The sequence below is a fragment of the Citrobacter sp. ANG330 genome, assembly GCF_047467925.1.
Lineage (GTDB): Bacteria > Pseudomonadota > Gammaproteobacteria > Enterobacterales > Enterobacteriaceae > Citrobacter_A > Citrobacter_A amalonaticus_G.
The window spans coordinates 1-57,671 of the sequence record NZ_JASJUI010000011.1 but is presented as its reverse complement, the minus strand read 5'-3'; the positions used below and the strand labels follow the sequence as shown (position 1 = coordinate 57,671).

Sequence of the window (57,671 nt, the reverse complement as noted above, 5' to 3'; positions counted from 1 at the left end):
AAAATGAAATAATGTTTTTATTTTCTAGATAAATTGTTTCTGTTGTTGATGTGTGTCTCTCGTTTCTTTATTTTATTGCCATGAGTTTTCGATGTTGGCAAAATTAAAAAGGTTTTGGTCCTCTCGCTTAAATAAACTCCGGATTGTGATTTAACATTATTCCTAGACTTTGTTGTCATCACGTAAATTTCTTTTTGGTGATGCGAATAAAATCACACTTATTGATCTTTTATTTAAGAGGGATTGCTATGAAGCGTGGATACGCATTATTACTTGTTTCATTATTCTCCTGGTCCGCTCATGCGGGCTATGTAGATTATCGTCATGAATATTATGACGACGGACGTAACTATGATCGTGTTTATATGTCTCACCGTTTTGCTACGGGTTTTGGTGTGGCCGTAGAAGCCATTTCACGTTCCGATGATTCGCAATCTAACGATGCGTGGAACAATATGGAAAGTAATGGTAATGAGTACACCGCAAGCTACCAGTTCAACTGGCAGGGTTTCATCTGGCAGCCCGGTATCGCAGTTGAAACCGGCGATAACATCACGATTTATAAGCCTTATCTTCGAGTGCAGTATAATATCAATGACAATTGGTGGACGGCGTTCCGCTACCGTCAGGAGTACATGCGCAGAAACAGCGAGGGTAAAGATGACCGTATGGTTTATCGCCCAGAAGCATGGCTCGGTTATAACATCAATAACTGGATGTTTGAACTAAACGGCATTTATAAAATCGCCGATAGTGAAGATTTGTATAATAACAAAAAAGAAGATTATGAATATAACTTCCGCATCGCTTATAAAATAGGTTCCTGGGTTCCTTTTGTTGAGGCGGGTAATGTCTCCTCAGGCTATAACACGACAACCACGGACGATCGCCAGACGCGTTACCGTGTTGGTATTGGTTATAACTTCTGATCGTTAATGCTTTTTGTATCGGTTTATTATGCGGATCATGAAAATGTAGGCATAATTTTCGTGAATAATATGTCTTAGGAGTTGACATCATGTTCAATGATGGAACTATGACCGGTAGCAATAAAAATATTGCCGTCAGGCCTTTCGGATTCAGAGATAAAATTGGTTATTTGTGTGGTGACCTGGGGACCTGTTTTATTCTTGGTTTGGTAAATAGTTTTTTAATGATTTACTACACTAACGTACTCGGTGTTTCCGGCGTGATTGTCGGCTCACTCTATTTTGTGACCAAACTCTTTGATGCGTTTGTTGATGTTGGCGTAGGTCGCTTGTGTGATACCTCTAAGCTGACGGTACATGGGCGGTTTAACCCCTGGGTACGCCGTATGAAGTATCCATTCTGTATCATTACGGTTGTCCTGTTTCTTCCGTTTGTGCATGATTTTTCTTATACAGCGAAAATTATCTACATCTGCGGCTCCTATTTTATTTACGGTTCACTGTTATCTACCGTGAGTATTCCTTATGGCGCTATGTCCGCGGCGATTAGCTCGAATCCAGAAGATCGTGTGTCGCTCTCGACCTGGCGCAGCGTTGGATCAGCCATCGGTGGCGGAACAACCGGCTTTTTTATTCCAGTCCTGATGTACACCACTCTGGTGGATGGAAGCCAGGTGATTTCCGGGCAGCACTTCTTCTGGATCGCTATAGGTTGTGCTGTGTTGGGCTTTGTTTTTTTAACATTGACCTGCCAGTTAACGACGGAACGTGTACGGGTGGAGAGAAAAGAGCGCATGCCTGTTTCGGAATTGCTGAAAGGGCTGTTACGCAATAAAGCGTTGATTGTTTTAGTGGTTGTGGATCTGCTAATTGTGATTAACCAGGGGCTTTCCGGTACCAATATGACTTACCTGTTTAATGACTATTTCCATAACAAAGAGGCCATGTCCGTTGCATTGCTCTTCACCTTTGGCTCTCTGGTTTTGCTGGCGCCATCGGCATCCTGGCTCACGAAGCGGTTTGGTAAGAAAGAGGCCAGCGTAGGCGCGCTACTCTTTGCGGTCGCGATGTATCTGATTATGTACTTCGTTCACATTACTGATGCGAAAATCTATTTGGTATTCCTGTTCCTGGCGACGCTGGGGGCAGGGTTATTCAATCTCATGATTTGGGCATTTATGACGGATGTTTGTGATTATCACCAGTATGTCACTGGCGATCGTGAGGATGGGACTGTTTATGGTGTGAACTTCTTTGCCCGCAAGATTGGTCAGGCGTGCGCAGGGGCGATTGGCGGTTTTATGTTGGCCATCATTGGCTATCAATCCTCATCAACGGGCGGCGCTATGCAAACCCGCATCGTGCAGGAAAATATCTATACGATGGCGAATCTCTTACCGGCTACATGCCTGTTTTTGGCCGCGGTTATTCTGATTTATTTCTATCCTTTGAATCGTAAAGAAACGCTCAAAATGGAAGAAACACTGAATAAATTCAATGGTATTAGTAAGTAACGTTGTGAGTCCATGAAGGGGTCAAAAAGAGGCGGGATGATTCCCGCCTCTTAAACATCAGCGATTGATTTAACAATCAATATTCCCACGTCTCCGGGTCGATCCCCAATTCACGCATAATTTCTTTTGCCGCTTCCGGGCCGTAAGTAACGAAGTCTGATGCAAATGTCAGATTGTATGCGCCTGTTAGGGCGCGGCTGGTAACAGAGCCTTATAGGCGCATCCGAAAAACCTCCGGCTATGTCGGAGGATATTTATTGTATCCCCCTGATCTTTATATATTCTCAAAATTCCCCCCAGCGCCTTTTTTGCACTTTTCTCACGAACTGTTCCCGGTAGGCTCCTTGCTCAATACCTGATTAAAAGGATTTGAGCATGAGCGGAAAACCAGCGGCGCGTCTGGGCGACATGACGCAGACGGGCGGTAGCATTGTCCAGGGCTCGGCGGGCGTGATGATTGGCGCGCCCACCGGTGTGGCCTGCTCGGTCTGCCCCGGTGGTGTCACCTATGGCCCGCCGGTCAATCCTCTTCTCGGTGCCAAAGTTCTCCCCGGTGAAACCGATGTCGCCCTGCCCGGTCCGTTACCGTTTGCACTCTCCAGAACCTACAGCAGCTACCGGACAAAAACGCCTGCCCCGGTGAGCATCTTCGGCCCCGGCTGGAAAGCTCCTTTCGATATCCGCTTACAACTTCGCGATGAGGAACTTATCCTCAACGACAACGGCGGACGCAGCATTCACTTTGAACACCTGCTGCCGGGTGAAACCGCCTTCAGCCGCAGCGAACGCTTCTGGCTCGCTCGTGGTGGCGTGCTGAAACTGCATGAAAGCAATGCACTGCATGTCTTGTGGCAGGCCCTGCCGGAAGACCTGCGCTTAAGCCCGCATCTTTATCTGGCGACCAGCAGCGCACAGGGGCCGTGGTGGATACTCGGCTGGTCTGCGCACGTTCCCGCGCCGGATGAAATCTTACCCGCCCCGCTGCCACCGTACCTGACGCTGACGGCACTGGTGGACAATTTCGGACGCACGCAAACCTTTCACCGGGACGCTGACGGGGAATTTGCCGGGAATATCACCGCCGTGACCGACGGCGCAGGCCGCCGCTTCCGGCTGGTGCTGACCACACAGGCGCAGCGGGCAGAGGCGGCGCGTAAACAGACGGTCTCTTCCGGCGTCAGGGCGCCGGAATACCCGCAGACGATGCCGGTCTCCGGCTATGGCGCAGACCGCGGCATTCGCCTTGAGGCCGTATGGCTGACCCACGACCCGGAATACCCGGAAAATCTTCCCACTGCACCGCTGGTGCGCTATGCGTACACCCCGCGCGGCGAGCTGGCGGCGGTGTATGACCGCAGCGATACGCCGGTGCGGGGTTTCATTTATGACGATAAACACCCGGGGCGCATGACGGCGCACCAGTACACCGGACGGCCGCAGACCACCTACCGCTATGATGCGGCTGGCCGTGTGGTGGAGCAGCACAATCCGGCCGGGCTGAGTTACTCGTATGAGTATGAGAAAAATGCCGTCGCCATCACCGACAGCCTGAACCGCCGGGAGGTGTTGCACACCGAAGGTGAAGGCGGACTGAAACGGGTGGTGAAAAAGTGTCACGCCGACGGAAGTGAAACCCTCAGCGGGTACAACATCCTGGGCTGGCTCACCGCGCAGACCGATGCGGCAGGCCGGAAAACCGAATACCGGTACAGTATCGCTTCCGGTAACGTCACAGAAATTGTCACGCCTGATGGCAGGTCAGTCCGCTTCAGTTACAACGACCAGCGCCAGCTGACCACCGTCATCCACCCGGATGGCTTACGGGATAAGCACGAATATGATGAGCATGGCCGGCGGACAGCGCAGACTTCCCGCCAGGGGAACACCACCCGCTATATGTATGCCGGTCCGCACAGCGATTACCCCTCCGCCAGCGAAGACGCCACCGGCAGCCGCAAACAGATGACGTGGAGCCGCTACGGGCAGTTGCTGGCCTTCACCGACTGCTCGGGCTACCAGACCCGCTATGAATACGACATCTTCGGGCAGGTCACTGCCCTCCATCAGGAAGAAGGCCTCAGCCAGTACCGCGCTTACGATGACCGGGGCAGACTTGTCTGCCAGCAAAATGCAACGGGCCATGAGACCCGATATGTGTACAGCATCGCAGGTGACCTGACGGCGGTCATTCATCCGGACGGCAGCAGGCAGACCACAGAATACGACGACGCAGGACACCCGGTGAGCACCACCGAAGGCGGCCTGATGCGGCAGATGGCATACGACGCTGCAGGTCGCCTTACCCAACTGACCAACGAGAACGGCAGCCACACCATCTTCGCTTATGACCTGCTGGACAGGCTGCTACAGGAAACGGGCTTTGACGGCAGGACGCAGCGTTATCAGTACGGTATTACCGGACAGCTTATCCGCAGCGAGGATGAAAGCCTCGTCACCCTCTGGCATTACAATGCATCCGACCGCCTGACGCACCGCACCGTCAATGATGAGCCGGCGGAACAGTGGACCTACAACGAGCGCGGCTGGCTGACGGAAATCAGCCATCTCAGCGACGGTCACAGCGTCGCCGTACAGTATGAGTACGATAAACAGGGCCGCCTTATCAGCGAACGCCAGACGGTGCACCATCCTGAAACGAATGAACTGCTCTGGCAACACGAAACCCGGCACGATTACAGTGACAAGGGACTGCCGGACCGCGTGACGCCGGACGCCCTTCCCCCGGTGGCGTGGCTGACGTACGGCAGCGGTTATCTGGCCGGGATGAAACTCGGCGACACACCGCTGGTTGAGTTCACCCGCGACCGCCTGCACCGCGAAACGCAGCGCCGCTTCGGCGAGTACGAACTGACCACGGCATACACGCCGGGCGGTCAGCTACAGCACCATCACCTCAGCATTCTCCAGCTTAACCGCGACTACACCTGGAACAGCGGCGGACAGCTGGTCCGTATCAGCGGGCAGCATGAGCAGCGGGATTATCAGTACGGCGACGCCGGGCGGTTGCTCGGCACACACATTCAGTCGCTCCACCACGACCTGGCGCAGTGGACGTTCACCGACCCGGCGGGCAACCGGACAGCGGAACAGGATAAATACCCGATGCTGCCGGAACGCTTCCCGGATAACCGCATCAGCCAGGATGTGGAGAACTTTTACCATTATGACGAACACGGCAGGCTGACGGAGAAAGACGAGCGCCGGATACACCCGCACGGCAGCCTGTCGCATCATTATGAGTATGATAACCAGCACCGGCTGGCGCACTACCGCCAGATGCAGAACGGCAACGTGCTGACGGAAAGCCGTTATCTTTACGACCCGCTGGGCCGCCGCGTCAGCAAACGGGTGTGGAAAAGCCAGCGGACATACGGAGAAATCACCGGTCACGAATATATTCAGCTGTCCCCCATACCGGAGGTGACATGGTACGGACAGGACGGCGACAGGCTGACCACCACGCAGACGGACAAAACACGTATTCAGACGGTGTACCTGCCGGGGAGCTTCACCCCGCTCATCCGTATTGAAACGGCTACCGCAGAGCTGGCAAAAGCAGTACGTCGCACGCTGGCGGAGAAATTTCAGCAGGAAGCAAACGTGACCTTCCCGCCGGAACTGGTGGCGATGGTGGATAATCTGGAAGCAGAACTACAGCGCGGGGAACTCAGCGAAGCCACCCGGGCGTGGCTGGCACAGTGCGGCCTGACGCCGGCGCAGATACAAAACCAGACAGAGCCGGAATATACGCCGGAACGTAAAATCCACCTGTACCACTGCGACCACCGGGGACTGCCGCTGGCGCTGATTGATGTAAAGGGAGGGATTACATGGCGCGCTGAGTTTGATGAATGGGGGAATATGCTGCGGGAAGATAACCCGCATAACCTGGAACAGCTTATTCGTCTGCCGGGGCAGCAGTATGATAAAGAGACAGGACTGTACTATAACCGGCACCGGTACTACGACCCGTTACAGGGAAGGTATGTCACGCAGGATCCTATTGGGCTGATGGGGGGATGGAATCTTTATCAGTATCCGTTGGATCCAATGTTAAACACAGACCCACTTGGATTAATAAATATAGGTCAGGGTATAGACGGAGCTAGCGGAGACACATCTGTACATGCGAACCCAGGCCCCGGTGCCACCGATTTTCGTCCAGATCACGCGCCTGATCATGTTCACTTAGGTAAAAATGATGGGCCACGCGTAAGTACTGATAATTGGAAGCCCTTGTCACAAAGTGATGCAGCAAAAATGTCTAAGGAGCAAAATTCATTTTGTAAAAAATTAACAGATGAATCTAAAAAAATCTTATCAAAACGACAAAGTCAGGTATTCAAATTTGGTAAATTTTTTGGAGTGTTGGGTGACTATTTTTCTGTTCGAGATGTAGCCGGTGAAATGTGTCAGGGCGGTGATTTAGTTTCATGCCATATTTATAAAAATATGGGAGGGGATACTTCCCCTCCTGCGATATAAGGATAAAAATGAATAAACATGAATTCCTTAGGAAAATGAATTTTCCTGTCGAGTGGGAAATATACGGAATGTATCCAGATGAATTATATTCCTTGCAACTTAAAAATTATCATGAAGGAGATGAAGATGGTTCTGAACACGATCGCAATGGTGCCTTTCACTGGTGGTTAAAACGTGAACCAAATAAAAATGAATTAGCTTTGTTGTTTAAATTAACTTATTTGGATTCCGATCAGATTATGGCCAATGATGTCCGAAGTTATATTCGTAAAGCAAAGAATTATGAATGTAATCTGGAGTGATTTTTGAACATCTACGCAGGAATAGCAGTGGATAAACAAGCATTGACAAATGTTATTTCAACAATTTTGACCAAGTGTGAAGAAAAAACTTGCATCAGCTGGAGCCAGATTACACGCCGGAACGTAAAATCCACCTGTACCACTGCGACCACCGGGGCCTGCCGCTGGCGCTGATTGACATTAAAGGACAGATTGCCTGGCGCGCAGAGTTTGATGAATGGGGGAATATGCTGCGGGAAGATAACCCGCATAACCTGGAACAGCTTATCCGTCTGCCGGGGCAGCAGTGGGATAAAGAGACAGGACTGTACTATAACCGCCACCGGTACTACGACCCTGCACAGGGAAGGTATATCACACAGGATCCGATAGGGTTGATGGGGGGATGGAATCTATATAGCTATGTATTTAATAATCCAATAAAGCTTATTGACCCCATGGGACTGGATATTTGGTTAGAGGGCGCGGCATCAGGTGAACCAGATCTCCATCAAAGTATAAATGTTGGTGATCCAAATGGTGTTTATGATTCATATAGTTATGGGATGAGTGACTTCCCGCACGGTGAGGTTTATAAAGATATATCACATGGAGGGGTAATAGTTGATTATAAAAAAGCAAATACTACGCAAGATAAAATATTTAAAGAGATGATGGATAAGAAAATTGGTGAGCGAAGCTACTATGGTTATGATGATATTTGTCGTAGCTGGAGCCAACGTCAGTTCAAATCTGCTCCTGGTACATCTGCTACTCCACCAGAAAGAAAAGGGGCTGTTACTACAATGGGTGTAGGGGCATCCTCATCAAGGGGAAGCAGTACGACAACAAACAGTGGAACATCACAGTGAAAATTTTATTTTTTTGTATAGGATTGATTTTGTCCATAATTGCTTTAATAGTGATTAACGTAACTGCTATTAATAATAGTATTTATCATAAATTATTCGTTACCGCAATAATATGTGTTGCAATATCAATTGTTATATTTCTGTTGTTATATCCAGACGGAGGATGGGAGCGTTATTGCTCATTTGCATTGTTAATTAGTGACGCATATGTCATCTATAACATAATTGGGCGTTGTTTTTATAGTAATTAGAATAATGAATATAACCTGTCCGGTTTACGAGGGCTTATCATGCTATCACACTGCACTGGCTGCATGAAGCAAAATAAGAATAAAGCGGACCGCGTGACGCTGGCGCTGACTGACATTAACGGACGGGTTTAGTAGCGCGCAGAATTTGATGATTGAGGGAATGATACAAATGAAGCAATGGCAGAATATAATGTGTCGTATTAGGCAGGTGAAGGTCAGTAGATGAAAAAATATGGCGTGAGTATTGTTGTTTTTGGAGTACTGGTATGTGTTGTTATTATGTTACTAACGTTAGTATCTAAACAATTTAACGAGAATAAGAAAAATTGGAGGATTAATAATTTAATAGCAATGGCAGAAAAAGGTAACAAAGAAGCTCAAGATGACCTTGGATTTTCTTACGGCCAAGGTTTAGGCGTCGATAAAAACTATGAGCAAGCTATTTATTGGTATGAAAAGGCAGCGGCACAAGGTTCTATACCAGCTTTGTATAATATAGGTCTTTTTTATGAAAAAGGTTTCGGTGTAACCAAAGATTTACTTCAGGCCAGGCGTTTTTATACTAAAGCTGCTATGCAGGGTAGTGCCGATGCACAGGTAAATCTGGGTTTCCTGTATATGAGTGGGCAGGGTGGAGGGGTAGATTATGTAAAGGCAAGAAGATTTTTTCTTATGGCAGCGGATAAAAAAAACACGGTTGCTTTATATAATTTAGGACATCTTTATCATTATGGCTTAGGTGTTGAACAGGATGATGTAAAAGCAGCAGAGTGGTACCGTAAAGCGGTGGATTTAGGCTCGATGAGTGCGAAAAATTCACTCGCATTATTTTATTCCCAAGGGCTGGGGAATCTTCCTGTCGATAAATTTAAGGCATTGGAATTGTTAAAAAGTTCTGCGTGTCAGGGGTATGCAGTTGCTCAAAATAATTTAGGACTGCTATATGAAAATGGAGCTGATGAGGTTGAAATGAATACTCAACAATCTTATGCATGGTTCTCAGTATCATATTATAATGGCATTAAAAAAGCTAATGACTCTCGAAGATTGATAGCAAGTAGAATGAAAAAAGATGAAATTGAACAAGCGGAAATTCTGGCGATTGAGTATATAAGAAAATACCCTTCCCCAGTCAACGGATTGGATACAAATAAATCTGAAACTCAATGCCCATTGTCAATGAAAATGGGTAACGACTGACCAGTTCAACACACTGGCATGCAACGGATAATAGGATACTGGAGTGAGTTGTTACTCTGATAATATCCTTTTACCAGGAAAAAAGAGACCACTCTCTGGCAACGGTTTCCAATTGTGGAGCATCAAAAACCGCCTGTGGGGAGATGACCGTCTCATTCAGTGGAATATTTTTCCCGTAGCGCTCTTTGAGTTTAATTTGCACTGCAGGTTGATAGAGATCGAACTCTTTTAGCTTTTGCAGTTTGCCGATGCGCATGCCTAACGCTTTTTGATAGACCTTCCACACCACTTCCGAGCAGTACTGGCGCTCATCACTCCATGAAAAAGCCAGATCGTAAGGTTTGCCGAGATAACGTTTTGCTATCTGCGCCAGCTTTTGCTGCTGCTGTGATGAAAGCCCCCCGTTGACTCGCCTGACGATATACTTGCCGTCCTCGCCGTGCGAAATCCAGTTCTGTAACGGGGTATAGACCACTGGGCCAACTGCTTCAAAGACATATGGTTTGCTGTTACGTATGACTACCATGCCGGTATGGCTGTAGTTCGAGTGAGTTGCCAGTTGGATAGCTTTACTTTGGGATGAGCGAGAAACCTGAAAGATAATGTCGCCAGTTTGCGGTTCCCAGGCAAAAACGGGAGTCGCAACCAGAAGACTGAAAATAAGTAAACCGCGATTCATGGCATAACATCCTTGTTACACAATTAAGAAGAGCAGCACTCGTGCCGCTCTTCTCTGCATCAATATTCCCACGTCTCCGGGTCGATCCCCAATTCACGCATAATTTCTTTCGCCGCTTCCGGGATTTCGTCGCTGCGCTCTTTACGCAGATCGGCATCGTTTGGCAGAGGTTGCCCGGTAAAGGCATGCAGAAACGCTTCACACAGCAGCTCGCTGTTGGTGGCGTGACGCAGGTTGTTCACCTGACGACGTGTGCGTTCATCGGTGAGGATTTTTAACACCTTCAGAGGAATGGAAACCGTAATTTTCTTTACTTGCTCACTCTTCTTACCGTGCTCAGCGTATGGGCTGATATATTCGCCGCTCCATTCAGCCATGAGATACCTTAATCCTCTTCGTCATTAATATGGGGCAAGGCCATACTATTAGTGTGGCTACTCGCCGTAATCCGCATAGTTTACCGTACAGGCGATACCGTGACACGGATTAAGCACCTGTAGTTGTGCGCTAATGCAGATAATTTTAACGGCTATTTCCGGTTTGCTCAATCTATACGCAAAGAAGTTTAGATGTCCAGATGTATTGACGTCTATTGTGAACCTGTTTACTCTGAAGCCTGACTTTTCATCGACTCAGCTCAGGAACACCCTAACATGACGCGTAAACAGGCCACCATCGCAGTGCGTAGCGGGTTAAATGACGACGAGCAGTACGGTTGCGTCGTTCCGCCGATCCACCTTTCCAGCACCTATAATTTTACCGGTTTTAATGAGCCTCGCGCTCATGACTACTCCCGTCGCGGCAACCCCACGCGCGATGTGGTCCAGCGTGCGCTGGCCGAACTGGAAGGCGGTGCGGGTGCGGTGCTGACCAATACCGGCATGTCGGCGATCCATCTGGTGACAACCGTGTTCCTGAAGCCTGGCGATCTGTTGGTTGCGCCACATGACTGCTACGGCGGCAGCTACCGCCTGTTTGACAGTCTGGCTAAACGCGGGTGCTATCGCGTGCGCTTTGTCGATCAGGGTGATGAGCAGGCATTGCAGGCTGCGCTGGCCGAAAAACCTAAACTGGTGCTGGTGGAAAGCCCGAGTAATCCGCTGTTACGCGTGGTGGATATTGCGAAAATCTGTCAACTGGCGCGTGAAGCCGGAGCCGTCAGCGTTGTCGATAACACTTTTTTAAGCCCGGCGCTGCAAAATCCGCTGGCATTGGGCGCCGATCTGGTGTTGCATTCATGCACGAAATATCTGAATGGTCACTCTGACGTCGTGGCGGGCGTGGTGATAGCCAAAGATCCGGAAATCGTCACCGAACTGGCATGGTGGGCGAATAATATCGGTGTGACCGGCAGCGCGTTTGACAGCTACCTGCTGCTGCGCGGGCTGCGTACGCTGTCGCCGCGCATGGAAGTGGCGCAGCGTAATGCACAGGCAATCGTCGATTACCTGCAAACCCAGCCGCTGGTGAAAAAGCTGTATCACCCGTCGCTGCCGGAAAATCAGGGGCATGACATTGCCGCGCGTCAGCAGAAAGGCTTTGGCGCAATGTTGAGTTTTGAACTGGATGGCGATGAGCAGACGCTGCGTCGTTTCCTGAGTGGGCTGTCGTTGTTTACGCTGGCGGAATCTTTAGGGGGAGTGGAAAGCTTAATCTCTCACGCCGCAACGATGACGCATGCCGGCATGGCGCCAGAAGCGCGTGCCGCCGCCGGGATCTCCGAGACGCTGCTGCGTATCTCCACGGGTATTGAAGATGGCGAAGATTTAATTGCCGACCTGGAAAATGGCTTCCGGGCTGCAAACAAGGGGTAAACATGAGTGTGATTGCGCAGGCAGGGGCGAAGGGTCGTCAACTGCACAAATTTGGTGGTAGTAGTCTGGCTGACGTGAAGTGTTATCTGCGCGTCGCGGGCATCATGGCGGAATATTCACAGCCTGACGACATGATGGTGGTTTCCGCCGCGGGTAGTACGACCAACCAACTGATCAGTTGGCTGAAATTAAGTCAGACCGATCGCCTCTCTGCGCATCAGGTGCAACAGACCCTGCGTCGTTATCAGTGTGAACTGATTAGTGGCCTGCTTCCCGCCGACGTGGCGGAGGCATTAATCAGCCTGTTTATCAGCGATCTGGAGCGTCTGGCCAATCTGCTGGACAGCGGGGTGAATGACGCCGTTTATGCGGAAGTCGTGGGCCACGGTGAAGTGTGGTCAGCGCGTCTGATGTCGGCTGTGCTCAACCAGCAGGGCATGGAGTCGGCCTGGCTGGATGCGCGTGAATTTTTACGTGCCGAGCGTGCCGCGCAGCCGCAGGTGGATGAAGGGCTTTCCTACCCGTTATTGCAGCAACTGCTGATCCAGCATCCCCAAAAACGTCTGGTCGTAACCGGTTTTATCAGCCGTAGTAATGCGGGTGAAACGGTACTGCTGGGCCGTAATGGTTCTGACTACTCCGCCACGCAGATTGGCGCGCTGGCGGGCGTTTCCCGTGTCACCATCTGGAGCGATGTGGCCGGGGTGTACAGCGCTGACCCGCGTAAAGTCAAAGATGCCTGTCTGCTGCCGCTGCTGCGCCTGGATGAAGCCAGCGAGCTGGCGCGTCTGGCGGCACCGGTTCTGCACGCCCGTACGCTGCAGCCGGTTTCCGGCAGCGATATCGATCTCCAGTTGCGCTGTAGTTATACGCCGGATCAAGGCTCCACGCGCATTGAGCGTGTATTGGCTTCCGGAACCGGCGCGCGTATCGTGACCAGCCATGACGACGTTTGCCTGATTGAGTTTCAGGTTCCTGCCAGCCAGGACTTTAAACAGGCGCATAAAGATATCGACCAGGTCCTCAAGCGTGCGCAGGTGCGTCCGTTGGCGGTTGGCGTCCATACCGATCGTCACCTGCTGCAGTTCTGCTACACCTCGGAAGTGGCCGACAGCGCCCTGCGAATCCTCGATGAAGCGGGTCTGCCGGGTGAACTGCGATTGCGTCAGGGGCTGGCGCTGGTGGCGATGGTAGGAGCGGGTGTCACGCGTAACCCACTGCACTGCCACCGTTTCTGGCAGCAGTTGAAAGGACAGCCGGTGGAATTTACCTGGCAGTCGGAAGAGGGGATTAGCCTGGTCGCCGTTCTGCGTACCGGCCCGACGGAGAGTCTGATTCAGGGCCTGCACCAGTCTATTTTCCGGGCAGAGAAACGCATCGGCCTCGTACTCTTCGGCAAAGGCAATATTGGTTCCCGCTGGCTTGAACTGTTTGCCCGCGAACAGAGCACGCTCTCAGCGCGTACCGGATTTGAATTTGTGCTGGCCGGGGTCGTGGATAGCCGCCGCAGCCTGCTGAACTACGAAGGGCTGGATGCCAGCCGGGCGCTGGCGTTCTTCAATGATGAAGCCATTGAACAAGATGAAGAGTCGCTGTTTCTGTGGATGCGCGCGCATCCGTATGACGATCTGGTGGTTCTGGATGTGACGGCAAGCGAACAGCTCGCCGATCAATATCTCGACTTCGCCAGCCACGGTTTCCACGTGATAAGTGCGAACAAACTGGCCGGCGCGAGCACCAGCAATAAGTATCGTCAGATCCATGACGCGTTTGATAAGACCGGGCGTCACTGGCTGTATAACGCGACCGTCGGCGCAGGGTTGCCGATCAACCATACCGTGCGCGATCTGATCGACAGCGGCGACACCATTTTGTCGATCAGCGGGATCTTCTCCGGCACGCTGTCCTGGCTGTTCCTGCAGTTTGATGGTTCCGTGCCGTTCACCGATCTGGTGGATCAGGCCTGGCAACAAGGGCTGACCGAGCCGGATCCGCGCGTTGACCTGTCGGGTAAAGATGTGATGCGCAAGCTGGTGATTCTGGCGCGTGAAGCAGGCTACGACATCGAGCCGGATCAGGTTCGCGTTGAGTCTCTGGTTCCCGCGCACTGTGAAGAAGGCTCAATCGACCACTTCTTTGAGAATGGCGATGAGCTGAACGATCAGATGGTGCAGCGTCTGGAAGCGGCCCGCGAAATGGGGCTGGTGCTGCGCTATGTGGCGCGTTTCGACGCCAACGGCAAAGCGCGTGTCGGCGTGGAAGCGGTTCGCCCGGAGCATCCGCTGGCAGCGCTGCTGCCGTGCGATAACGTCTTCGCCATCGAAAGCCGCTGGTATCGCGATAACCCGTTAGTGATCCGCGGGCCCGGTGCCGGGCGTGACGTCACCGCCGGCGCGATCCAGTCGGATATCAACCGTCTGGCGCAACTGCTGTAGTTTTTTGCCGGATGGCGCTGCGCTTATCCGGCCTACGGTTCGGGCGTAATCAAGGCCGGATAAGATGCCTCAGCATCCTGTCCGGTACGTTACCGACCGGCAAAGACCTCTTTTGCGGCGAATAGCCCGTTCAGCGCCGCCGGGAAACCGGCATACACCGCCATCTGCATCATGACCTCGATAATCTCCTCCTGCGATAACCCGACGTGCAGCGCGGCGGCAATGTGTACCTTCAGTTGCGGCGTGGCGTTACCCAGCGCGGTCAGGGCGGCGACGGTGGCGATTTCCCGGCTGCGTAAATCCAGCCCGGGCCGGGAATAAATGTCGCCAAAAGGGAACTCAATCAGATAGCGGGCAAAGTCCGGAGCAATGTCCTTCAGGCTTTCGACGACGGCGTCGCCGCCTTTGCCATCAACCTGCTGTAGCATGTCCTGTCCGGTAATAAAGCGTTCTGAATGCATGAAATCTTCCTCGTCTGTGCAATGTATGACGTGAGGATAGGGTGGGCGGAATGATTTGGATAATACCGTTTCCGTGATACCTTTTCGGTATGACAACACCGCCTCTGCACTCTCTGGATATTCGGCTGCTGCGCTACTTTGCCGTGGTGGCCGAAGAGAACAACATGAGCCGGGCGGCCCTGCGACTGTTTATGTCGCAACCGCCGCTCAGCCGTCATATACGCCAGCTTGAAGAACGTCTGGGGGTGACGCTGTTTGTCCGTCATACCAAAGGTCTGACGCTGACGAATGAAGGGCTGCGCGTGCTGGAAATCGTGCGTCCGCTGCTGGAACAGCAGGATAAAACTTATGCAGCCCTGAGTCAGCTTGCGCTAAACGGTGCGCAGTCGCTGCGCCTGGGGCTGACGACGGCGTTTGAGCAGGGCGTTTTTGCCGCGCTGGAGACGCAACTGAATACCCGTATTGAAACTCTGCGTCTTGTACGCCAAAGCTCGCCCGACCTGGTTCGCCTGGTGCGTCGCGGAAAACTGGATGCGGCTGTGGTGGCATTGCCGCTGGAGACCGCCGGACTTGCCGTCACGCCGCTCGACTGGCACGAGCCGCTCATTGCCGCGTTACCCGCTATCTGGCCAGAGGCGGGTGGAGCCTCCCTCTCCCTGGGAGAGCTTAACCACCGGCCGCTGTTCTGGTTCAGCCGGGAACGAAATCCGGCCTTCTTTGACGCTACGCGGGCGCGCTTTCAGCGCGTGGGTTACGCCCCCACCTGTCTTGAAGAACCACTCGAGCATGACGTTCTGCTGGCGCGAATTGCGCATGGCGATGGCCTGAGCTTGCTTCCGGCTTCCTTTGCCGTCATTCTGCGTGAGGGTGTGTTTTTTTGCCCCTTGAGCGACGGTGAACTCAGCGTCCAGGCAGGGCTGGTGATGCTGCCGGAGAACGCGTTGCGCTTAGAATGGCTGAAAAGCGTCATGCCCTCTGCAGGGCTAACGTGAATTTTTTTCATCTTCACTGACATTTCCTCACCATTAACGCTGATTTTTCAGTTGACGCCATCACGCTTTTCCGTCATTTTTACATCTGGACGTCTAAACGGATAGATGTTCACAACACAACATATAATGACAAGCGATTGATGAGGTAAGGTATGAGCTTTTTTCACGCCAACCAGCGGGAAGCCCTGAATCAGAGTCTGGCGGAAGTCCAGGGTCAGATTAACGTTTCGTTCGAGTTTTTCCCGCCGCGCACCAGTGAAATGGAGCAAACCCTGTGGAATTCCATCGATCGCCTGAGCAGTCTGAAGCCGAAGTTTGTTTCGGTAACTTACGGGGCCAACTCTGGCGAACGCGACCGCACGCACAGCATCATCAAAGGGATTAAAGATCGCACCGGTCTGGAAGCCGCACCGCACCTGACCTGTATTGATGCGACCCGCGATGAACTGCGCACCATCGCGCAGGACTACTGGAACAACGGAATCCGTCACATTGTCGCGCTGCGCGGCGATCTGCCGGCAGGCAGCGGTAAGCCGGATATGTATGCAGCCGACCTGGTGAGCCTGCTGAAAGAGGTGGCCGACTTTGATATCTCTGTCGCCGCTTACCCGGAAGTGCATCCGGAAGCGAAAAGCGCGCAGGCGGATCTGCTTAACCTGAAGCGTAAAGTGGATGCCGGGGCGAACCGCGCCATTACCCAATTTTTCTTTGACGTCGAAAGCTACCTGCGTTTTCGTGACCGCTGCGTCTCTGCGGGTATCGACGTGGAAATCATTCCTGGTATTCTTCCGGTCTCAAACTTTAAGCAGGCGAAGAAGTTTGCCGATATGACCAATGTGCGCATTCCGGCGTGGATGTCACAAATGTTTAACGGCCTCGATGATGATGCGGAAACCCGTAAGCTGGTGGGGGCAAATATCGCCATGGATATGGTGAAAATTTTAAGTCGGGAAGGGGTAAAAGATTTTCATTTTTATACACTTAACCGTGCGGAAATGAGTTACGCGATTTGCCACACGCTGGGTGTCAGACCCGGTATCTAAACTGCCTCGGCCCTCCCCGGAGGGCTTTTTTACACCTCATTTTGATCTACATCTCTGTAACTAAAAATATAAAAGGTATCGGCTATCGAATCTGTGGATTATTTCGACTATATCTTATCCCTGTAGGTGTATATCGTAATGTCAACACTGTAAAGGGAGCATATAGATGAGCACGCCAGACGATATCCATAACCCGACGTCCGCCGGAAAATGTCCTTTTCACCAGGGCGGCCATGACCAGAGCGCTGGAGCAGGAACAACCAGCCGTGACTGGTGGCCTAACCAGCTCCGCGTCGACCTTTTAAATCAACATTCCAATCGCTCAAACCCGCTGGGTGAAGATTTCGACTACCGCAAAGAATTCAGCAAATTAGATTATTCCGCCCTGAAAGGCGATCTCAGAGCGCTTCTCACCGAATCTCAACCGTGGTGGCCTGCTGACTGGGGAACCTATGCCGGTCTGTTTATTCGTATGGCCTGGCACGGGGCAGGTACCTATCGTTCCGTTGACGGACGCGGCGGTGCAGGTCGCGGACAACAGCGTTTTGCTCCACTGAACTCCTGGCCGGATAACGTGAGCCTGGACAAGGCGCGTCGCCTGCTGTGGCCAATCAAGCAAAAATACGGGCAAAAAATTTCCTGGGCCGACCTGTTTATTCTGGCGGGTAACGTCGCGCTGGAAAATTCCGGCTTCCGTACCTTTGGTTTCGGTGCGGGTCGTGAGGACGTCTGGGAACCCGATCTGGATGTAAACTGGGGTGATGAGAAAACGTGGCTTGCCCACCGTGACCCGGAAGAACTGGCTAAACGTCCTTTAGCCGCCACCGAAATGGGGCTGATCTATGTTAACCCGGAAGGCCCTAACGCCAGCGGTGAACCGCTTTCTGCGGCCTCAGCGATTCGTGCAACCTTTGGCAACATGGGGATGAACGATGAAGAAACCGTTGCGTTGATTGCAGGCGGTCACACGTTGGGTAAAACCCACGGCGCAGGCCCGGCAACGCACGTCGGCCCGGACCCGGAAGTGGCGCCGATCGAAAACCAGGGTTTAGGCTGGAAAAGTGATTTTGGCAGCGGCGTGGGCGCGGATGCGATTACATCCGGACTGGAAGTGGTCTGGACGCAAACCCCAACCCAGTGGAGTAACTACTTCTTCGAGAACCTGTTCAAATATGAGTGGGTACAGACGCGCAGCCCGGCGGGTGCCATCCAGTTTGAAGCGGTTGATGCACCGGAAATCATTCCTGATCCGTTCGAACCGTCGAAAAAACGCAAGCCGACGATGCTGGTCACCGACCTGACGCTGCGTTTTGATCCGGAATTCGAAAAAATTTCCCGTCGTTTCCTGAACGATCCGCAGGCGTTTAACGAAGCCTTTGCTCGTGCGTGGTTCAAACTGACCCACCGTGATATGGGGCCGAAAGCGCGTTACATTGGACCGGAAGTGCCAAAAGAAGATCTGATTTGGCAGGATCCGCTGCCGCAACCCACCTTCAATCCAACAGAAGAAGATATCCTGAGCCTGAAGTCTGCCATTGCTGATTCCGGTCTCTCTGTCGGTGAACTGGTGTCCGTTGCGTGGGCGTCTGCGTCGACCTTCCGCGGGGGGGATAAACGTGGCGGGGCGAACGGTGCGCGTCTGGCATTGGCGCCGCAGCGCGGCTGGGATGTCAATGCGATCGCTACGCGTGCGCTGCCGGTTCTGGAGAAAATCCAGCGTGACTCGGGTAAAGCGTCGCTGGCCGATATCATTGTTCTTGCCGGTGTCGTGGGGGTTGAGAAAGCCGCCAGTGCCGCAGGTGTCAGCATTCATGTACCGTTTACGCCAGGTCGTGTGGATGCGCGTCAGGATCAGACAGATATTGAAATGTTTGAACTCCTCAAACCGATCGCCGATGGGTTCCGTAACTATCGCGGTGAACCTGGCGTGGCGACAACAGAGTCTCTGCTGATCGATAAAGCGCAGCAGTTGACCCTGACCGCACCAGAAATGACCGTGCTGGTGGGGGGGCTGCGCGTTCTCGGCGCGAACTACGACGGCAGTAAACACGGTGTCTTTACCGATCGTCCGGGTGTACTCAGCAATGACTTCTTCGTCAACCTACTGGATATGCGCAACGAATGGAAACCGGTTGATGAGTCAAACGAACAGTTTGAAGGTCGCGATCGTCAGACAGGTGAAGTGAAATACACCGCTTCCCGTGCCGATCTGGTCTTTGGCTCTCATGCGGTGCTGCGTGCTCTGGCGGAAGTGTATGCCGGCAGCGATGCGCACGTGAAGTTCGTGAAGGACTTTGTCGCGGCATGGGTGAAAGTGATGAACCTGGACCGTTTCGACCTGCAGTAAGCTCAATTCTGACGTAATCTGACCCCACTTCAGCGACTGCTTGCAGTCGCTGAAGTGTATTTGTAGGGGTATAGTGTCCGCAGGAAACGTCAATCTACTGGATCTAACATGTCTGTCTCAGGAAAGGGCAATCCACTGGCAATCGGTGGTCTTATCTTGCTTACCCTTATCTGGAGCTATAGCTGGATTTTTATGAAGCAGGTCACGAGCTATATCGGCGCGTTCGACTTCACTGCATTACGCTGTATCTTCGGAGCCTTAATTTTATTCCTCGTCCTCCTTTTGCGCGGCCGTGGCCTGCGCCCGACGCCGTTTCGGTTTACGCTGGCGATTGCGCTGTTGCAGACCTGCGGGATGATTGGCTTTGGCCAGTGGGCGCTGGTCAGCGGCGGGGCGGGGAAAGTCGCGATTCTGACCTACACCATGCCGTTCTGGGTCGTCATTCTGGCGGCGCTCTTTTTGGGCGAGCGGTTGCGACGCCTGCAATATGCGGCGATCGCCATTGCTGCAATGGGGCTATTGCTGGTGCTGCAACCGTGGCAACTGAATTTATCAACATTGAAGAGCGCCCTGTTGGCGATCCTCTCCGGGGTGAGTTGGGGAGCAAGCGCCATTGTCGCTAAACGTCTGTATACCCGCCATCCACGCGTCGATTTGCTGTCGTTAACGGCCTGGCAGATGGTGTATGCCGCGCTGGTGATGAGTGCGGTGGCCTGGCTGGTGCCGCAGCGGGAAGTTGACTGGCAGCCGGTGGTCCTCTGGGCGCTGGGATATAGCGCGATTCTGGCGACGGCGCTGGCCTGGAGTTTGTGGCTGTTTGTCCTGAAGAATTTGCCTGCCAGTATCGCCAGCTTAAGCACCCTGGCGGTGCCGGTCTGTAGCGTGTTGTTTTCCTGGTGGCTGCTTGGCGAAAACCCCGGTCCCGTTGAGGGTGGGGGAATTGTGCTGATCGTTATGGCGCTGGCTATTGTCAGCCGGAAAAAGCGTGAGGTGCAGGCGGTCAAACAGGCCTGATGAGATAAGAAACACTCCCGGCGACGCCGGGAGTGTGGAGCGTGTTATTCCCACTCTTGCAGATAGCGCTGGCCGTACTGGTCGGCAACCAACAGTGCTGCATAAACCTGATCCGGCGTTGCGCCGCCAGGCATGTTGTGAATGGTTTCGCCTTCCGCGCAGGAGGCTTCTGCCACAATACGCATCTTCGCCGGGATATCCTGTTTGATATCCAGTTGCGCCAGCGTAATCGGCAGACCGACGGAATGGCACAGTGCGGCGACGGTCTCAATCTCTTCAACCGGCGCGTTTTCCAGAATCAGCTGCGTCAGCGTACCAAAGGCCACTTTTTCACCGTGATAATAGTGGTGCGCATCCGGGATCGCCGTCAGGCCGTTGTGAACCGCGTGCGCGGCAGCCAGACCGCCGCTTTCAAAGCCGACGCCGCTCAGATAGGTGTTGGCCTCAATCACGCGCTCAAGCGCCGGGGTCACGACGTGCTGTTCGGCGGCGAGCATCGCTTTTTCACCCTCTTCGAGCAGCGTGTTGTAGCACAGTTCAGCCAGCGCCAGCGCCGCCTGAGTGCATTTGCCGCCCGCCATAGTGATCGCGCCGCTGCGTGAGCAGGCGCGCGCTTCAAACCAGGTTGCCAGCGCATCACCAATTCCTGCGGCTAACAGACGCGCCGGAGCGCCGGCAACGATTTTGGTGTCGACGATAACCATATGCGGGTTGTGTGGTAGCAGCAGATAACGGTCAAATTCCCCGGCATCGGTGTAGATAACGGAAAGAGCGCTGCAGGGCGCATCGGTTGAGGCGATGGTCGGGGCGATCGCCACAGGCAGGTTCATAAAGTGGGCAAGGGCTTTGGCGGTATCCAGCGTTTTACCGCCGCCGATGCCGAGTACTGCGCCACACTGTGCGTTTTCCGCCACGCTGCGCAAACGATCGATCTCGTTTTGCGAGCATTCACCGCCAAACGGCGCGACTTCCAGCGCCAGTCCCGCGTTTTTAAAGCTTTTTTCCAGTTCGCCCTGAGCGAAACCGAGAACAAATTTGTCGCCGACAACCAGCCAACGTTCAGCCAGCGGCTTGAGGTATTCGCCAAGACGAGTGATGACATCTGCACCCTGGATGTACTTACCAGGTGATTGAATAATGCGATCCATACTTTATTTCCCTCACAGGTTGATGTTACCGAATGCGTTTTTCCAGTCTTGTTCAAACTTCTCAACAGCTGACTCTACCGCAGGGGTATCGAGCATTTGTTGCGCTACATCTAAAGGAAGGGTGATTGCTTCACAGCCCACCAGCAGACAATCCAGCGCCTGGCGCGGGGTTTTAAAACTGGCGGCCAGCACTTTGCTGTCTGGCGCGTGTTGTTCCAGTAGCGTCTGTAATTCCTGAACGGTGCGGATACCGTCTCCGCCCTGGGCATCTACGCGGTTGACGTAAGGCGCGACATATTTTGCTCCCGCCAGCGCGGCAAGCAGTCCCTGAGAGGCGCTGTACACGGCAGTACCCAGGGTGACTATACCCTCTTTTTTCAACTGCCTGATGGCGACCAGTCCTTCAGAGGTCACCGGGATTTTCACCACAATTCCTGGCACGGTATTGTTCAGACGTTTTGCTTCGTTCACCATTCCCTGCGCATCGCGACTCATGGTCTGGGCAAACAGAACGCCGTTTTCGCCAATCACCTTTTGCAGACGTGGCAGAACTTCCCAGATGGATTCTTTGCTTGCCGCGATAATACTCGGGTTGGTCGTCACCCCGGCGATAGGGAAGATGCGGGCCAGACGTTCGACTTCCGCCACATTGGCGCTATCCAGATACAGTTCCATTTTGCTTCCTCTTAAAGTTCAAGCTCATGTTGCAGCAGGCTGGCAATCGCGTCGGCAGACGCGGCATTCACCAGCGCATTGCGAAATTCTTCGTGCATAATGCGACGGGCCAGGCGCGAGAAGATACGCATGTGCTGGTCCCCCGCAGCGTGTTTGTTGAGCGTTAGCATGATGATGAACTGCGCCTCGTCATCTCCCCAGCGAACAGGCGCTTTCAGGCGTGCCACGCTGATGGTGGACTGCTCAATATGTTCAGATTTGCTGTGGGGAATGGCGAAGCTGAAGCCCAGTCCGGTGGAGAACACCGCCTCGCGAGCCCAGAGATCAGCTTCCAGTTTGCGGGGATAGCGGCAACGGCTGGCGAGCAGCAGGTTGTCGGTCATCCCTTTAATCACCTCTTCTTTGCTGCGCCAGTCGCTGTCGAGGGTGATGCACTGGGCGGTGACCAGCGGGGAATCCTGCTGCGTCATGCGGAACTGCGCCAGCAGATGCTCCACTTCCAGCGACGTACGACAGGCCATCGCCTGATTCAGCAATTGTCGGCAGGCGCGACTGTCGAGTTGCGCCATTCGCGCTTTAGCGGCAGGAATAGAGGGGGCGCTCATGCTGATTTCATCCAGCCCCAACCCGACCAGCAATGGCAGAACGGAACCTTTTGCCCCGAGCTCGCCACACAGGCCAATCCATTTCCCCTGACGATGTGCCGCCTGCACCGCGAAATCCAGCGCGCGCAGGAAGGCCGGGTTCAGGCTGTTGTAATGGCGGGTGACTTTGGCGTTATCGCGGTCAACGGCCAGCAGGTATTGCGTCAGGTCATTGCTGCCAATACTAAAGAAATCAATCTCTTCGCAACACTGGTCGATGATGAACATCACTGAAGGGACTTCCAGCATAATGCCGAGTGGGATCTTCTCATCAAACGGGATCTGTTCATTGCGAAGCTGCTGTTTGGCTTCCGCCAGTTTCTCTTTCACCCACAGGATCTCTTCCATTGAAGAGATCATCGGGATCATAATTTTCAGGCTTCCGTGCGCTGATGCGCGCAGGATCGACCGGAGCTGAGTGGTAAACAGCGCGGCATACTCTTCATAGATACGCACGGCGCGATAGCCGAGGAAAGGGTTGGCTTCAGCAGGAATATTCAGGTAATCAACGGGTTTGTCGCCGCCGATATCCATCGTGCGCACAATAATGCTGCGCCCCTGTGCGGATTCCAGCGCCTGGCAAAAAATGTTGTACAGCTCGTTCTCGCCCGGGGCGCTGAGCCGGTCCATATACAGCATTTCGGTGCGGAACAGGCCAACGGCCTCCGCGCCGTTGCCAAATGCCGCCTGCGCTTCCACGGAGTGAGCGATGTTGGCGGCAACTTCCATACGGATGCCATCAGCCGTGCGTGCTTCCTGGGTCAGCCAGACGCGCTGTTGCTCGCGCAGCGCCTTGTGCACACGGGCTTCCTGCTGATAGTAGCGGCTGACAGGTTCGTCAGGCGCGACCACCACCGCTCCTGCATTGCCGTCGATATAAACTTCTTGCTGCAGCCACGGGGTTAAGGCGTCAATTGCGACGCCGACCAGAGTGGGGATGTTGAATGAACGAGCAAGAATCACGGTGTGTGAAGTGGTACCGCCGCTTTTCAACAGCAGCCCTTTGAGGAACGTTTTGTCCAGTTCCAGGAACTGGCTGGGCGTCAACTCATCCGCCATACAAATGGTGGGCTGGGTCAGTTTTCCCGGTGCCGGAAAGCGCTTTTCACCGTAGATGTGTTGCAGTAACTGGAAGCAAACGTCGCGCACGTCCAGCGCGCGTTCCTGCAAATAGCTGCTGCTGGAACGGGCAAACTCATCGCAGAAATGGTTGGCGCTGTCGACAATCGCCTGCGCGCAGCTTAAGCCGCGAGAAACACCTGCCAGCAAATGCTGACGCAAAGAGGTATCACCTGCCAGCGAGCGGTGGGCTTCGAGAATCGCGCTGGTGGCGCCGTCGCTGTCGAGCAAACGAAACGCAATGTTTTTCACCAGCAGCGTTAAGCCGCGATCCAGCGCCGACTGCTCGCTTTCCACATCGCCTGCCACGGGGAGTTCGCCGAGCGCGTTGAGATCAAGCGAAGAGAGAAGGGTCAGAGTGCCCCCCGCGCTGCCGCTGCAAACGCTACGGGCGCGGAAAAGCTGCGGGTTCAGGTGAGTGAGTGAAACCGGTAGTGGTTCTAATTCGCTGTTGCTGGCTTCTGCCAGCGGGGCATCGCAGTGGGGGAACTCGTCGCGCAGCCACAGGCTCAGGCGCTGATGGGCATCGGCTTCATCCGCTCCGGTAATCAGCAACTGGCAGTGGTCGCCAGCCAGCGTATCCGTGCCAATCAACGCCAGCGCGCTCTTGGCGTTGCCCTTACGATCGGTTCGCAGATTGTGCCACTCAATATGTGAAGTAAAGGTGTTACACAGGGTCTCAACATGGCTTGCCGGGCGCGCATGGACGCCATTGGGCAGCTCACAGGTAAATTCCACAATCAGGGCCATTGCCTCTCTCCCATAACGGTTTTCTGCCTACAGCATAAGAGGCCTTGCTTGTTCGCTGCCATGTGACAATTCTGCCAAAAACTGGACAAATGTAATGTAAGGCGAAAAGTGGGAGACAGTTCACAAGTCCTCGCGGTGTCCGTGAGTTCTCTTATCCTTCAACTTATGAAGCGGATCGCATTTTTGTACTGACATTACAAAAATCCAGTAAATGGCCTTTTTATCCACTGTCTGCGACCTTGCGGATTGCCTATTGTTTGCCACAACAACGTTATGGACATGGGCAAACACCTGCCCGGGAGCGACTTATGAATGAGTTGGTACAAATCCTGAAAAATACCCGTCAGCATCTGATGACGGGGGTGTCGCATATGATCCCCTTTGTGGTTGCGGGCGGCATATTACTGGCGGTCTCCGTCATGCTGTATGGCAAAGGCGCAGTGCCTGATGCCGCGACCGATCCGAATCTCAAAAAGCTATTTGATATCGGCGTGGCCGGGCTGACGCTGATGGTGCCTTTCCTCGCGGCGTACATTGGTTATTCCATTGCGGAACGGTCCGCGCTGGCGCCGTGTGCGATTGGTGCCTGGGTAGGTAATAGCTTCGGCGCCGGGTTCTTCGGGGCACTGATTGCCGGGATTATCGGCGGTATTGTCGTGCACTATCTGAAAAAGATTCCGGTCCATAAGGTATTGCGTTCTGTAATGCCCATCTTCGTGATTCCTGTCATCGGGACCTTTATTACGGCGGGCATCATGATGTGGGGACTGGGCGAACCCGTTGGTGCGCTGACCGCCAGTCTGACCCAGTGGCTGCAAGGCATGCAGCAGGGCAGCATCGTGGTGTTGGCAGTGATTATGGGGCTGATGCTGGCCTTTGACATGGGCGGCCCGATCAACAAAGTGGCCTACGCCTTCATGCTGATTTGCGTGGCTCAGGGGGTTTATACCGTGGTGGCCATTGCGGCGGTCGGGATCTGCGTGCCGCCGCTGGGCTTAGGTCTGGCGACGCTGGTGGGGCGTAAAAACTTCTCCTCTGAAGAGCGTGAAGCCGGTAAAGCGGCGCTGGTGATGGGGTGTGTGGGCGTGACCGAAGGGGCGATTCCTTTCGCTGCCGCGGACCCACTGCGCGTCATTCCTTCCATCATGCTGGGTTCGGCCTGTGGCGCGGTCACTGCGGCATTGTTCGGCGCTCAGTGTTACGCGGGATGGGGCGGTCTGATCGTTTTGCCGGTGGTGGAAGGCAAACTGGGTTATGTCGCTGCGGTGGCAGTGGGTGCGGTGGTGACGGCTATCTGTGTGAACGTGCTGAAAAGTCTGGCGCGGAAGAATGTCTCTCAGACCAACGAGAAAGAAGACGATCTGGATTTAGATTTTGAAATTAATTAAGTGAGGAGTGGCGTCATGACGAAAATTATTGCAGTAACAGCATGTCCTTCAGGTGTTGCACATACTTATATGGCCGCTGAAGCGCTGGAAAGCGCAGCCAAAGCGAAAGGCTGGGAAGTGAAAGTTGAGACGCAGGGATCCATTGGTCTGGAGAATGAACTGACACCCGCTGATGTGGCGCAGGCCGATATCGTCATTCTGACCAGGGATATCGGGATAAAATTTGAGGAGCGTTTTGCCGGTAAGACTATCGTACGCGTCAACATCAGCGATGCGGTAAAACGCGCCGACGCGATCATGAATAAGATTGGCGCGCATCTGGCGCAGACAGCGTAACCGTTTTGTTTGCCGGATGGCGGCGCTGCCTTATCCGGCCTACGAATTTGTAGGCCTGATAAGCGTAGCGCCATCAGGCATTCATGCCCACAGGAGTTCCTCATGGCCCATCGCATCCACCGCTTAAAAGCGGCACTCTTTCAGAACAACAGGGAAATTTCGCTCGAGCGTGCTGTGCTGTATACCGCCAGCCATCAGCAGACGGAAGGGGAGCCGGTCATTTTACGTCGGGCTAAAGCGACCGCATATATCCTCGAGCATGTCGAGATTTCGATTCGTGATGAGGAATTGATTGCCGGAAACCGTACCGTTAAACCGCGTGCGGGCATCATGTCGCCGGAGATGGACCCGTACTGGCTGCTCAACGAGTTGGATCAGTTCCCGACCCGTCCCCAGGACCGTTTCGATATCAGCGAAGACGATAAACGCCTCTATCGTGATGTGCTGTTTCCTTACTGGGAAAAACGGTCGATGAAGGATTTCATCAACGGTCAGATGACGGATGAGGTTAAGGCCGCCGTCAGTACCCAGATTTTTAGCATCAACCAGACGGATAAGGGACAGGGGCATATCATTATTGATTATCCACGCTTGTTGAATCACGGGCTGGGTGAACTGGTGATGCAGATGCGCGCTCACTGCGAGCAGGCGCCGGATAACGCCTTTTATCAGGCGGCACTGCTGCTGCTGGAAGCGTCGCAGCGCCACATTCTGCGCTATGCCGTACTGGCGGAAGAGATGGCTGAACGTTGCCCGGATGCCACTCGTCGCCAGGAGTTGCTGACTATCGCCGCCAACTCGCGGCATAACGTGCAGCATAAGCCGCACACCTTCTGGCAGGCGTGCCAGCTGTTCTGGTACATGAACATCATTTTGCAGTACGAGTCCAACGCCAGTTCGCTGTCGCTGGGGCGTTTCGATCAGTACATGCTGCCGTTTTATCAGGCGTCGCTGACGCAGGGGGACGATCCCGCATTCCTGAAAGAACTGCTGGAATCGCTGTGGGTGAAATGTAACGACATCGTGCTTCTGCGTTCGACCAGCAGCGCGCGTTATTTCGCTGGCTTCCCGACTGGCTATACCGCGCTAATTGGCGGCCTGACGGAGAATGGCCGTAGTGCGGTAAACGTGCTTTCATTCCTCTGTCTGGATGCCTATCAGAGCGTGCAGCTACCCCAGCCGAATCTGGGCGTTCGCACCAACGCGCTGATTGATACGCCGTTTCTGATGAAGACCGCCGAGACTATCCGTCTGGGTACCGGTATTCCGCAGATCTTTAATGATGAAGTGGTGATCCCGGCGTTCCTCAACCGGGGCGTCTCGCTGGAAGATGCGCGTGATTATGCGGTGGTGGGGTGCGTGGAGTTGTCAATTCCGGGCAGAACCTACGGCCTGCATGATATCGCCATGTTCAACCTGTTGAAGGTCATGGAAATTAGCCTGTACGAGAATGAAGGTAATCGCGAGCTGACCTGGGACGGTCTGCTGGCGCATATTCGCGCCAAAATCAGTCACACCATCACACTGATGGTTGAAGGCAGCAATATTTGCGATATCGGTCATCGTGACTGGGCGCCGGTGCCGTTGCTCTCCTCGTTTATCAGCGACTGCCTGGAGAAGGGATGTGACATTACTAACGGCGGCGCGCGCTATAATTTCTCTGGGGTACAGGGTATTGGCATCGCCAACCTCAGCGATTCTCTGCATGCGCTGAATGGGCTGGTATTTGAGCAGCAGCGTGTCAGTTTCGATGAGTTGCTTGCGGTGTTAAAGGCCAACTTCGCCACGCCGGAAGGGGAAAAGATCCGCGCCAGGTTGATCAACCGCTTCCAGAAATACGGTAATGACATTGATGAGGTAGATAACATCAGCGCTGAACTGCTGCGTTATTACTGCAAAGAGGTGGAGAAATACCAGAATCCGCGTGGCGGCCAGTTTACGCCAGGCTCTTATACCGTGTCCGCACACGTGCCGTTGGGCGCGGTGGTAGGGGCGACGCCGGACGGGCGTTTTTCCGGAGAACAACTGGCGGATGGCGGTCTTTCGCCGATGCTTGGGCAGGATATGCAGGGACCGACGGCGGTGTTGAAATCGGTCAGTAAACTGGATAACACACTGCTGTCCAACGGAACGTTGCTGAACGTGAAGTTCACGCCCGCCACGCTGGAAGGAGAGGCAGGATTACGCAAGCTGTGCGATTTCTTGCGCGCCTTTACCCAGCTCAAATTGCAGCATATTCAGTTTAACGTGGTGAATGCCGAAACGTTGCGGGAAGCGCAGTTGCGACCTCAGGACTTCGCCGGGCTGGTGGTACGTGTGGCTGGGTATAGCGCCTTCTTTGTTGAGCTGTCGAAGGAGATCCAGGATGACATCATTCGCCGCACCGCGCATCAGTTGTGAGGTTGTGGAGTCGTGCGACAAGGAGGTCGCACGCATCTTCAATATTCAACGGTATTCGCTGAATGACGGCCAGGGGATCCGCACGGTGGTCTTTTTTAAAGGCTGCCCGCACTCCTGCCCGTGGTGCGCCAATCCGGAATCGATCTCGCCACGAATTGAAACGGTGCGACGGGAAAGCAAATGCCTGCACTGTACGCCGTGTCTGCGTGATGCCGACGAGTGTCCTTCCGGGGCGTTTGAGCGGATTGGCCGCGATGTCACTCTGGATGAACTGGAACGCGAGGTGATGAAAGATGACATTTTCTTTCGTACCTCTGGCGGTGGAGTGACGCTGTCGGGCGGAGAAGTGTTGATACAGGCGGCTTTCGCTACGCGGTTCTTACAGCGTCTGCGGCGCTGGGGTGTGCACTGTGCGATTGAAACGGCAGGCGATGCTCCCGCCCGTCGACTGCTGCCGCTGGCGAAAGCGTGTGATGAAGTGCTGTTCGATTTAAAGATCATGGAGCCTGAACGGGCCCGTGAGATTGTGGCGATGAATATGCCGCGCGTGGTGGCTAATTTGCAGATGCTGGTGGCGGAGGGCGTAAACGTGATCCCCCGTTTGCCGCTGATCCCCGGCTACACGCTCACACATGAGAATATGCAGCGCGCGCTGACGTTGTTGTTATCGCTTGGTATAAAGCAATTGCACCTGTTACCGTTTCATCTCTATGGCGAACCGAAATATCGGTTGCTTGGGCAGCAATGGGTGATGAAGGACGTCCCTGCGCCAACGGAGCAGGTTGTCGCCCAGATGCGTGAGATGGCGGAGAACGCGGGCTTTCAGGTCACAACAGGAGGGTAATATGTCCGTTTCAACAGGGCGATTTCTGGTCGCGGTGACGGCCTGCGTAAGCGGTGTGGCTCATACCTACATGGCGGCTGAACGGCTGGAGAAGCTGTGCCAGCAGGAAAAGTGGACCATCAAGATTGAAACGCAGGGGGCGCTCGGTACGGAAAATCACTTAGCCGAAGAGGATATCCGTCGGGCGGATGTCGTGTTGCTGATTACCGATATCGAACTGGCGGGCGCGGAGCGTTTTACTCAATGCCGGTATGTTCAGTCCGGCATTAACGCCTTTCTGCGCGAACCGCAGCGTGTCATGAGCGCGGTGCGTAAGTTGCTTTCCGCTCCGCAATATACCCATCTTATTCTGGACTAACCTGCTTTTCCGTTAGCTGGCTGTGATACTGACGACGATATTCTGACGGCGAGCGTTCGGTGTTTTTACGAAACAGGCGGCAAAAGTAGTTACTGTCCACAAATCCGCAGGTGTGCGCGACCTCTTTCACTTTTAAGTCGTAGCCTTTCAACAAGGTTTTAGCGTGTTCCAGTCGCGTATGGTTCAGGTATTCGTTAAAGCCAACCGCCCCCGTTTTTTGAAACAGATGCGAGAGATAGTTCGGCGAAATATAGAACGCCTGCGCCACCGATTCCCGGGTGAGCGGTGAGGCGTAGCGCTCGTCAATGTAGTCGCGGATAGCCTCAAACAGCGCCTGGCTGCGGGAGGCGGTTTGAATCTGGCTGCCGAGCAGGTCGCGACAGTGGCTGAGCAGACTGGCGACAATCAACCGCGCTGTCTGCTGCTCTTGCGGTTGCATCTGCATTTCATTAAGCGTCTGCAACAGAAAGGAACCGATACGCGGGCCACGGCGCGCCACGTGCTGTTTGACCAGATTCTGGTATGTTTTCCCGTCCCATTGCACCACGCTGAATCCCAGCTGTTGTTTGCCGAACAGAATACTGAGCGTAATGACCGGTACCTGCCACTGTGGGAGATTCCAGCCGCCAGCCGGCACATAGAGCACATCGTATGGGGTGAGCGTGTCGGTGAGGCTGGCGTCGGTCAGTTCACCTTCCAGCACGATTTCCAGGCGGGGAAAATCGACCTGATACGCCAGTTCCGGGACGGGGGTGAGCGTACTGGCAAAGAAAATCTGGCGCAGCGGTGCGGGGCCGTGAATCAGGCGGGATAGAAGATGGCTGACGTCTTGATACATGTTGATCCCTTGCGTTGCGCAGACAGGGAAACAGTAACCGCCAGGGTGAAAAAAGGCCACCCTAAAAAGCGTGGCCTGCTGAATGACTTACTGATTTCCGACCTGATCGCCATACGGCAAAGTGTCGTAATCAATCAGCGCATTTTTCTTGTACGGGTTACCAATCCAGCGCGTGGTTTCTTTGAACTGCGGGCTGGTGATGGAACGCGTCGGATCGAAACCGTCGTAGGTCAGACCGGCTAAGTCGGACCAGGTGTGGATCAGTTCCGAGCTGCTGTACTTACGATTCACATCCTGTGATAAATCACGCGGATGCGCGGCCTGCCATTTCTCGGACGTCCACAACAGGAACGGCACGGTATACATGTGGCGCGTTGGGTTGTCCTCATTGCGACCCTGCGTTTTATGCGGCGGCGTGTCATACACTTCTTCACCGTGGTCGGAGAAATAGAGCAGGAATCCGTTGGGATCGGTCGCTTTATAATCCTTAATCAGGCTCGCGACGACCTTATCGTTATAGAGGTTGGCGTTGTCGTAATCGTTATACGATTCCAGCTCTTCTGCGCTCAGTCCTGGCGGGACATGATCGGTACTGCCGTCGAACTTGCCCTGGTCTTCCGGGTAACGGAATTTGTACTTAATGTGCGTACCCAGCAAATGCACAATGATGAACTTTTTCGGTGCCGGATCGGCCATGATTTTTTTAAATGGCGTCAGCACGTTAGTGTCATATTCGCGTGCGCTTTGCGTACGCTGCTGGTTCATATAGAACTGCTCGTCGGTCTGCTTAGAAAACACCGTCAGCATGGTGTTACGGGCAGTCATCGTCTGCTGGTTGGTGATCCAGTAAGTTTTGTATCCCGCCTGTTTCATCATGTTCATCAGCGATGGTTTCGTCAGATACAGATCCGGGTTCTTCTCGTTCGCGAAGGTCAGCGCCTGCTGCAGGATTTCAATCGTGTAAGGGCGTGAGGTCACGACGTTGTTAAACACGGTCAGATTGGGGTCTGACTTATGTAATGCGTCCAGTTCCGGCGTGGTTTCACGCGGATAACCGTACAGACTCATGCGACCACGCTGGGTGGACTCGCCAATCACCAGCACCAGCGTGCGCGGCGCATCGCCAGAGTTGTCTTTAAAATTGGTCAGCGGAGGCAGGGCATGGTTCTGGTTCAACAGGTTGTTGAGTGAGGTCAACTGGCGCTGATACTGGTAATACCCAATCACGAACTGCCACGGCGCCGCCGGTTCCATACGTGATGAAAGGCCGCTTAACGTCTTCTCATACGGCGAGTTGCCAAACGCAGAACGAACCACAAACGGATTCAGGATCAGCCCATACAGCAGCGCAAAAGAGACGAGCCAACGCCAGCGTCCGGGAATATAGACAGGGCGCAGTCGCGTCCAGAGAAATACGGCGACGACAGTATAGGCCAGCGCAATGGCGATGATTTTAAGGCTGAAGTACTGGCTCAGATACTCGCTGGCTTCGTTGGCGTTGGTCTCAAACATTACGAACAGGACGCTTTGCGAAAACTCTTGCCCGTAGATGACGTAATAGCAGAGCGTCGCCAGCGACGTTGCCCACAACACGATCCCCACCACCGCAGCAATAATGCGGGTCCGACTCGGGAACAGGAAAATCGGGATTAGCCAAAGGGAGCTGTAAAGCAGCGAGTCACGCAGTCCGTTGGTGCCGCTAAAACCCGTAATTAAAATAATGGCCTGTAATAAAGAGGAGAAAAACCAAAAATAGAGAAGCGCCCAGCCAAGGGCTTTCCAGCTAAATGATGGCGTAGACTGGAGGGTTGTGGATTGCATATTGTCAGCCTGTCTTTAAACGTGATGCCAAACGTAGCGACTAAACCTTAAGAGAATCTGAAGCACCGGCGCAAAGGCACATGTTGCTCTGAAAAATCTCACGGTGGAAAAAACAGACAGAAATATAGTGAATGTGCGGAGGTTATGACAGAACTATTTCAACCCCCTCGCGCGCAATAGCACGAGAGGGGGTTGGGGGGTGAAATTAGCCGGTATTACGCATACCAGCCGCCACGCCAGCGATGGTGACCATCAGCGCTTGTTCAACGCGAGGATCGGGCTCTTTGCCCTGTTGTTCCGTCAGTCGCGAGCGGTGTAACAGCTCAGCCTGCAGGACGTTCAGCGGATCGGTGTAGATATTACGTAACTGGATAGACTCGGCAATCCACGGGAGATCGGCCATCAGATGTGAGTCGTTGGCAATTGCCAGCACCACTTTGATGTCCTCTTCCAGCAGTTCGCGCAGCTCTTTGCCCAGCGGCCACAGCTCTTTCGCGACCAGGCGCTGATCGTAGTATTCTGCCAGCCACAGATCCGCTTTCGAGAACACCATTTCCAGCATGCCGAGACGCGTGGAGAAGAACGGCCAGTCGCGGCACATCGCTTCCAGTTCGCTCTGCTTACCATCTTCCACCACCTTTTGCAGCGCAGTGCCGGCACCCAGCCAGGCTGGCAGCATCAGGCGGTTCTGCGTCCAGGCGAAAATCCACGGGATGGCGCGCAGAGATTCCACGCCGCCGGTCGGGCGACGTTTCGCCGGACGCGAGCCGAGCGGCAGTTTGCCCAGTTCCTGTTCCGGCGTGGCGGAACGGAAGTACGGGACGAAGTCTTTGTTTTCACGCACGTAGCCACGGTACAAGTCACAGGAGATGACCGAAAGTTCGTCCATGATATGACGCCAGGCGTCTTTCGGCTCCGGCGGCGGCAGCAGGTTCGCTTCCAGAATGGCGCTGGTGTATAGCGACAGGCTGCTGACGGTGACTTCCGGCAGACCGTATTTGAAGCGGATCATTTCGCCTTGTTCGGTCACGCGCAGACCGCCTTTCAGGCTGCCCGGTGGTTGTGAAAGCAGGGCGGCATGCGCCGGTGCGCCCCCGCGACCGATGGAACCGCCACGGCCGTGGAACAGCGTCAGTTCGATACCGGCTTTCTCGCAGGTTTTGATCAACGCGTCCTGCGCCTGATACTGTGCCCAGGAAGCGGCCATCACCCCGGCGTCTTTTGCCGAGTCGGAATAGCCAATCATCACCATCTGCTTACCCTGAATCAGACCGCGATACCAGTCGATGTTCAGCAGTTGAGTCATGACATCGTCGGCGTTGTTCAGGTCGTCAAGGGTCTCGAACAGCGGGGCCACCGGCATGGCGAAGCCAATGCCAGCCTCTTTGAGCAGCAGATGCACGGCCAGCACGTCAGACGGCGTTTTTGCCATAGAAATAACGTAGGCGGCAATCGATCCTTTCGGCGCTTCGGCGATGACTTTACAGGTGTCGAGCACTTCGCGGGTGTCATTACTCGGCTCCCAGTTGCGCGGTAGCAACGGGCGTTTGGAGTTCAGTTCGCGGATCAGGAAGGCCTGTTTGTCCGCTTCGGACCAGCTTTCGTAATCCCCGATACCGAGATAGCGGGTCAGTTCACCCAGCGCTTCGGTATGGCGGGTGCTCTCCTGGCGGATATCAATACGCACCAGCGGGACGCCAAAACATTTCACGCGACGCAGGGTATCGAGCAGTTCGCCGTTGGCGATAATGCCCATGCCGCAGGCTTGCAACGACCGGTAGCAGGCGTACAGCGGTTCCCACAGCTGTTCGTTTTGCGTCAGCAGACCTGCCGGTTTCGGCAGCTTCTCGCCTTTCAGACGCGCTTCCAGCCAGGCCTGGGTTGCCATCAGGCGCGCGCGCAGGTTTTTCATCAGATAGCGGTAAGGCTCCGATGCGCCTTCTTCGCCGACCATCGCTAACAGTTCCGGCGTGGCATCGACCATCGACAGCTCGGAAACCAGCACCTGAATATCTTTCAGGAACAGGTCGGTCGCTTTCCAGCGGCTCAGCAGCAGAACGTGGCGGGTGATATCTGCGGTTACATTCGGGTTACCGTCACGGTCGCCGCCCATCCATGAGGTGAACCGTACTGGAACGAAATCAACAGGTAACTGATAACCCAGATTCTCTTCCAGCTGTTCGTTCAGTTCGCGTAAATAGTTCGGTACGCCCTGCCACAGGCTGTTCTCGACCACCGCGAAGCCCCATTTGGCTTCGTCAACCGGGCTTGGGCGCAGCTTACGAATTTCATCGGTGTGCCAGGACTGTGCAATCAGCTGGCGCAGACGGCGCATTAGCTGGTGGCGTTCGTATTCAACGATATCTTTGTTATCGAGCTGCTTCAGACAGGCGTTGATTTCGCCCATTTTGTGGATCAGCGTGCGACGGGTAATTTCCGTCGGATGTGCGGTCAGCACCAGCTCAAGAGACAGCGACTCTACCGCTTTTTTGATGATGGCGTCGTTCAGCTCCGGCTGGTTTTTCAGTTTACGCAGGGTGCGGGCAATCACTTCCGGGTTGCTGGCGCCTTCGCCTTTTGGCGAACTGCTGTGATATTGCTCGGCGGTGTTGGCCAGGTTCAGGAACTGGCTAAACGCGCGTGCGACCGGCAGCAACTCGTCATTCGACAAATTCTGTAACGTGGTGAGCAACTCCTGGCGGTTTGCTTCATTGCCAGCGCGTGAGGATTTAGACAGCTTACGGATTGTTTCTACGCGATCAAGAATGTTCTCTCCCAGCGCATCCTTGATGGTTTCTCCCAGCACTTTGCCGAGCATACTGACATTACTACGCAACGCGGAATATTGTTCGTTCATATTAACCCAGACACCCCATCTTTAATCTATGAGTCCTGTATCTTTCGCGCCACAGCGGCGTTGGCTGCGCTCGCCCACCCAGGTCACTTACTTATGTCAGCTCCCAGGGATGGGTTCGTTTGCCGCCTTGCTGTGACACGACATCTTTCGGACTTTGTTTATTAGTCGTCTTTTATAAAGCCACGTAAAACCCGTGGCGTCAATTGCGGCGAAATCGGTTCAGCAAACGAATAAATGCGGGTAATTTACGAAATTTAATTCACATCCAGCCAGATAAGAAATGCTTATCGGAATGTGAAAAAGCATTGCCGGATGGCGCTGCGCGTATCCGGCCTACGACCGAATGTAGGCCCGGTAAACGCAGCGCCACCGGGCAAAAGATCAGTGCCAGCAGAAGTGGTGCACCACCTGGGTAATTAACTCTCGGGTGGGCTTAATAAAACGCGTTTCGAGGTATTCGTCGGGCTGGTGCGCCTGATTGATCGAACCCGGTCCCAATACCAGCGTCGGACACAGGGTCTGGATAAACGGCGCTTCAGTGCAGTAGTTCACCACATCGGTTTTCTCGCCCAGCAGTTTTTCCACCACTTCAACAAGCTGATGGTCCGGTGGGCATTCGTAGCCTGGGATCGGCGGATGGAGTTCGGCAACGGTCAGGCGACCCGGCCAGCGTTCGCTTACCGGTGCCAGGGCTTCATTCAGTAAGCCATCGAGATCGCTCAGGGTCATGCTTGGCAGCGGTCGGATGTCCATGTGCAGTTCACAGCAGGCGCAGATACGGTTCGACGCATCACCGCCATGCAGGCTGCCCAGATTCAGCGTGGGATACGGCACGGTGAAAGCATCATAGTGATAACGCGCTTTCAGGGAGTCGCGCAGGGTCATAATGCGACCAATCGCGTCGTGCATCAGCTCAATGGCGTTCACGCCACGCGCCGGATCGCTGGAGTGACCAGACTGGCCCATCACCCGTACCGCCGTTGAAATATGGCCTTTGTGAGCGCGAATCGGCTGCAGCGACGTGGGCTCACCGATGATCGCGCAATCAGGACGAATCGACGCGTTTTCCGAGAAGTAACGCGCCCCGGCCATGCTGGTCTCTTCATCTGCCGTCGCCAGGATGTAGAGCGGTTTTTTCAGTTGTGTCACGTCAACATCACGCAGCGCGTCGAGAATAAAAGCGAAGAAACCCTTCATGTCTGCCGTACCCAGACCGTAGAGCTTATTGTCGTGTTCGGTGAGGGTGAAGGGATCGCGCGTCCAGCGGCCATCGTCAAACGGTACGGTGTCAGTATGCCCCGTCAGCAGCAGGCCGCCTGCACCCTGTCCGATACTGGCCAGCAGATTAAATTTATTGCGGGTTCCCGGCACCGGTTGAATCTCAACCCTGAAACCGAGATCGCTGAACCAACCCGCCAGCAGATTGATTAAAGACTCATTGCTCTGATCCAGCGCTTCTTCGGTAGCGCTAATGGACGGCGTGGCAATCAGGGCGCGGTAAATCTCGATAAATGGCGGTAAGTTCATTTTCATTGTTGACACACCTTAGGTCGTGATAGTATCAATATTCATGCAATAAATGTGAATAAAAATACATTAACGTTGAGCATAAAGGAACCTGATGTTGAATACGCTGATTGTAGGCGCTAGCGGTTATGCGGGCGCAGAGCTTGTAAGCTACGTGAATCGCCACCCATATATGACCATAACCGCTTTGACCGTCTCAGCGCAAAGCAATGATGCAGGAAAGTTAATATCCGATTTGCATCCGCAACTTAAAGGCATCGTCGATCTGCCGTTGCAGCCGATGTCCGATATCAGCGAGTTTACCAATGGCGTGGATGTGGTGTTTCTCGCCACCGCCCATGAAGTCAGCCATGACCTGGCGCCGCAGTTTCTGGCGGCGGGTTGTGTGGTCTTCGATCTTTCCGGCGCCTTTCGCGTGAACGATCCTGAGTTCTACGAAAAATATTATGGCTTCACTCATCAGTATCCCGACCTGCTTGAACAAGCGGTTTACGGTCTGGCAGAGTGGAGCGGCGACAAACTGAAAGAGGCGAATCTGATTGCGGTGCCGGGGTGCTATCCGACGGCGGCGCAACTCTCACTGAAACCCTTAATTGATGCCGGGCTGTTGGATTTAACGCAGTGGCCGGTGATTAACGCGACCAGCGGGGTGAGCGGTGCGGGACGTAAAGCGGCGCTGTCTAACAGCTTCTGCGAAGTGAGTCTGCAACCGTATGGCGTGTTTACCCATCGCCATCAGCCGGAGATCGCCACCCATCTGGGGGCTGAAGTGATATTTACCCCGCATCTGGGTAATTTCCCGCGTGGGATTCTGGAAACGATCACCTGTCGACTGCAGCCGGGCGTGACCCACGCTCAGGTCGCGCAGGTGTTACAGCAGGCGTATCGCGATAAACCGCTGGTGCGTCTGTACGATAAAGGCGTTCCGGCGCTGAAGAATGTGGTGGGTCTGCCGTTCTGCGATATCGGTTTTGCCGTGCAGGGTGAACATTTGATCGTGGTAGCCACCGAAGATAACTTGTTGAAAGGCGCGGCGGCACAGGCGGTGCAGTGCGCTAATATCCGTTTCGGCTTTGCTGAAACGCAGTCTCTTATTTAAGGGTGCAATGATGAATCCATTAATTATCAAGCTGGGTGGCGTATTACTGGATAGCGAAGAGGCGCTGGAGCGTCTTTTTACAGCGCTGGTGAACTATCGTGAGTCGCATCAGCGTCCGCTGGTCATTGTGCACGGCGGCGGTTGTGTCGTCGATGAGCTGATGAAAGGGCTCAACCTGCCGGTGAAAAAGAAAAACGGCCTGCGTGTGACGCCTGCTGACCAGATCGACATCATCACCGGTGCGCTGGCGGGAACGGCGAACAAAACGCTGCTGGCCTGGGCGAAGAAACACCACATCGCCTCCGTAGGTCTGTATCTTGGCGATGGCGATAGCGTAAAAGTGACCCAGCTCGACGAAGAGCTCGGACACGTTGGACTGGCGCAGCCGGGTTCGCCTGATCTCATTAATACTTTGCTGGAAAAGAGTTTTCTGCCAGTCGTCAGCTCGATTGGGGTGACGGAAGAAGGGCAGTTGATGAACGTGAACGCGGACCAGGCGGCGACAGCGCTGGCGGCGACGCTGGGCGCGGATCTGATCCTGCTTTCCGACGTGAGTGGTATTCTCGATGGCAAAGGTCAGCGCATTGCTGAAATGACCGCCGCAAAAGCGGAACAGCTGATCGACCAGGGTATTATTACCGATGGCATGATTGTGAAGGTGAATGCCGCGCTGGATGCCGCACGTACGCTGGGTCGTCCGGTGGATATCGCCTCCTGGCGTCATGCCGAGCAACTCCCGGCGCTGTTCAACGGCACACCGATTGGTACACGTATTCTGGCGTAATTCTTTTTGTGCCCGATGGCGGCTACGCCTTATCGGGCCTACGAAACACAACCTATAGGCCGGATTAGCGCAGCGCCATCCGGCAATTCGCGAAATTAAGGAAGCAAGTTATGGCACTTTGGGGTGGGCGTTTTACTCAGGCAGCAGATCAGCGGTTCAAACAGTTCAACGATTCGTTGCGCTTTGATTACCGCCTGGCGGAGCAGGATATTGTTGGCTCTGTGGCCTGGTCCAAAGCGTTAGTTACCGTTGGCGTGTTGACCGCTGACGAACAGCTTCAGCTCGAAGAGGCGTTAAACGTACTGCTGGAAGAGGTTCGCGCGAATCCGCAACAGATCCTCGAAAGCGATGCCGAAGATATTCACAGTTGGGTGGAAGGCAAACTGATCGACAAAGTGGGTCAGTTAGGTAAAAAGCTGCATACCGGGCGTAGCCGTAATGACCAGGTCGCTACCGATTTGAAACTGTGGTGTAAAGAGATGGTGGTCGAACTGGTTACCGCCAGTCGTCAGTTGCAGAGTGCGCTGGTTGAGACGGCGGAAAATAACCAGGATGCGGTGATGCCGGGGTATACCCATCTGCAGCGTGCGCAGCCGGTGACGTTTGCGCACTGGTGTCTGGCGTATGTCGAAATGCTGGCGCGTGATGAAAGCCGTCTGCAGGACGCGTTAAAGCGTCTGGACGTTAGCCCATTAGGCTGCGGCGCGCTGGCCGGGACCGCATATGAAATCGATCGTGAACAGTTGGCGGGCTGGTTGGGATTCGCCTCAGCCACGCGTAACAGTCTGGACAGCGTTTCCGATCGCGACCACGTGCTGGAACTGCTGTCCGACGCTTCTATCGGCATGGTACACCTGTCGCGTTTTGCCGAAGATCTGATTTTCTTTAACACCGGTGAAGCGGGCTTTGTTGAGCTTTCCGATCGCGTGACCTCCGGTTCTTCATTGATGCCGCAGAAGAAAAACCCGGACGCGCTGGAGCTGATTCGTGGTAAATGTGGCCGTGTTCAGGGCGCATTGACCGGCATGATGATGACGCTGAAAGGACTTCCCCTGGCCTACAACAAAGATATGCAGGAAGACAAAGAAGGCTTATTCGACGCGCTCGATACCTGGCTGGACTGCCTGCATATGGCTGCGCTGGTGCTGGACGGCATTCAGGTGAAACGTCCGCGTTGCCAGGAAGCGGCGCAGCAGGGTTACGCTAACGCCACCGAACTGGCGGATTATCTGGTCGCGAAAGGCGTGCCGTTCCGTGAAGCGCACCACATCGTCGGTGAAACGGTTGTTGAGGCGATTCGTCAGGGGAAACCGCTGGAAGACCTGCCGCTCGCCGATCTGCAGAAATTCAGTAGCGTCATCGGCGATGACGTGTACCCGATCCTCTCTCTGCAGTCGTGTCTGGACAAGCGCGCGGCGAAAGGCGGCGTGTCACCTCAGCAGGTCGCACAAGCGATCGGCTATGCGAAGGCGCGTCTGGCGTAATCGCATTTTCCTCCTCCCGGCCTGGCATAATGCCAGGCTTTTTTATGCCATAACGCGGAGATTACTGCCCATAATAGGCATTCACGCCGTGTTTTCTCAGGAAATGTTTATCCAGCAGCGTGGGTTGCATGGCGGGTATTTGGGACTGCAGCTGCTGAGTAAACAAATTCATATAAGCGATTTCTTCCAGTACCACGGCGTTATGCACGGCGTTAGCAGGATCAGAACCCCAGGCGAAAGGCCCATGGCTGTTGACCAGTACCGCCGGGATCTGGTCAGGTGAGAGTCCGCGCTGCGCAAAGGTTTCGATAATTACGTTGCCGGTTTCATATTCATAACGGCCGTTAATTTCGTCGTCATGCATCGGGCGCGTGCAGGGGATGGTTCCGTAAAAATAATCGGCATGCGTGGTGCCTAAGGCCATTAAGTCTTTTCCGGCTTGCGACCAGATAGTGGCGTGTCGGGAATGCGTATGGACGATGCCGCCAATCGTCGGGAAAGCGCGATAGAGCGCTAAATGCGTGTCGGTATCTGATGATGGTTTTTTATTTCCCTCAATGACTTTGCCGCTTTGCACATCCACCACCACCATATCTTCCAGACCCATATGGTCATATTCCACCCCGGAAGGTTTGATGACCATAATACCTTTTTCACGATCGATGCCGCTGACGTTACCCCAGGTAAAGGTCACCAGTTTATGCGCGGGAAGAGATAAATTCGCCTCCAGAACGTGTTGTTTTAACGTATTCATTTTTTACTCCAGAATATATGATGAATGTTATATCTCAGCATTAATGACTTAACGGCGGATAACATAAAATATGCGCCGCGTTTTTATTTAAATTACGCCGAATAAATAAGATGTAAAACGTAGTCAGGCGCATCATGGTAAGAAAAAGTCATACTCGGTCATATTCGGGCAAATTTGGTCAATTGCAGGATGACCGTTTCTGTTTGTTTGAGTGTTTTCAGGTTATGGCAAGGGGGCAAAACAAGCTTGTTTTGTGATTTTAATCACTCTACTAATTGATTCATTGCTATTATTTCATTGTTTATTGTGATGAATGTCATTCAATTGTCCGCGGGATTTTTCAATGGAATATTTCTTGAAATTAATCACTTTAATTTCGGGTGGAAACGTTAATTATAATGCCATGTAAAATGACACTTAACGGATCCCTATTATGCTGCAGGCAGAACGTTACAAAATGATTTGCGCCCATGTGCAAAAACAGGGTGCAGTGCGGGTAACGGAGCTGTCGCAATTATGTCAGGTATCGCCGGAAACCATTCGCCGGGATCTGAGAGTATTAGAACGGAACAAACGATTGACCCGCAGCTTTGGCGGCGCGGTTTCTCTGGATGCGCCAGAGGCGACGGCGGCGGCGATAGAGGGGACGGTATGGCAAGCGAGCAGCGTGGACCGCGCCGAATCCTTTCGCAAGCGTACCGAGGAACATCCTGATATCAAAACTAAAATCGCCAAGGCTGCGTTACAGTTTATTCATTCCGGCGATTGCATTCTGATGGATAACAGCAGTACCTGCTGGTTTCTGGCCCGGCAAATTCCGGACATTGATATCACCGTGGTAACCAATTCGCTACGCGTTATCCAGGCGCTGGCCTGCCGGGATAAAGTGCGCATTATCGGTATTGGGGGTGAGTATTCTGAGCGCCACGATGATTTCCATGGACCTGTTGCCGAGAGTGCCATTCGAAATTTTCAAATTAATAGCTTTTTCTTTTCCTGTCAGGGATTAAATCTGGAAAACGGTATACGTGATGGCAGTGAAATAAATGCCAGATTAAAGCAGGTCATGCTGCAGGTTTCCGGGCAAAAAATCCTTATGGTGGACTCCAGCAAATTTGAACAGTACGCATTCAGTAAAATATGTATGCTGGATGAGATCGATATTATGGTAACCAATAGCTGTATTGATCAACGTTATCGTACGCAATATCCACAGCTAAATGTGGTGGAAGTCGATAAGTAGTATGTGTGAGCCGTTATTTGAATAATCATGACACCTGTCTGATTATTCTGCCAATGCCAGAGGAAAGTCGAAATAAATAAAAAGTCAGGCCAATTTTTATTGGGTATTCCTGACGTCTGAAGCTATTTCTTAAGGAAATTACAATGAAAAAATTACTCTTACCCTGCCTGATTACTGCTGCATTGTCATCAACCGCCGTCTGGGCTGAACAATCCACTGCGCCGCAAAAAGCCAATAAGCCTTTTACGATGGGGGTGGTAGTGAAAGTCGGCGGGATTCCCTGGTTCAACGTTATGGAGCAAGGGATTAAAGAAGAGGGCAAGGCGCTCGGCGTAAATGCCTGGCAGGTTGGCCCGACAACGGCTGACCCGGCCGAGCAGGTGCGGGCCATTGAAGATCTCATTGCTAAGAAAGTCGATGTGATCGGCGTGGTGCCAAATGATGCGAAAGTGCTGGAGCCGGTGCTTAAACGCGCCCAGGATGCCGGTATCAAAGTGATTACCCATGAATCACCGGATCAGGCGAATGCCGACTGGGATTTCGAGCTGCTGAACACCCAAACCATGGGCGCCAATCATATGAAAGATATGGCGAAGTGCATGGGCGAAGAGGGCAAATACGCCATGTTTGTCGGCAGCCTGACGGTACCGCTGGTGAATGACTGGGCCGATGCCGCGATTGCTTATCAAAAAGAACACTACCCGAAAATGACCCTGGTGGAAGATCGCTTTGGCGTCGCGGAATCGGTGGACGATTCAATGCGTACCGCGAATGACCTGATGTCCAAATACAAAGATCTCAAAGGCATTATGTCGTTCGGTTCCCAGGGCCCGATTGGCGCAGGCCGCGCGATTGATAAGCGTAAGAAAAACGATGCGATTTGCGTGTTCGGCACCTTCACACCGGGCCAGGGCATTAAATTGCTGGAGAAAGGCGCGATTGATGGCGGCTACATTTCTAACCCGATGATCGCCGGTAAAGTTTTCGTTCAGGTCGCCACGGCGATGATGAACGGCGAACCGATTAAAGACGGCGTAAAAATCGGCGATATGGGCGAAATCAAAGTCCAGAACAACACCATCCTGAGCGATAACCCCGAAAAGCTCGATGTTGAAAATACCCGGCGTTTAGTGAAGTTAGGTTTGTAGTTTCAGGTCGCATCACCGGGCCGCCAACCGGCCCGGAAATCCCTTGGTCGTTTTCAGGAACAGCATGATGCCGCATATTGCAGAACGAAATGCCGGTGAACCTTTGGTGACGTTTAAGTCGCTAAGCAAAAGTTTTGGCGGTCATCGGGCATTAAAGAATATTGATCTCACGCTAAATAAAGGCGAAGTCCACTGTCTGGCCGGTGCCAACGGCTGTGGTAAAAGCACGCTGATAAAAACCCTGTGCGGTGTGTATATCCCGGATGCCGGCAGCGAAATTGTTATTGATGATAAATCCTGGTCCAGACTCTCGCCGGATAAAGCCCGTGAATTAGGGATTCAGGTTATTTATCAGGATCTGTCGTTATTCCCGAACCTCACGGTTGCGGAAAATATCGCCTTCGAAGAAAACCTTAAGGGCTATTTCGGCTGGCATCGCAAAGCCCGCCTGAAGGCACTGGCGCTAAAAATTATCCGCGAATTAAATTTCACCCTCGACCCGGACGCGCGAGTCCAGCATTTGCCCATTGCCCAACGCCAACAGGTGGCGATTTGCCGCGCGCTGGTGGCGGATGCCCGGCTGGTGATTATGGATGAGCCTACGGCGTCGCTGACGCGCACCGAAGTTAACCAGCTGCTGCGCACGGTGAATTATCTGCGTGATAAAAATATCACCGTGGTGTTTGTCAGCCATCGTCTGGACGAAGTGAAAGAGATTTCCGACCGTATTACCGTGATCCGCGATGGCGAAATTATTGGCACCTGGGCGGCAAGTTTATTAACGCCGTCGCGGATCACTGAACTGATGACTGGCAGAACGATTGTCCATCAGAAAAAGCTGCCGAACAGCGTGGAAGGAAAAGTGGTGCTGGAACTCAATAAGCTCAGTCGGAAAGGGCAGTTCGAGGATATTTCCCTGAAGCTTCACCAGGGAGAAGTGCTGGGGCTGTGCGGATTGTTAGGCTCAGGGCGAACAGAGCTGGCGTTAAGTCTTTTCGGCATTACCCATCCGGATAGCGGAGAGATTTATCTGGAAGGGAAAAAAGTCACCATCAAAGACAATACCGAGGCCGCGAGACTGGGCATCGCCTATGTCTCTGAAGATCGCCTGACGCTGGGCGCGGTGCTCCCGCAGTCGGTCAGCGACAATATGGTGCTGTCCATTCTTAACCGGCTAAAAACCCCCTGGCATGTGATTGACGAAAAACGCCAGGCCACCCTCGTTCAGGAGTGGATCCAGGATCTGGATATTAAGGTCGCCAATCCCGATAACCCGCTCTCGACACTGTCCGGCGGCAACCAGCAAAAAGTGGTGCTGGCGAAGTGGATTTTAACCCGTCCCAAAGTGTTGATCCTCGATGCGCCGACCGTCGGCGTCGATATTGGCGCGAAAGACAGTATTTATCAGCTTATCCACCGCCTTTCCGGCGTCGGTATTTCCGTGCTGCTGATTACCGATGAAGCGCCAGAGGCGTATTACAACTGCGATCGTATTTTCCATATGCAGCGCGGGAAAATTATTAACGAGCTGCTGCCTGCGGACTATACCGAGCAACAGCTGGCGGAGGTGATTAATGGCTAATGTATTGCAGCTTCGGTTTCCACGGTCGGTGGAAGGCTGGCTGGGCTGGGTCATCGTCCTGATGCTGGTGTTTTTTTCGCTGATGAGTAATGAGTTCCTGTCAATCCAGAACCTGCTCGATCTCACCGAAAGCTACGCGGTGACGGGGATATTCGCCCTCGGCCTGTTTGTGGTGCTGGTCACCGGGGGGATTGATATTTCCTTCGCCGCCGTGGCATCGGTGGTTCAGTACGTGGTGGCGTCGCTGTTGCTCAGCGGTACCCTGACCAGTCCGCTGCTCTGCCTGGGTTTTGCCATCGCGCTGGGCATCGTGTTTGGGCTGATTAACGCGATCCTGATTTATTACCTCAATGTGGTTTCCATCATCATCACCATCAGTATGCAGTCGCTGCTGTTCGGCATGCTGATGTGGCTGACCAACGGCCACAGCATCTATGACCTGCCGGACTGGTGGATCACCCAGCGCTCGCTGTTTAGCTTTGGATTTGAAGGGGAAACCTACCAGGTCGGGCTGCCGCTGGTGGTGATGTTGGCGATGGCCTGCTTCACCTGGATGGTGATGAACAAGACCCATATTGGCCGCCAGTTATATGCGGTAGGCGGCAGTACCGAGTCGGCACGGCGTATCGGCATCCGGGTCGCGCTGATTTATCTGTTCGCCTACGGCTATCTTGGCGCCGCCGCCGCCATTGGCGGGATGTTGCAAGCCTACCGCATGAGCGAAGTGGTGCCCAACGCGCTGGTGGGCGGCGAACTGGACGTACTGGCCGCCGCCGTGCTGGGCGGAGCCAGTTTGTCCGGTGGACGCGGTTCGGTAATCGGCACGTTGATGGGGGTCTTTCTGATCGGCATCCTCAAAAACGGCCTTAACCTGATCGGCGTCTCCAGCTATTTCGTCAACATCGTCATCGGCGTCGTGATTGTCTCGGCTATCTGCGTCACCCACTACAAAAAACGTAAAGAAACGGACGTTGGCTTCGTCTGACAGGGGGCTTTAAATGAAAAAGCAGGCTTTTTTACCGCTTGATGGCACCAGCACGGGGTTGCTGGCGATCTGTTTCTTCGCCGTGGCGGCATTCAGTCTGGCGATGCCCGGACGTTTTTTTACCGATAACACCTTTCTGAGTATTGCCTTCCAACTGCCTGAACTGGGGCTGCTGACCTTTGCGATGTTTGTTCCGATGCTGAGCGGCGGCCTGAATCTGGCGATTATCGGCACCGCGAATCTGACCAGCCTGTTTATGGCCTGGCTGCTGATCCAGTACGTGCCGGCTGACGCGTCCACCGGTATGCAGCTGTGGTGGCTGTTGCTGGCGCTGCTGGGCGCGATGGCGATCGCCGTGGCGATTGGCGCGATCACCGGCACCATTATTTCCCGCGTTGGCGCGCACCCGATTCTGGTGACGCTGGGCAGCATGACCATTATCAGCGGCATCGGCGTGTATCTCACCAAAGGCGCGGCGCTTAGCGGTATGCCACCGGTGGTGCGCAGCATCGGGTCGGAGGTGGTGCTTGGGATCCCGGTGCCGATGGTGATTTTTATCGTCGCCACGCTGGGCCTGGCGCTGTTCCTCGGCAAAACCCGCACCGGGAAAATCATTTATATGTGCGGCAGCAACATCAATGCCACCTGGTTTAGCGGCATTCGCACTCACCGCGTGTTAATGGCGATTTATGCGATTTCCAGCCTGCTGTGCGTGCTGGCCGGGCTGATTATGCTGGCCCGCTTTAACTCTGCCCGCATGGGCTATGGCGATTCTTATCTGCTGCTGACGGTACTGGCGATTGTGCTGGGCGGCACCGATCCCTTCGGCGGCTCGGGCAAAGTCAGCCACGTGTTTTGCGCGCTGCTGGTATTACAGGTGATCGCCACCGGCCTGAGCCTGCTGGGCCTCAGCCTGCATTTCAATCTGGCGGTCTGGGGCATCACCCTTATTGCCGCGCTGGCGTTTAAGTTCTTTAAGCAAAAATGGCAGGCGCAGCGTGCCATGAATCACAGCCGAAAAGCGTTACAACAACTGGCCACTCGTGAGGGAAGATAATGCGTAGCCACCCGTTAGGTATTTATGAAAAGGCGCTACCCAGGAACACCAGTTGGGTAGAAAAACTGGCGCTGGCGAAATCATGCGGTTTCGATTTTGTCGAAATGTCGGTGGATGAGAGCGAAGAGCGGCTGGCGCGCCTCGACTGGTCACTGGCGGAGCGCATGGAAATCATCAGCGCGATCCAGAAAACCGGGGTGCGTATTCCAACAATGTGCTTATCCGCCCATCGCCGCTTCCCGTTCGGCAGCCACGATAGCCAGACTCGCCAGCAGGCGCGCTCTATCATGCAAAAAGCGCTGCGGCTGGCGCAGGATTTAGGGATACGCACCATCCAGCTTGCCGGTTATGACGTTTATTATGAGCCGCAGAATGCTGAAACCATCGCCTGGTTCGAGGATGCAATGGCCTGGACGGCGGAGCAGGCGGCTGCCGCGCAGGTGATGTGCGCCGTGGAGATCATGGACACGCCGTTTATTAACTCCATCAGTAAATGGAAAGTGCTGGATGAAAAAATTAACTCGCCGTGGTTCACCGTTTACCCCGACGTCGGCAACTTAACCGCCTGGGGCAACGAACTGGAGAGCGAGCTGGCGAAAGGCATCGACAGAATTGCTGCGATTCATCTCAAAGACACTTTTCCAGTGACGGCGGATTCGCCGGGCCAATTCCGCGATGTGCCCTTTGGCGAAGGATGCGTGGATTTTATCAAGCTGTTCAGGACGCTACGCCGCCTTAACTATCGGGGAACCTTCCTGATTGAGATGTGGACGGAAAAATCTGCCGAGCCGCTGCTGGAAATCATCCATGCGCGCCAGTGGATAGAGAGCAAGATGCAGGCGGCCGGTTGGTATGACGAACGGTCACTCATGGCAGGTTAAGGAGACGACGATGAGCCATTACTTTATCGGCATTGATTTGGGCGGCACCGTGACCAAAGCAGGGATTTACAGCGTCGAAGGTAGAGAAGTCACCGTTGCGGCCCAAACCTTGCCGCTGCTGAGCCCACAGGCGGGGTTTTGTGAGCGAGATATGAACGAGCTCTGGGCCACCACGTGCCTCGTGATTCAGCGCGCGCTGGCCGAAAGCCATATCGCGGCAGAACAGATCCGCGGGATTGGCTTTTCTGCACACGGTAAAGGACTTTATCTGGTCGATAAATCTGGCAAACCCGTACGTAATGGCATCGTCTCTTCGGATTCCAGGGCGCAGCCGCTGGTGGCTGCCTGGAAAGCGCAGGGCGTCGATCGCCAGGCGTATCCGCTCAGTTTGCAGCAGTTATGGCCTTCTCACCCGGCGGCGCTGCTGGCCTGGCTGAAACAGCATGAACCCGAGAACTACGCGCGGACGGGCTACATCCTGATGGCGCACGACTATATTCGTTACTGCCTGACGGATAACCTTGCCTGTGAAGAGACCAATATCTCCGGGAGCCAGCTGTTTAATCAACAGCGTAATGAGTTCGACCCCGCGCTGTTCGCGCTGTTTGGTATCGAGGAAATGGTGAACTGCACGCCGGGCGTCATTGGTTCCGCCGATCTGGCCGGGCAGGTGACCGCCGATGCCGCTGCGTTATGCGGGCTGAAGGCGGGGACGCCCGTGTTTGGCGGGTTTTTTGACGTGGTTGGCGCGGCCATCACCTCTGGGGTGCATGACAGCTCGCATCTCAGCGCGGTAGCGGGCACCTGGTCTATCGCTACCCGGGTATTCGATCGTATTGTTCCGGCGGATTACCCCTATGTGTGGGGGAAATTCAGCATTCCGGGGCAGTATTTCGCCCATGAAGGCAGCCCGACCTCCGCCAGCAACCTGACCTGGTTTATCAACCAGTTTTTCCCGGCGCTCGCCAACGATCACGATACGCTTAACCGGTGGGCGGAGCAGGGGTATCAGAAGCCGGACAGCATTCTGTTTTTCCCCTGGCTGTACGGCTCTAACTATTGCGATTCCTTAAGCGGCGGCTTTCTCGGGCTGGCAGGGCATCACGATGCGGCAGACATGGTTTATGCCATCTATCAGGGCATAGTGTTCTCGCATTTACTGCATCAGGACCGGATGCTGCAACTCAGTGGCGAAACCCAGGCGATTCGCTTTACCGGCGGGCCAACGCATTCGCGCATCTGGATGCAGATGTTTTGCGACGCCAGCAATCTGCCGCTTGAAATTGTCGATATCGAACAGTCCGGGTGCCGGGCGGCGGCAATGTGTGCCGCCGTCGGCGCGGGGGAGTATGCAGGATTCGCGCAGGCGATTAACGCCACTCTGCCGACGGTAATCCGCCTTGAGCCGGATGCCGCGAAGCACAGCATGCTGCGTAGCCGGTTTGCGCAATTCAAACGCGTTGCGGATGCGCTGAGCGCAGTTAGTCAAAAATCATAACGTTGTCGGGCCTTATCTCAGCCTGGCGGGATGCCAGGCTTTTTTACGCAAAAAAAATGCGGACCACGGGGTCCGCAAACGTTCACGTTGGCTTTAGTTATTTGGGTAGAGAGAGACTCTCTGAACGGGCAGTGGCTTCAAGGGTTAAACGATACCGCTCCGTTTCTGTGATGTATTATTAATCAGAATGCTTGATAGGGATAATCGTTCGTTGCTATGCTACCTATCGCCATGAACTATCGTGGCGTTGGAGGATGAATAATGAATATTCGTGATCTTGAATACCTGGTGGCATTAGCCGAACATCGGCATTTCCGGCGTGCGGCGGACTCCTGTCACGTCAGCCAGCCAACGCTTAGCGGGCAAATCCGCAAGCTGGAAGATGAACTGGGCGTGATGCTGCTGGAGCGTACGAGTCGTAAAGTGCTGTTCACTCAGGCCGGTTTGTTGCTGGTGGATCAGGCGCGCACCGTGCTGCGTGAGGTCAAAGTGCTCAAGGAGATGGCAAGCCAACAGGGTGAGACCATGTCTGGCCCGCTGCACATTGGTTTGATTCCCACCGTCGGCCCTTATCTGTTGCCGCATATTATCCCAATGCTGCACCAGTCTTTCCCGAAGCTGGAAATGTATCTGCATGAAGCGCAGACCCATCAGTTGCTGGCGCAACTGGACAGCGGCAAGCTCGACTGCGTGATTCTGGCGCTGGTGAAAGAGAGTGAGGCCTTTATTGAAGTGCCGCTGTTCGACGAGCCAATGCTGCTGGCAATCTATGAAGATCACCCGTGGGCGAATCGCGAATGCGTGCCGATGTCCGACCTGGCAGGTGAAAAACTGTTGATGCTGGAGGACGGTCACTGTCTGCGCGATCAGGCGATGGGCTTCTGCTTCGAAGCCGGTGCTGACGAAGACACCCACTTCCGTGCGACCAGTCTGGAAACGCTGCGTAACATGGTGGCGGCAGGCAGCGGGATTACTCTTCTGCCAGCGCTGGCGGTTCCGCAAGAACGCAAACGTGATGGCGTGGTGTATCTGCCTTGCATTAAGCCTGAACCGCGCCGTACGGTGGGGCTGGTTTATCGTCCGGGATCACCGCTGCGCAGCCGCTATGAGCAACTGGCAGAGGCCATCCGTGGTGCGATGGATGGCCATTTCGACAAGGCGTTAAAAAAGGCGGTTTAAGCCATTTAGCGCCGCTACCCGATAGGCTTCCGCCATGGTCGGGTAGTTAAAGGTGGTGTTAACGAAGTACTCAATTGTGTTACCACCACCTTTCTGCTCCATAATCGCCTGACCGATGTGAATAATTTCGGCTGCGCGCTCACCAAAGCAGTGAATCCCCAGAATTTCTTTCGTTTCCCGATGGAACAAAATCTTCAGCGTGCCTACGTTCATGCCAACGATTTGCGCGCGCGCCAGGTGTTTAAACTGAGCGCGGCCCACTTCGTAAGGCACTTTCATCGCCGTCAGTTGCTGTTCAGTTTTGCCAACGGAACTGATTTCCGGAATGGTGTAAATGCCGGTCGGGATATCTTCGATCAGGTGCGCGTTCGCTTCCCCTTTCACCAGCGCCTGAGCGGCAATGCGTCCCTGGTCGTATGCAGCGGACGCCAGGCTCGGGTAGCCAATCACATCACCGACGGCATAAACGTGCGGCAGGGCAGTCTGGTACATGCTGTTGACCTTGAGCTGACCACGGCTGTCGGTTTCCAGACCGATATTCTGTAACGCCAGAGAATCGGTGTTCCCGGTACGACCATTGGCATACAACAGGCAGTCGGCTTTCAGTTTCTTACCCGACTTCAGGTGCATGATCACGCCGTCGTCGCAGCCTTCGATCTTCTCATACTCTTCATTGTGGCGAATGACGACGCCGCTGTTCCAGAAGTGGTAAGAGAGGGAGTCAGACATCTCCTGATCGAGGAACGCCAGCAGACGGTCACGGGTATTGATGAGATCAACTTTGACCTCCATTCCCCGGAAGATCGACGCATATTCGCAGCCAATCACCCCGGCACCATAAATAATGACGTGACGAGGCTCGTGATGCAGGCTGAGGATCGAATCGCTGTCATAAATGCGCGGGTGCGCGAAGTCCACGTCTGCCGGATGATAAGGGCGCGATCCGCAGGCAATGACAAATTTTTCTGCCGTCAGGGTTTCAACCGTACCATCATGACATTCCAGCGCCAGCGTATGTTCGTCAACAAAATGGGCGTTGCCCTGCAAGATCTCGCAGTGGTTACGCTCATAAAAACCCTGTCGCATCCGTGTTTGCTGATTAATCACGTTATCGGCATGGTTGAGAATGTCGGCGAAGGAGGAACGAAGCAGGCGGGAATGATCGCTGTAAAGGGGGTTCTGATTGAATTCGATAATACGACTGACTGCATGACGGAGCGCTTTCGATGGGATGGTACCCCAGTGGGTACAACCGCCGCCAACGTTATGATAACGCTCGATAACGGCAACGCGAGCTCCTTGCTTAACCAGACCCATTGCAGCGCCTTCGCCGCCGGGGCCGGAACCTATAACTATGGCATCGTAATCGTAGGAATGTGGCATGGTAAGGCTTACCTGTTCTTATACATAAAAGCAACAGAATAGTAACATCATTGCGGGGATAACCCAATTATCGTTGTGCTTTTTTGCGAAGCCGAAGCACAAACTGCGCGTAAACAATCATTCACAAAGCTGAACAAACAGATTAACTTTGAACTCTGGTATAGTGCCGGACAAGGCATATGGAAGGATTCAGACATCGTGATGGGCGTTAGAGCGCAGCAAAAAGAAAAAACCCGGCGTTCGCTGGTCGAAGCCGCATTTAGTCAACTGAGCGCGGAGCGTAGCTTTGCCAGTCTCAGTTTACGCGAAGTTGCACGCGAAGCGGGCATTGCGCCAACCTCCTTTTATCGTCATTTCCGTGATGTTGATGAACTCGGCCTGACCATGGTCGATGAAAGCGGTCTGATGCTGCGTCAGTTGATGCGCCAGGCACGCCAGCGTATCGCCAAGGGCGGGAGTGTGATCCGCACCTCGGTCTCTACATTTATGGAGTTCATCGGTAACAACCCCAACGCCTTCCGTTTATTATTGCGTGAACGTTCTGGCACCTCAGCCGCGTTTCGTGCCGCTGTTGCGCGCGAAATCCAGCACTTTATCGCGGAACTTGCGGACTATCTGGAAATCGAAAACCATATGCCGCGTGCGTTTACTGAAGCGCAGGCCGAAGCGATGGTAACGATTGTCTTCAGTGCGGGCGCCGAGGCGCTGGACGTGGGCGCGGAACAGCGCCGGCAGTTAGAAGAGCGACTGGTACTGCAACTGCGCATGATTTCGAAAGGCGCGTATTACTGGTATCGCCGTGAACAAGAGAAGATGACCCTCATTCCAGGTAACGTGAAGGAAGAGCAATGAAACAGTCAGTTCAGGATAAAGGTACGCTGTTGCTGGCGCTGGTCGCTGGCTTGTCGATCAATGGCACATTCGCGGCGCTGTTTAGCTCCATCGTGCCGTTCTCTGTATTTCCAATTATTTCGCTGGTGCTGACGGTGTACTGTCTGCATCAACGTTATCAGAATCGCACCATGCCTGTGGGTTTGCCGGGCCTGTCTGCCGCCTGCTTTATTCTCGGCGTTCTGCTTTACAGCACCGTGGTGCGCGCGGAATATCCGGATATCGGTTCCAACTTCTTCCCGGCCGTGCTGTCGGTCATTCTGGTCTTCTGGATCGGCGTGAAAATGCGTAATCGCAAGCAGGAAGTGTCGGAATAAAAACTGTCTATGTCCAGGCCGGATAAGGCATGTATGCCACTATCCGGCGCTGGATTGCCTGATGGCGCTGCGCTTATCAGGCCTACAACGTATCACTTCGCCGTCAACAATACCCCACACTCCATATGGTGCGTATACGGAAACTGATCGAACAGCGCCAGGCGTGACACCGTATGCGTCTGGCTTAATGTTTCCAGGTTTTTGCACAGCGTCTGGGGGTTACAGGAGATGTACAGAATGCGCGGATACGCCTGCACCATTTTCTCCGTCTCGCTGTCCAGACCACTGCGCGGCGGATCGACAAAAATCGTTTCACACTGATAGCTTTTCAGGTCAATACCCTGCAAGCGGTTAAATTCACGCACGCCGTTCATCGCCTGAGTAAACTCTTCCGCCGCCATGCGGATAATCTGCACGTTATTAATCTGATTCGCCGCAATGTTGTATTGCGCGGCGGCAACAGACGGTTTGGCGATTTCTGTTGCCAGTACGCGGTCAAAATTGCGTGCCAGCGCTAAAGAAAAGTTGCCGTTACCGCAGTACAGTTCGAGCAGATCGCCTTTCGAGCCTTTAGTCACATCCAGCGCCCATTCCAGCATCTGAATGTTCATGGCCGCATTCGGCTGCGTAAAGCTGTTTTCGACCTGACGATAGATCATCTCTTTGCCTGCAACCGGCAAACGTTCATCAATGTAGTCCTGATCCAGCGCGATTTTGGTTTTTGTCGCGCGGCCAATCAAATGCACGTTCAGGTTCTGCGCACGCAGGGCGTCGCGGAGCGCTTCGGCAGCTTCACGCCATTCGTCGTCCAGCTTTTTATGATACAGCAGCGAAACCACTGCCTGATTACTCATGGTGGTGAGGTAATCAATCTGGAACAGTTTATGGCGCAGCACGCGGTTGTCGCGTACGCCAGCGATCATCGCGGTCATCAATTGATTAATCAGTTCACTCGCCGCCGGAAAGCTGTCGACGCGAATTCGGCTTTTGCTCTGTTGATCGAAAATGATGTGATAGAGGTCATCACCGTCATGCCAGATGCGGAATTCAGCACGCATACGGTAGTGGCTGACCGGTGAACGAAACACTTCCGGGACAAGGTCAGAAAAGGGCGCCATCATACTCTGCAAGCGCACCACTTTTTCGGCGAGCTGCGCGTCATACTGTTCTGTCGGAAGGTGTTCGGGGGTCATGATGTATCCTGAAAAATAAAAGTACGCGGGGATTGTAGGGATTGCTCAACAGATGTCCAGTCATTGATGAACTCTCATATTTAACAAACGCGCTGGACAGTAAGATGTTACAAACTGTAGCATCCGTGTGCCGGTCCTGTGAGTTAATAGGGAATCCAGTGTAAATCTGGAGCTGACGCGCAGCGGTAAGGAAAGGTGAGATGAGAGCGTAAGCAGACACTGCCTGTTGGGTGGGAAGTCTTCATCTCTTATTATCCGTGGATAACCTTCCAAGCCCGAAGACCTGCCGGCTAACGTCGCAACTGGTTTTCATCATCGCGTACTATCGGTGGGACCTGCGGCATCCTTCTTCTATTGTGGATGCTTTACAATGATTAAAAAAACATCGCTGCTGACGGCGCTCTCCGTCACGGCTTTTTCGGGCTGGGCACAGGATGCCACCCCTGACACGCTTGTCGTGACAGCAAACCGTTTTCAACAACCTGTTAATACCGTTCTGGCTCCGACCGATATTGTCACTCGCGAGGATATCGATCGCTGGCAGTCCCGAACCGTTCTTGATGTCATGCGCCGTTTGCCTGGCGTGGATGTGGCGCAGAATGGCGGGATGGGGCAAAGCTCTTCTTTGTTTGTACGCGGCACCGAAGCGAAACACGTTCTGGTGCTAGTCGATGGTATTCCGGTCGCCCGTCCGGGCATTACCAATAATTCCGATATTGACCAGATCCCGGTTTCGCTGGTGCAGCGCATTGAGTATATCCGTGGTCCGCGTTCAGCCATTTATGGCTCCGGCGCCATTGGCGGCGTAGTGAACATCATCACCATGACGGGTGAAGAACGTTCGCAGATTAATGCGGGCATGGGGTCGAACGGCTATCAGCAATATGACGGTACATACCGTCAGCGTTTTGGCGATACCGTGGTAACGGCGGCCGGGGCTTATCAGACCACCAAAGGTTTCGATGTTCAGCCTCGCTCCAGCTACAGCGGCGACAGCGATCGCGATGGTTATCGCAATAAACTCTTCTGGGGTGGCGTTGAGCACAAATTTAACGATCAATTTGATGGCTACTTCCGTGGCTACGGTTACGCCAGTAATGCCGATTACGACCAGGGGAACTGGGGATATGACGGCGGAAACGACGAGCACCAGAATTACACTCAGTCGTGGGATACGGGGCTGCGCTTCAATTCCGGGATCTACTCGTCACAACTGGTCGCTAACTACCAGCGTATTAAGGACTATAACTACAGCAGCCTGAACGGGCGCTATGCGACAGGTTATAGCCTTGATGACATGGAACAGCGTTACGTCCAGTGGGGCAACAACGTTATTGTCGGGCACGGCGCTCTCAGTGCTGGCGTCGACTGGAAACAAGAAAAGCTGATGTCCTTTGGCGAATACGGGACTGACAACTACAAGCGTGATAACACGGGACTTTATCTGACCGGGCAACAGCAGATTGATAGCGTGACGCTGGAAGCGTCAGGCCGTGAAGACCATGACGACCAGTTTGGCTGGCACGGTACCTGGCAAACAGCGGCGGGCTGGCAGTTTATTGATGACTACAAGGTGACGCTCTCTTATGGCACAGGCTTCCTTGCGCCTTCACTGGGACAACAGTTTGGTGCAGAGCGCTTTGGTATTGCTTCTAACCCGAATCTGAAACCGGAGGAGTCGAAGCAGTGGGAAGCCGGATTAGAAGGGATGACCGGTCCGCTTGACTGGCGTCTGTCGACCTATCGCTACAAAATTCAGAACCTGATCGACTACAACAACAATACCTACTTCAACGTCAAATCCGCGACCATCAAAGGTCTCGAATGGACGGGGAACCTGACGACCGGGCCGGTCGATCATCGCTTAACGTTGCAATATGTTGATCCGCGTGATGATGAAACCGATCAGCAGCTTTATCGTCGCGCTAAACAGCAGGTGAAGTATGAGCTAAGCGGACAGGTCTACGATCTGGGCTGGGATGTGACCTATCAGTATATCGGTGAACGTTACGATTACGACTATGATAATTCCCGTAAGGTGAAAATGGGGGGACTGAGCGTGTGGGACATCGGACTTTCATATCCGCTCACCTCACATCTCACAGTTCGTGGTAAAATAGCCAACCTGTTCGACAAAGATTACGAGACAGTTTATGGCTACCAAACTGCAGGACGGGAATATACCTTGTCTGGCAGCTACACCTTCTGATCCACGTCCCACCGTGCTGGTATTTGATTCCGGTGTCGGTGGGTTGTCGGTCTATGATGAGATCCGGCATCTCCTGCCGGATCTCCACTATATCTATGCTTTCGATAACGTGGCTTTTCCTTATGGGGAGAAGAGTGAAGCGTTTATCGTTGAGCGCGTTGTTGAGATCGTGACGGCGGTACAGCAGCGTTATCCTCTCTCCCTGGCCGTTATCGCCTGTAACACGGCCAGCACGGTCTCTCTTCCTGCCTTGCGTGAGAAGTTTGCTTTCCCGGTTGTGGGCGTGGTGCCGGCGATCAAACCGGCGGCGCGTCTGACGGCGAATGGGGTTGTCGGGCTTATGGCAACGCGCGGGACGGTGAAGCGCCCTTATACGCATGAACTGATTGCGCGCTTTGCGAATGAGTGCCAGATAGCCATGCTGGGGTCCGCAGAGCTGGTGGAACTGGCGGAAGCGAAGTTGCACGGCAATCCCGTGCCGCTGGAAGAGCTGCAACGTATCCTGCGCCCGTGGCTGCGGATGCCGGAGCCTCCTGATACGGTGGTGCTTGGTTGCACCCACTTCCCGTTGTTGCAGGAAGAACTCTTACAGGTCCTTCCTGAAGGAACGCGACTGGTGGATTCTGGAGCGGCTATTGCGCGTCGGACTGCCTGGCTGCTGGAGCATGAAGCGCCGGATGCGAAATCAGCAGATGCCAATATTGCTTTCTGTATGGCAATGACGCCGGAAACTGAGCAATTATTGCCCGTTTTGCAGCGCTACGGCTTTGAATCGCTCGAAAAACTCGCGCTTTGAGCCTGTTTTGGGTAAATATTACGCACTCGGAAAATTATTTTAAATTTCCCCTTGTCAGCCCGAAATAACTCCCTATAATGCGCCTCCACTGACACGGAACAACGGCACGCAAGCCGCCGGGTCAGCGGGATTCAGCGATGAATGT

At 53.9% G+C, this 57,671-nt stretch carries 44 protein-coding genes, 2 pseudogenes and 1 riboswitch; of the genes and pseudogenes, 32 read left to right on the top strand and 14 right to left on the bottom strand.

Annotation, left to right across the window (positions count from 1 at the left end; genetic code table 11):
- Window positions 1–248 precede the first annotated feature (248 nt).
- A complete protein-coding gene (locus tag QNN88_RS19580) occupies window positions 249–929 on the top strand; it encodes an oligogalacturonate-specific porin KdgM family protein (protein WP_414241678.1) in 681 nt (226 codons plus the stop codon).
- 89 nt (window positions 930–1,018) lie between these two features.
- Window positions 1,019–2,443, top strand: a complete 1,425-nt coding sequence (locus tag QNN88_RS19575; protein WP_414241677.1) for an MFS transporter — start codon at window positions 1,019–1,021, stop codon at window positions 2,441–2,443.
- A gap of 76 nt (window positions 2,444–2,519) precedes the next feature.
- Here the strand turns inward: QNN88_RS19575 and QNN88_RS19570 are convergent.
- Window positions 2,520–2,582, bottom strand: a pseudogene (locus QNN88_RS19570) (transcriptional repressor protein MetJ); the annotation flags it as partial.
- A 236-nt stretch (window positions 2,583–2,818) separates the two neighbouring features.
- Between QNN88_RS19570 and QNN88_RS19565 the strand changes: the two are divergent.
- From QNN88_RS19565 to QNN88_RS19550, 4 genes and pseudogenes are all read left to right on the top strand, one after another.
- Entirely contained in the window at window positions 2,819–6,949 is a 4,131-nt protein-coding gene (locus QNN88_RS19565; protein WP_414241676.1) for an RHS element core protein, read from the top strand.
- 8 nt (window positions 6,950–6,957) lie between these two features.
- A complete protein-coding gene (locus QNN88_RS19560; RefSeq protein WP_414241675.1) occupies window positions 6,958–7,251 on the top strand; it encodes a hypothetical protein in 294 nt (97 codons plus the stop codon).
- Window positions 7,252–7,346: 95 nt separating this feature from the next.
- Window positions 7,347–8,102: pseudogene (locus QNN88_RS19555) on the top strand (RHS repeat-associated core domain-containing protein); the annotation flags it as partial.
- 473 nt (window positions 8,103–8,575) lie between these two features.
- On the top strand, window positions 8,576–9,553 hold the full coding sequence (locus QNN88_RS19550; RefSeq protein ID WP_414241674.1) for a tetratricopeptide repeat protein: 978 nt from the start codon (window positions 8,576–8,578) through the stop codon (window positions 9,551–9,553).
- 70 nt (window positions 9,554–9,623) lie between these two features.
- On the opposite strand, the gene QNN88_RS19545 is transcribed toward QNN88_RS19550, so the two are convergent.
- On the bottom strand, window positions 9,624–10,232 hold the full coding sequence (locus QNN88_RS19545; protein WP_414241673.1) for a YiiX family permuted papain-like enzyme: 609 nt from the start codon (window positions 10,230–10,232) through the stop codon (window positions 9,624–9,626).
- Window positions 10,233–10,291: 59 nt separating this feature from the next.
- The gene (metJ, locus tag QNN88_RS19540) at window positions 10,292–10,609 is read right to left on the bottom strand and encodes a met regulon transcriptional regulator MetJ (RefSeq protein WP_042325599.1); all 318 of its coding nucleotides are present in this window, start codon (window positions 10,607–10,609) and stop codon (window positions 10,292–10,294) included.
- Between the two features lie 276 nt (window positions 10,610–10,885).
- Between metJ and metB the strand changes: the two genes are divergently transcribed.
- Together metB and metL are read left to right on the top strand one after the other, a co-directional pair.
- Complete coding sequence (gene metB, locus QNN88_RS19535) at window positions 10,886–12,046, top strand: cystathionine gamma-synthase (RefSeq protein WP_044265209.1); 1,161 nt, start codon at window positions 10,886–10,888, stop codon at window positions 12,044–12,046.
- A 2-nt stretch (window positions 12,047–12,048) separates the two neighbouring features.
- Window positions 12,049–14,481, top strand: coding sequence for a bifunctional aspartate kinase/homoserine dehydrogenase II (gene metL, locus QNN88_RS19530; protein WP_414241672.1), 2,433 nt, complete (start codon window positions 12,049–12,051; stop codon window positions 14,479–14,481).
- An 89-nt stretch (window positions 14,482–14,570) separates the two neighbouring features.
- Here metL and QNN88_RS19525 read toward each other — a convergent pair whose 3' ends face one another.
- Window positions 14,571–14,942 carry a carboxymuconolactone decarboxylase family protein gene (locus QNN88_RS19525; protein WP_414241671.1) on the bottom strand — a complete coding sequence of 124 codons (372 nt, stop codon included), beginning with the start codon at window positions 14,940–14,942 and terminating at the stop codon, window positions 14,571–14,573.
- An 89-nt stretch (window positions 14,943–15,031) separates the two neighbouring features.
- On the opposite strand from QNN88_RS19525, the gene QNN88_RS19520 reads away from it, so the two are divergent.
- The 4 genes from QNN88_RS19520 (at window position 15,032) to QNN88_RS19505 (ending at window position 20,338) form a co-directional block, all read left to right on the top strand.
- Window positions 15,032–15,934: a LysR family transcriptional regulator gene (locus tag QNN88_RS19520; protein ID WP_414241670.1), complete on the top strand. Its 903-nt coding sequence runs from the start codon at window positions 15,032–15,034 to the stop codon at window positions 15,932–15,934.
- A gap of 152 nt (window positions 15,935–16,086) precedes the next feature.
- Window positions 16,087–16,977 (top strand): methylenetetrahydrofolate reductase, encoded by an 891-nt coding sequence (gene metF / locus QNN88_RS19515; RefSeq protein WP_042998936.1) that lies wholly within the window; start codon window positions 16,087–16,089, stop codon window positions 16,975–16,977.
- A gap of 166 nt (window positions 16,978–17,143) precedes the next feature.
- Entirely contained in the window at window positions 17,144–19,324 is a 2,181-nt protein-coding gene (gene katG / locus QNN88_RS19510) for a catalase/peroxidase HPI (RefSeq protein WP_414241669.1), read from the top strand.
- A gap of 108 nt (window positions 19,325–19,432) precedes the next feature.
- Entirely contained in the window at window positions 19,433–20,338 is a 906-nt protein-coding gene (locus tag QNN88_RS19505) for a DMT family transporter (protein WP_414241668.1), read from the top strand.
- 44 nt (window positions 20,339–20,382) lie between these two features.
- Here QNN88_RS19505 and gldA read toward each other — a convergent pair whose 3' ends face one another.
- Genes gldA through ptsP form a run of 3 tightly spaced genes read right to left on the bottom strand, consistent with a single transcriptional unit; the run spans window position 20,383 to window position 24,674 of the window.
- Window positions 20,383–21,486, bottom strand: a complete 1,104-nt coding sequence (gene gldA / locus QNN88_RS19500) for a bifunctional L-1,2-propanediol dehydrogenase/glycerol dehydrogenase (protein ID WP_061069494.1) — start codon at window positions 21,484–21,486, stop codon at window positions 20,383–20,385.
- Between the two features lie 12 nt (window positions 21,487–21,498).
- Entirely contained in the window at window positions 21,499–22,161 is a 663-nt protein-coding gene (fsa, locus tag QNN88_RS19495) for a fructose-6-phosphate aldolase (RefSeq protein ID WP_414241667.1), read from the bottom strand.
- Window positions 22,162–22,172: 11 nt separating this feature from the next.
- The gene (ptsP, locus tag QNN88_RS19490) at window positions 22,173–24,674 is read right to left on the bottom strand and encodes a phosphoenolpyruvate--protein phosphotransferase (protein WP_414241666.1); all 2,502 of its coding nucleotides are present in this window, start codon (window positions 24,672–24,674) and stop codon (window positions 22,173–22,175) included.
- Window positions 24,675–24,982: 308 nt separating this feature from the next.
- On the opposite strand from ptsP, the gene QNN88_RS19485 reads away from it, so the two are divergent.
- The 5 genes from QNN88_RS19485 to QNN88_RS19465 all read left to right on the top strand — a co-directional run bounded on the left by QNN88_RS19485 (window position 24,983) and on the right by QNN88_RS19465 (window position 30,000).
- Window positions 24,983–26,062 carry a PTS fructose transporter subunit EIIC gene (locus QNN88_RS19485; protein ID WP_414241665.1) on the top strand — a complete coding sequence of 360 codons (1,080 nt, stop codon included), beginning with the start codon at window positions 24,983–24,985 and terminating at the stop codon, window positions 26,060–26,062.
- A 15-nt stretch (window positions 26,063–26,077) separates the two neighbouring features.
- The gene (locus tag QNN88_RS19480) at window positions 26,078–26,398 is read left to right on the top strand and encodes a PTS fructose-like transporter subunit IIB (RefSeq protein WP_414241664.1); all 321 of its coding nucleotides are present in this window, start codon (window positions 26,078–26,080) and stop codon (window positions 26,396–26,398) included.
- 102 nt (window positions 26,399–26,500) lie between these two features.
- Window positions 26,501–28,798 (top strand): formate C-acetyltransferase, encoded by a 2,298-nt coding sequence (locus tag QNN88_RS19475; RefSeq protein ID WP_414241663.1) that lies wholly within the window; start codon window positions 26,501–26,503, stop codon window positions 28,796–28,798.
- Complete coding sequence (locus QNN88_RS19470) at window positions 28,764–29,642, top strand: [formate-C-acetyltransferase]-activating enzyme (RefSeq protein WP_414241662.1); 879 nt, start codon at window positions 28,764–28,766, stop codon at window positions 29,640–29,642. Before QNN88_RS19475 ends, QNN88_RS19470 begins: the two co-directional genes overlap by 35 nt.
- A 1-nt stretch (window position 29,643) precedes the next feature.
- Window positions 29,644–30,000: a PTS fructose-like transporter subunit IIB gene (locus tag QNN88_RS19465; protein ID WP_414241661.1), complete on the top strand. Its 357-nt coding sequence runs from the start codon at window positions 29,644–29,646 to the stop codon at window positions 29,998–30,000.
- On the opposite strand, the gene QNN88_RS19460 is transcribed toward QNN88_RS19465, so the two are convergent.
- The 4 genes from QNN88_RS19460 to argE form a co-directional block, all read right to left on the bottom strand.
- The gene (locus tag QNN88_RS19460; protein ID WP_414241660.1) at window positions 29,987–30,838 is read right to left on the bottom strand and encodes a helix-turn-helix transcriptional regulator; all 852 of its coding nucleotides are present in this window, start codon (window positions 30,836–30,838) and stop codon (window positions 29,987–29,989) included. The genes QNN88_RS19465 and QNN88_RS19460 overlap by 14 nt on opposite strands.
- Window positions 30,839–30,925: 87 nt before the next feature.
- Entirely contained in the window at window positions 30,926–32,659 is a 1,734-nt protein-coding gene (locus QNN88_RS19455; protein ID WP_414241659.1) for a phosphoethanolamine transferase CptA, read from the bottom strand.
- A 205-nt stretch (window positions 32,660–32,864) separates the two neighbouring features.
- Window positions 32,865–35,516: a phosphoenolpyruvate carboxylase gene (gene ppc / locus QNN88_RS19450; RefSeq protein ID WP_414241658.1), complete on the bottom strand. Its 2,652-nt coding sequence runs from the start codon at window positions 35,514–35,516 to the stop codon at window positions 32,865–32,867.
- Between the two features lie 381 nt (window positions 35,517–35,897).
- Complete coding sequence (gene argE, locus QNN88_RS19445) at window positions 35,898–37,049, bottom strand: acetylornithine deacetylase (protein WP_414241657.1); 1,152 nt, start codon at window positions 37,047–37,049, stop codon at window positions 35,898–35,900.
- Window positions 37,050–37,137: 88 nt separating this feature from the next.
- On the opposite strand from argE, the gene argC reads away from it, so the two are divergent.
- From argC to argH, 3 genes are all read left to right on the top strand, one after another.
- The gene (gene argC, locus QNN88_RS19440; protein WP_414241656.1) at window positions 37,138–38,142 is read left to right on the top strand and encodes an N-acetyl-gamma-glutamyl-phosphate reductase; all 1,005 of its coding nucleotides are present in this window, start codon (window positions 37,138–37,140) and stop codon (window positions 38,140–38,142) included.
- Between the two features lie 7 nt (window positions 38,143–38,149).
- Window positions 38,150–38,926: an acetylglutamate kinase gene (gene argB / locus QNN88_RS19435; RefSeq protein ID WP_414241655.1), complete on the top strand. Its 777-nt coding sequence runs from the start codon at window positions 38,150–38,152 to the stop codon at window positions 38,924–38,926.
- 110 nt (window positions 38,927–39,036) lie between these two features.
- A complete protein-coding gene (gene argH / locus QNN88_RS19430; protein WP_414241654.1) occupies window positions 39,037–40,410 on the top strand; it encodes an argininosuccinate lyase in 1,374 nt (457 codons plus the stop codon).
- A 61-nt stretch (window positions 40,411–40,471) separates the two neighbouring features.
- Here the strand turns inward: argH and araD are convergent, their stop codons facing one another.
- Window positions 40,472–41,164 (bottom strand): L-ribulose-5-phosphate 4-epimerase, encoded by a 693-nt coding sequence (gene araD / locus QNN88_RS19425; protein WP_414241653.1) that lies wholly within the window; start codon window positions 41,162–41,164, stop codon window positions 40,472–40,474.
- 433 nt (window positions 41,165–41,597) lie between these two features.
- Here araD and QNN88_RS19420 point away from each other — a divergent pair, with 433 nt between their 5' ends.
- From QNN88_RS19420 to oxyR, 8 genes are all read left to right on the top strand, one after another.
- The gene (locus QNN88_RS19420; RefSeq protein ID WP_414241652.1) at window positions 41,598–42,407 is read left to right on the top strand and encodes a DeoR/GlpR family DNA-binding transcription regulator; all 810 of its coding nucleotides are present in this window, start codon (window positions 41,598–41,600) and stop codon (window positions 42,405–42,407) included.
- Between the two features lie 143 nt (window positions 42,408–42,550).
- On the top strand, window positions 42,551–43,555 hold the full coding sequence (locus QNN88_RS19415) for a substrate-binding domain-containing protein (protein WP_414241651.1): 1,005 nt from the start codon (window positions 42,551–42,553) through the stop codon (window positions 43,553–43,555).
- A gap of 64 nt (window positions 43,556–43,619) precedes the next feature.
- On the top strand, window positions 43,620–45,137 hold the full coding sequence (locus QNN88_RS19410) for a sugar ABC transporter ATP-binding protein (RefSeq protein WP_414241650.1): 1,518 nt from the start codon (window positions 43,620–43,622) through the stop codon (window positions 45,135–45,137).
- A complete protein-coding gene (locus QNN88_RS19405) occupies window positions 45,130–46,122 on the top strand; it encodes an ABC transporter permease (RefSeq protein WP_414241649.1) in 993 nt (330 codons plus the stop codon). Before QNN88_RS19410 ends, QNN88_RS19405 begins: the two co-directional genes overlap by 8 nt.
- 13 nt (window positions 46,123–46,135) lie before the next feature.
- Window positions 46,136–47,179: an ABC transporter permease gene (locus QNN88_RS19400; protein ID WP_414241648.1), complete on the top strand. Its 1,044-nt coding sequence runs from the start codon at window positions 46,136–46,138 to the stop codon at window positions 47,177–47,179.
- The gene (locus QNN88_RS19395) at window positions 47,179–48,060 is read left to right on the top strand and encodes an L-ribulose-5-phosphate 3-epimerase (RefSeq protein ID WP_414241647.1); all 882 of its coding nucleotides are present in this window, start codon (window positions 47,179–47,181) and stop codon (window positions 48,058–48,060) included. Before QNN88_RS19400 ends, QNN88_RS19395 begins: the two co-directional genes overlap by 1 nt.
- 10 nt (window positions 48,061–48,070) lie before the next feature.
- A complete protein-coding gene (locus QNN88_RS19390; RefSeq protein WP_414241646.1) occupies window positions 48,071–49,558 on the top strand; it encodes an FGGY-family carbohydrate kinase in 1,488 nt (495 codons plus the stop codon).
- 261 nt (window positions 49,559–49,819) lie between these two features.
- Entirely contained in the window at window positions 49,820–50,737 is a 918-nt protein-coding gene (gene oxyR, locus QNN88_RS19385) for a DNA-binding transcriptional regulator OxyR (protein ID WP_414241645.1), read from the top strand.
- Here the strand turns inward: oxyR and sthA are convergent.
- The gene (gene sthA, locus QNN88_RS19380; protein WP_414241644.1) at window positions 50,720–52,120 is read right to left on the bottom strand and encodes a Si-specific NAD(P)(+) transhydrogenase; all 1,401 of its coding nucleotides are present in this window, start codon (window positions 52,118–52,120) and stop codon (window positions 50,720–50,722) included. The two genes, oxyR and sthA, sit on opposite strands and share 18 nt — an antisense overlap.
- A gap of 198 nt (window positions 52,121–52,318) precedes the next feature.
- Here sthA and fabR point away from each other — a divergent pair, with 198 nt between their 5' ends.
- Together fabR and QNN88_RS19370 are read left to right on the top strand one after the other, a co-directional pair.
- A complete protein-coding gene (gene fabR, locus QNN88_RS19375; RefSeq protein ID WP_414241643.1) occupies window positions 52,319–52,972 on the top strand; it encodes an HTH-type transcriptional repressor FabR in 654 nt (217 codons plus the stop codon).
- Window positions 52,969–53,328: a YijD family membrane protein gene (locus tag QNN88_RS19370; protein ID WP_042325658.1), complete on the top strand. Its 360-nt coding sequence runs from the start codon at window positions 52,969–52,971 to the stop codon at window positions 53,326–53,328. The genes fabR and QNN88_RS19370 overlap by 4 nt, the downstream gene beginning before the upstream one ends.
- Window positions 53,329–53,420: 92 nt before the next feature.
- Here the strand turns inward: QNN88_RS19370 and trmA are convergent, their stop codons facing one another.
- Window positions 53,421–54,521 carry a tRNA (uridine(54)-C5)-methyltransferase TrmA gene (gene trmA, locus QNN88_RS19365; RefSeq protein ID WP_414241642.1) on the bottom strand — a complete coding sequence of 367 codons (1,101 nt, stop codon included), beginning with the start codon at window positions 54,519–54,521 and terminating at the stop codon, window positions 53,421–53,423.
- 114 nt (window positions 54,522–54,635) lie between these two features.
- Window positions 54,636–54,827: riboswitch (cobalamin riboswitch) on the top strand.
- A gap of 64 nt (window positions 54,828–54,891) precedes the next feature.
- Here trmA and btuB point away from each other — a divergent pair.
- Together btuB and murI are read left to right on the top strand one after the other, a co-directional pair.
- On the top strand, window positions 54,892–56,730 hold the full coding sequence (gene btuB / locus QNN88_RS19360; protein ID WP_414241641.1) for a TonB-dependent vitamin B12 receptor BtuB: 1,839 nt from the start codon (window positions 54,892–54,894) through the stop codon (window positions 56,728–56,730).
- Window positions 56,675–57,526: a glutamate racemase gene (gene murI, locus QNN88_RS19355; RefSeq protein ID WP_414241640.1), complete on the top strand. Its 852-nt coding sequence runs from the start codon at window positions 56,675–56,677 to the stop codon at window positions 57,524–57,526. Before btuB ends, murI begins: the two co-directional genes overlap by 56 nt.
- Window positions 57,527–57,671 lie beyond the last annotated feature (145 nt).

What these genes read in the sequence shown, in the direction of transcription:
- QNN88_RS19580 (WP_414241678.1), top strand. Translation starts at nt 249, where the DNA reads ATGAAGCGTGGATACGCATTATTACTTGTTTCATTATTCTCCTGGTCC.
- QNN88_RS19575 (WP_414241677.1), top strand. Translation starts at nt 1,019, where the DNA reads ATGTTCAATGATGGAACTATGACCGGTAGCAATAAAAATATTGCCGTC.
- QNN88_RS19565 (WP_414241676.1), top strand. Translation starts at nt 2,819, where the DNA reads ATGAGCGGAAAACCAGCGGCGCGTCTGGGCGACATGACGCAGACGGGC.
- QNN88_RS19560 (WP_414241675.1), top strand. Translation starts at nt 6,958, where the DNA reads ATGAATAAACATGAATTCCTTAGGAAAATGAATTTTCCTGTCGAGTGG.
- QNN88_RS19550 (WP_414241674.1), top strand. Translation starts at nt 8,576, where the DNA reads ATGAAAAAATATGGCGTGAGTATTGTTGTTTTTGGAGTACTGGTATGT.
- QNN88_RS19545 (WP_414241673.1), bottom strand. Translation starts at nt 10,232, where the DNA reads ATGAATCGCGGTTTACTTATTTTCAGTCTTCTGGTTGCGACTCCCGTT.
- metJ (WP_042325599.1), bottom strand. Translation starts at nt 10,609, where the DNA reads ATGGCTGAATGGAGCGGCGAATATATCAGCCCATACGCTGAGCACGGT.
- metB (WP_044265209.1), top strand. Translation starts at nt 10,886, where the DNA reads ATGACGCGTAAACAGGCCACCATCGCAGTGCGTAGCGGGTTAAATGAC.
- metL (WP_414241672.1), top strand. Translation starts at nt 12,049, where the DNA reads ATGAGTGTGATTGCGCAGGCAGGGGCGAAGGGTCGTCAACTGCACAAA.
- QNN88_RS19525 (WP_414241671.1), bottom strand. Translation starts at nt 14,942, where the DNA reads ATGCATTCAGAACGCTTTATTACCGGACAGGACATGCTACAGCAGGTT.
- QNN88_RS19520 (WP_414241670.1), top strand. Translation starts at nt 15,032, where the DNA reads ATGACAACACCGCCTCTGCACTCTCTGGATATTCGGCTGCTGCGCTAC.
- metF (WP_042998936.1), top strand. Translation starts at nt 16,087, where the DNA reads ATGAGCTTTTTTCACGCCAACCAGCGGGAAGCCCTGAATCAGAGTCTG.
- katG (WP_414241669.1), top strand. Translation starts at nt 17,144, where the DNA reads ATGAGCACGCCAGACGATATCCATAACCCGACGTCCGCCGGAAAATGT.
- QNN88_RS19505 (WP_414241668.1), top strand. Translation starts at nt 19,433, where the DNA reads ATGTCTGTCTCAGGAAAGGGCAATCCACTGGCAATCGGTGGTCTTATC.
- gldA (WP_061069494.1), bottom strand. Translation starts at nt 21,486, where the DNA reads ATGGATCGCATTATTCAATCACCTGGTAAGTACATCCAGGGTGCAGAT.
- fsa (WP_414241667.1), bottom strand. Translation starts at nt 22,161, where the DNA reads ATGGAACTGTATCTGGATAGCGCCAATGTGGCGGAAGTCGAACGTCTG.
- ptsP (WP_414241666.1), bottom strand. Translation starts at nt 24,674, where the DNA reads ATGGCCCTGATTGTGGAATTTACCTGTGAGCTGCCCAATGGCGTCCAT.
- QNN88_RS19485 (WP_414241665.1), top strand. Translation starts at nt 24,983, where the DNA reads ATGAATGAGTTGGTACAAATCCTGAAAAATACCCGTCAGCATCTGATG.
- QNN88_RS19480 (WP_414241664.1), top strand. Translation starts at nt 26,078, where the DNA reads ATGACGAAAATTATTGCAGTAACAGCATGTCCTTCAGGTGTTGCACAT.
- QNN88_RS19475 (WP_414241663.1), top strand. Translation starts at nt 26,501, where the DNA reads ATGGCCCATCGCATCCACCGCTTAAAAGCGGCACTCTTTCAGAACAAC.
- QNN88_RS19470 (WP_414241662.1), top strand. Translation starts at nt 28,764, where the DNA reads ATGACATCATTCGCCGCACCGCGCATCAGTTGTGAGGTTGTGGAGTCG.
- QNN88_RS19465 (WP_414241661.1), top strand. Translation starts at nt 29,644, where the DNA reads ATGTCCGTTTCAACAGGGCGATTTCTGGTCGCGGTGACGGCCTGCGTA.
- QNN88_RS19460 (WP_414241660.1), bottom strand. Translation starts at nt 30,838, where the DNA reads ATGTATCAAGACGTCAGCCATCTTCTATCCCGCCTGATTCACGGCCCC.
- QNN88_RS19455 (WP_414241659.1), bottom strand. Translation starts at nt 32,659, where the DNA reads ATGCAATCCACAACCCTCCAGTCTACGCCATCATTTAGCTGGAAAGCC.
- ppc (WP_414241658.1), bottom strand. Translation starts at nt 35,516, where the DNA reads ATGAACGAACAATATTCCGCGTTGCGTAGTAATGTCAGTATGCTCGGC.
- argE (WP_414241657.1), bottom strand. Translation starts at nt 37,049, where the DNA reads ATGAAAATGAACTTACCGCCATTTATCGAGATTTACCGCGCCCTGATT.
- argC (WP_414241656.1), top strand. Translation starts at nt 37,138, where the DNA reads ATGTTGAATACGCTGATTGTAGGCGCTAGCGGTTATGCGGGCGCAGAG.
- argB (WP_414241655.1), top strand. Translation starts at nt 38,150, where the DNA reads ATGATGAATCCATTAATTATCAAGCTGGGTGGCGTATTACTGGATAGC.
- argH (WP_414241654.1), top strand. Translation starts at nt 39,037, where the DNA reads ATGGCACTTTGGGGTGGGCGTTTTACTCAGGCAGCAGATCAGCGGTTC.
- araD (WP_414241653.1), bottom strand. Translation starts at nt 41,164, where the DNA reads ATGAATACGTTAAAACAACACGTTCTGGAGGCGAATTTATCTCTTCCC.
- QNN88_RS19420 (WP_414241652.1), top strand. Translation starts at nt 41,598, where the DNA reads ATGCTGCAGGCAGAACGTTACAAAATGATTTGCGCCCATGTGCAAAAA.
- QNN88_RS19415 (WP_414241651.1), top strand. Translation starts at nt 42,551, where the DNA reads ATGAAAAAATTACTCTTACCCTGCCTGATTACTGCTGCATTGTCATCA.
- QNN88_RS19410 (WP_414241650.1), top strand. Translation starts at nt 43,620, where the DNA reads ATGATGCCGCATATTGCAGAACGAAATGCCGGTGAACCTTTGGTGACG.
- QNN88_RS19405 (WP_414241649.1), top strand. Translation starts at nt 45,130, where the DNA reads ATGGCTAATGTATTGCAGCTTCGGTTTCCACGGTCGGTGGAAGGCTGG.
- QNN88_RS19400 (WP_414241648.1), top strand. Translation starts at nt 46,136, where the DNA reads ATGAAAAAGCAGGCTTTTTTACCGCTTGATGGCACCAGCACGGGGTTG.
- QNN88_RS19395 (WP_414241647.1), top strand. Translation starts at nt 47,179, where the DNA reads ATGCGTAGCCACCCGTTAGGTATTTATGAAAAGGCGCTACCCAGGAAC.
- QNN88_RS19390 (WP_414241646.1), top strand. Translation starts at nt 48,071, where the DNA reads ATGAGCCATTACTTTATCGGCATTGATTTGGGCGGCACCGTGACCAAA.
- oxyR (WP_414241645.1), top strand. Translation starts at nt 49,820, where the DNA reads ATGAATATTCGTGATCTTGAATACCTGGTGGCATTAGCCGAACATCGG.
- sthA (WP_414241644.1), bottom strand. Translation starts at nt 52,120, where the DNA reads ATGCCACATTCCTACGATTACGATGCCATAGTTATAGGTTCCGGCCCC.
- QNN88_RS19370 (WP_042325658.1), top strand. Translation starts at nt 52,969, where the DNA reads ATGAAACAGTCAGTTCAGGATAAAGGTACGCTGTTGCTGGCGCTGGTC.
- trmA (WP_414241642.1), bottom strand. Translation starts at nt 54,521, where the DNA reads ATGACCCCCGAACACCTTCCGACAGAACAGTATGACGCGCAGCTCGCC.
- btuB (WP_414241641.1), top strand. Translation starts at nt 54,892, where the DNA reads ATGATTAAAAAAACATCGCTGCTGACGGCGCTCTCCGTCACGGCTTTT.
- murI (WP_414241640.1), top strand. Translation starts at nt 56,675, where the DNA reads ATGGCTACCAAACTGCAGGACGGGAATATACCTTGTCTGGCAGCTACA.